The organism is Brenneria roseae subsp. americana, from assembly GCF_003115815.1.
Lineage (GTDB): Bacteria > Pseudomonadota > Gammaproteobacteria > Enterobacterales > Enterobacteriaceae > Brenneria > Brenneria roseae.
This window is the reverse complement of sequence record NZ_QDKJ01000004.1, coordinates 1-57,671: the sequence shown is the minus strand read 5'-3', so window position 1 is coordinate 57,671 and position 57,671 is coordinate 1. Positions and strand designations below refer to the sequence as shown.

52 protein-coding genes (1 of these 52 running past the window's edge) are annotated in these 57,671 nt (G+C 53.9%); 20 read left to right on the top strand and 32 right to left on the bottom strand.

The window, feature by feature from the left end:
- On the top strand, positions 1 to 164 hold the final stretch of the coding sequence (locus B4923_RS06200) for a methyl-accepting chemotaxis protein (RefSeq protein WP_109053495.1). 1,558 nt of this gene lie to the left of the window's left edge; only the last 164 of its 1,722 coding nucleotides appear in the window; its start codon lies beyond the left edge, outside the window; its stop codon occupies positions 162 to 164.
- Between the two features lie 36 nt (positions 165 to 200).
- Here the strand turns inward: B4923_RS06200 and hycI are convergent, their stop codons facing one another.
- From hycI to B4923_RS06145, 11 genes are all read right to left on the bottom strand, one after another.
- On the bottom strand, positions 201 to 677 hold the full coding sequence (hycI, locus tag B4923_RS06195; RefSeq protein WP_109053494.1) for a hydrogenase maturation peptidase HycI: 477 nt from the start codon (positions 675 to 677) through the stop codon (positions 201 to 203).
- Entirely contained in the window at positions 670 to 1,092 is a 423-nt protein-coding gene (locus tag B4923_RS06190) for a formate hydrogenlyase maturation HycH family protein (RefSeq protein WP_109053493.1), read from the bottom strand. Before B4923_RS06190 ends, hycI begins: the two co-directional genes overlap by 8 nt.
- Before the next feature lie 2 nt (positions 1,093 to 1,094).
- Positions 1,095 to 1,880, bottom strand: coding sequence for an NADH-quinone oxidoreductase subunit B family protein (locus B4923_RS06185; protein ID WP_109053492.1), 786 nt, complete (start codon positions 1,878 to 1,880; stop codon positions 1,095 to 1,097).
- The gene (gene hyfH / locus B4923_RS06180) at positions 1,877 to 2,461 is read right to left on the bottom strand and encodes a hydrogenase 4 subunit H (RefSeq protein ID WP_109053491.1); all 585 of its coding nucleotides are present in this window, start codon (positions 2,459 to 2,461) and stop codon (positions 1,877 to 1,879) included. The genes B4923_RS06185 and hyfH overlap by 4 nt, the downstream gene beginning before the upstream one ends.
- Before the next feature lie 11 nt (positions 2,462 to 2,472).
- Positions 2,473 to 4,212 carry a hydrogenase large subunit gene (locus B4923_RS06175; RefSeq protein ID WP_281261831.1) on the bottom strand — a complete coding sequence of 580 codons (1,740 nt, stop codon included), beginning with the start codon at positions 4,210 to 4,212 and terminating at the stop codon, positions 2,473 to 2,475.
- On the bottom strand, positions 4,205 to 5,773 hold the full coding sequence (locus B4923_RS06170) for a hydrogenase 4 subunit F (protein ID WP_109053490.1): 1,569 nt from the start codon (positions 5,771 to 5,773) through the stop codon (positions 4,205 to 4,207). The genes B4923_RS06175 and B4923_RS06170 overlap by 8 nt, the downstream gene beginning before the upstream one ends.
- Positions 5,774 to 5,778: 5 nt before the next feature.
- Entirely contained in the window at positions 5,779 to 6,429 is a 651-nt protein-coding gene (gene hyfE / locus B4923_RS06165) for a hydrogenase 4 membrane subunit (RefSeq protein ID WP_109053489.1), read from the bottom strand.
- Between the two features lie 9 nt (positions 6,430 to 6,438).
- Positions 6,439 to 7,893: a hydrogenase 4 subunit D gene (locus B4923_RS06160; RefSeq protein ID WP_109053488.1), complete on the bottom strand. Its 1,455-nt coding sequence runs from the start codon at positions 7,891 to 7,893 to the stop codon at positions 6,439 to 6,441.
- 16 nt (positions 7,894 to 7,909) lie between these two features.
- Positions 7,910 to 8,851 carry a respiratory chain complex I subunit 1 family protein gene (locus B4923_RS06155; RefSeq protein ID WP_109053710.1) on the bottom strand — a complete coding sequence of 314 codons (942 nt, stop codon included), beginning with the start codon at positions 8,849 to 8,851 and terminating at the stop codon, positions 7,910 to 7,912.
- Between the two features lie 67 nt (positions 8,852 to 8,918).
- A complete protein-coding gene (gene hyfB / locus B4923_RS06150; protein ID WP_109053487.1) occupies positions 8,919 to 10,937 on the bottom strand; it encodes a hydrogenase 4 subunit B in 2,019 nt (672 codons plus the stop codon).
- Positions 10,934 to 11,560: a 4Fe-4S dicluster domain-containing protein gene (locus B4923_RS06145; RefSeq protein WP_109053486.1), complete on the bottom strand. Its 627-nt coding sequence runs from the start codon at positions 11,558 to 11,560 to the stop codon at positions 10,934 to 10,936. The genes hyfB and B4923_RS06145 overlap by 4 nt, the downstream gene beginning before the upstream one ends.
- A gap of 465 nt (positions 11,561 to 12,025) precedes the next feature.
- Here B4923_RS06145 and B4923_RS06140 point away from each other — a divergent pair, with 465 nt between their 5' ends.
- From B4923_RS06140 to B4923_RS06105, 8 genes are all read left to right on the top strand, one after another.
- Complete coding sequence (locus B4923_RS06140) at positions 12,026 to 12,295, top strand: HypC/HybG/HupF family hydrogenase formation chaperone (protein WP_109053485.1); 270 nt, start codon at positions 12,026 to 12,028, stop codon at positions 12,293 to 12,295.
- An 86-nt stretch (positions 12,296 to 12,381) separates the two neighbouring features.
- Entirely contained in the window at positions 12,382 to 14,292 is a 1,911-nt protein-coding gene (locus B4923_RS06135; RefSeq protein ID WP_109053709.1) for an FTR1 family iron permease, read from the top strand.
- 63 nt (positions 14,293 to 14,355) lie between these two features.
- Positions 14,356 to 14,883, top strand: a complete 528-nt coding sequence (locus B4923_RS06130) for an iron transporter (protein WP_109053484.1) — start codon at positions 14,356 to 14,358, stop codon at positions 14,881 to 14,883.
- Between the two features lie 177 nt (positions 14,884 to 15,060).
- Complete coding sequence (locus B4923_RS06125) at positions 15,061 to 16,458, top strand: Fe-S-containing protein (RefSeq protein ID WP_109053483.1); 1,398 nt, start codon at positions 15,061 to 15,063, stop codon at positions 16,456 to 16,458.
- A 2-nt stretch (positions 16,459 to 16,460) separates the two neighbouring features.
- On the top strand, positions 16,461 to 17,750 hold the full coding sequence (locus tag B4923_RS06120; protein WP_109053482.1) for an ABC transporter permease: 1,290 nt from the start codon (positions 16,461 to 16,463) through the stop codon (positions 17,748 to 17,750).
- Between the two features lie 16 nt (positions 17,751 to 17,766).
- Positions 17,767 to 18,879, top strand: coding sequence for an ABC transporter permease (locus tag B4923_RS06115; protein ID WP_210732716.1), 1,113 nt, complete (start codon positions 17,767 to 17,769; stop codon positions 18,877 to 18,879).
- A gap of 4 nt (positions 18,880 to 18,883) precedes the next feature.
- Positions 18,884 to 19,603 (top strand): ABC transporter ATP-binding protein, encoded by a 720-nt coding sequence (locus B4923_RS06110; RefSeq protein WP_109053481.1) that lies wholly within the window; start codon positions 18,884 to 18,886, stop codon positions 19,601 to 19,603.
- On the top strand, positions 19,590 to 20,090 hold the full coding sequence (locus tag B4923_RS06105; protein WP_109053480.1) for a TlpA family protein disulfide reductase: 501 nt from the start codon (positions 19,590 to 19,592) through the stop codon (positions 20,088 to 20,090). Before B4923_RS06110 ends, B4923_RS06105 begins: the two co-directional genes overlap by 14 nt.
- Before the next feature lie 23 nt (positions 20,091 to 20,113).
- On the opposite strand, the gene B4923_RS06100 is transcribed toward B4923_RS06105, so the two are convergent.
- The 3 genes from B4923_RS06100 to B4923_RS06090 all read right to left on the bottom strand — a co-directional run bounded on the left by B4923_RS06100 (position 20,114) and on the right by B4923_RS06090 (position 23,316).
- Positions 20,114 to 21,073, bottom strand: a complete 960-nt coding sequence (locus B4923_RS06100; RefSeq protein ID WP_109053479.1) for a DMT family transporter — start codon at positions 21,071 to 21,073, stop codon at positions 20,114 to 20,116.
- A 172-nt stretch (positions 21,074 to 21,245) separates the two neighbouring features.
- Positions 21,246 to 22,256 carry a type I glyceraldehyde-3-phosphate dehydrogenase gene (gap, locus tag B4923_RS06095; protein WP_109053478.1) on the bottom strand — a complete coding sequence of 337 codons (1,011 nt, stop codon included), beginning with the start codon at positions 22,254 to 22,256 and terminating at the stop codon, positions 21,246 to 21,248.
- A gap of 79 nt (positions 22,257 to 22,335) precedes the next feature.
- Positions 22,336 to 23,316, bottom strand: coding sequence for a GlxA family transcriptional regulator (locus tag B4923_RS06090; RefSeq protein WP_109053477.1), 981 nt, complete (start codon positions 23,314 to 23,316; stop codon positions 22,336 to 22,338).
- A 397-nt stretch (positions 23,317 to 23,713) separates the two neighbouring features.
- On the opposite strand from B4923_RS06090, the gene cbl reads away from it, so the two are divergent.
- Together cbl and gltP are read left to right on the top strand one after the other, a co-directional pair.
- Entirely contained in the window at positions 23,714 to 24,667 is a 954-nt protein-coding gene (cbl, locus tag B4923_RS06080; protein WP_109053475.1) for an HTH-type transcriptional regulator Cbl, read from the top strand.
- Between the two features lie 409 nt (positions 24,668 to 25,076).
- A complete protein-coding gene (gene gltP / locus B4923_RS06075) occupies positions 25,077 to 26,393 on the top strand; it encodes a glutamate/aspartate:proton symporter GltP (protein WP_109053474.1) in 1,317 nt (438 codons plus the stop codon).
- Positions 26,394 to 26,478: 85 nt separating this feature from the next.
- Here gltP and B4923_RS06070 read toward each other — a convergent pair whose 3' ends face one another.
- From B4923_RS06070 to B4923_RS06035, 8 genes are all read right to left on the bottom strand, one after another.
- A complete protein-coding gene (locus tag B4923_RS06070) occupies positions 26,479 to 27,588 on the bottom strand; it encodes an iron-containing alcohol dehydrogenase family protein (RefSeq protein WP_109053473.1) in 1,110 nt (369 codons plus the stop codon).
- 191 nt (positions 27,589 to 27,779) lie between these two features.
- Positions 27,780 to 28,655, bottom strand: coding sequence for an urea carboxylase-associated family protein (locus B4923_RS06065; protein ID WP_109053472.1), 876 nt, complete (start codon positions 28,653 to 28,655; stop codon positions 27,780 to 27,782).
- On the bottom strand, positions 28,652 to 29,329 hold the full coding sequence (locus tag B4923_RS06060; protein WP_109053471.1) for a GntR family transcriptional regulator: 678 nt from the start codon (positions 29,327 to 29,329) through the stop codon (positions 28,652 to 28,654). The genes B4923_RS06065 and B4923_RS06060 overlap by 4 nt, the downstream gene beginning before the upstream one ends.
- The gene (locus tag B4923_RS06055) at positions 29,313 to 30,875 is read right to left on the bottom strand and encodes an amino acid ABC transporter permease/ATP-binding protein (RefSeq protein WP_109053470.1); all 1,563 of its coding nucleotides are present in this window, start codon (positions 30,873 to 30,875) and stop codon (positions 29,313 to 29,315) included. The genes B4923_RS06060 and B4923_RS06055 overlap by 17 nt, the downstream gene beginning before the upstream one ends.
- A 55-nt stretch (positions 30,876 to 30,930) precedes the next feature.
- The gene (locus B4923_RS06050) at positions 30,931 to 31,758 is read right to left on the bottom strand and encodes an ABC transporter substrate-binding protein (protein WP_109053469.1); all 828 of its coding nucleotides are present in this window, start codon (positions 31,756 to 31,758) and stop codon (positions 30,931 to 30,933) included.
- Positions 31,759 to 32,043: 285 nt separating this feature from the next.
- Positions 32,044 to 32,910, bottom strand: coding sequence for an ABC transporter permease (locus B4923_RS06045; RefSeq protein ID WP_109053468.1), 867 nt, complete (start codon positions 32,908 to 32,910; stop codon positions 32,044 to 32,046).
- Positions 32,870 to 33,736: an ABC transporter ATP-binding protein gene (locus B4923_RS06040; RefSeq protein WP_109053467.1), complete on the bottom strand. Its 867-nt coding sequence runs from the start codon at positions 33,734 to 33,736 to the stop codon at positions 32,870 to 32,872. Before B4923_RS06040 ends, B4923_RS06045 begins: the two co-directional genes overlap by 41 nt.
- A gap of 173 nt (positions 33,737 to 33,909) precedes the next feature.
- The gene (locus B4923_RS06035) at positions 33,910 to 34,932 is read right to left on the bottom strand and encodes an ABC transporter substrate-binding protein (RefSeq protein ID WP_109053466.1); all 1,023 of its coding nucleotides are present in this window, start codon (positions 34,930 to 34,932) and stop codon (positions 33,910 to 33,912) included.
- 301 nt (positions 34,933 to 35,233) lie between these two features.
- On the opposite strand from B4923_RS06035, the gene B4923_RS06030 reads away from it, so the two are divergent.
- From B4923_RS06030 to cuyB, 6 genes are all read left to right on the top strand, one after another.
- Complete coding sequence (locus B4923_RS06030) at positions 35,234 to 36,256, top strand: malate/lactate/ureidoglycolate dehydrogenase (RefSeq protein WP_109053465.1); 1,023 nt, start codon at positions 35,234 to 35,236, stop codon at positions 36,254 to 36,256.
- 99 nt (positions 36,257 to 36,355) lie between these two features.
- Positions 36,356 to 37,324 (top strand): taurine ABC transporter substrate-binding protein, encoded by a 969-nt coding sequence (locus B4923_RS06025; RefSeq protein ID WP_425428595.1) that lies wholly within the window; start codon positions 36,356 to 36,358, stop codon positions 37,322 to 37,324.
- A 6-nt stretch (positions 37,325 to 37,330) separates the two neighbouring features.
- Complete coding sequence (locus tag B4923_RS06020; RefSeq protein WP_109053463.1) at positions 37,331 to 38,101, top strand: ABC transporter permease; 771 nt, start codon at positions 37,331 to 37,333, stop codon at positions 38,099 to 38,101.
- On the top strand, positions 38,101 to 38,919 hold the full coding sequence (locus B4923_RS06015; protein ID WP_109053462.1) for an ABC transporter ATP-binding protein: 819 nt from the start codon (positions 38,101 to 38,103) through the stop codon (positions 38,917 to 38,919). Before B4923_RS06020 ends, B4923_RS06015 begins: the two co-directional genes overlap by 1 nt.
- 22 nt (positions 38,920 to 38,941) lie before the next feature.
- Positions 38,942 to 39,952 carry a D-cysteate sulfo-lyase gene (gene cuyA, locus B4923_RS06010; RefSeq protein WP_109053461.1) on the top strand — a complete coding sequence of 337 codons (1,011 nt, stop codon included), beginning with the start codon at positions 38,942 to 38,944 and terminating at the stop codon, positions 39,950 to 39,952.
- Positions 39,952 to 40,740, top strand: coding sequence for a cysteate racemase (gene cuyB / locus B4923_RS06005; RefSeq protein WP_109053460.1), 789 nt, complete (start codon positions 39,952 to 39,954; stop codon positions 40,738 to 40,740). Before cuyA ends, cuyB begins: the two co-directional genes overlap by 1 nt.
- A 123-nt stretch (positions 40,741 to 40,863) precedes the next feature.
- Here cuyB and B4923_RS06000 read toward each other — a convergent pair whose 3' ends face one another.
- From B4923_RS06000 to B4923_RS05965, 8 genes are all read right to left on the bottom strand, one after another.
- Positions 40,864 to 42,204 carry an anaerobic C4-dicarboxylate transporter gene (locus B4923_RS06000; protein WP_109053459.1) on the bottom strand — a complete coding sequence of 447 codons (1,341 nt, stop codon included), beginning with the start codon at positions 42,202 to 42,204 and terminating at the stop codon, positions 40,864 to 40,866.
- Positions 42,205 to 42,943: 739 nt separating this feature from the next.
- Positions 42,944 to 44,296 carry a TolC family outer membrane protein gene (locus B4923_RS05995; RefSeq protein ID WP_109053458.1) on the bottom strand — a complete coding sequence of 451 codons (1,353 nt, stop codon included), beginning with the start codon at positions 44,294 to 44,296 and terminating at the stop codon, positions 42,944 to 42,946.
- A gap of 2 nt (positions 44,297 to 44,298) precedes the next feature.
- Positions 44,299 to 45,657 (bottom strand): HlyD family type I secretion periplasmic adaptor subunit, encoded by a 1,359-nt coding sequence (locus B4923_RS05990; RefSeq protein WP_109053457.1) that lies wholly within the window; start codon positions 45,655 to 45,657, stop codon positions 44,299 to 44,301.
- A 107-nt stretch (positions 45,658 to 45,764) separates the two neighbouring features.
- Positions 45,765 to 47,606, bottom strand: coding sequence for a type I secretion system permease/ATPase (locus B4923_RS05985; protein ID WP_109053456.1), 1,842 nt, complete (start codon positions 47,604 to 47,606; stop codon positions 45,765 to 45,767).
- A gap of 168 nt (positions 47,607 to 47,774) precedes the next feature.
- Entirely contained in the window at positions 47,775 to 48,395 is a 621-nt protein-coding gene (locus B4923_RS05980) for a heme acquisition protein HasA (RefSeq protein ID WP_109053455.1), read from the bottom strand.
- A 118-nt stretch (positions 48,396 to 48,513) separates the two neighbouring features.
- Entirely contained in the window at positions 48,514 to 51,198 is a 2,685-nt protein-coding gene (locus tag B4923_RS05975; protein ID WP_109053454.1) for a TonB-dependent receptor, read from the bottom strand.
- A gap of 296 nt (positions 51,199 to 51,494) precedes the next feature.
- On the bottom strand, positions 51,495 to 52,430 hold the full coding sequence (locus B4923_RS05970; protein WP_109053453.1) for a FecR family protein: 936 nt from the start codon (positions 52,428 to 52,430) through the stop codon (positions 51,495 to 51,497).
- 81 nt (positions 52,431 to 52,511) lie between these two features.
- Positions 52,512 to 53,021 carry an RNA polymerase sigma factor gene (locus B4923_RS05965; protein ID WP_109053452.1) on the bottom strand — a complete coding sequence of 170 codons (510 nt, stop codon included), beginning with the start codon at positions 53,019 to 53,021 and terminating at the stop codon, positions 52,512 to 52,514.
- 287 nt (positions 53,022 to 53,308) lie between these two features.
- Here B4923_RS05965 and B4923_RS20850 point away from each other — a divergent pair, with 287 nt between their 5' ends.
- The 3 genes from B4923_RS20850 (at position 53,309) to ygjG (ending at position 56,787) form a co-directional block, all read left to right on the top strand.
- Positions 53,309 to 53,467: a hypothetical protein gene (locus B4923_RS20850; protein ID WP_170116019.1), complete on the top strand. Its 159-nt coding sequence runs from the start codon at positions 53,309 to 53,311 to the stop codon at positions 53,465 to 53,467.
- A 117-nt stretch (positions 53,468 to 53,584) separates the two neighbouring features.
- Positions 53,585 to 55,009 (top strand): aminobutyraldehyde dehydrogenase, encoded by a 1,425-nt coding sequence (patD, locus tag B4923_RS05960; RefSeq protein ID WP_109053451.1) that lies wholly within the window; start codon positions 53,585 to 53,587, stop codon positions 55,007 to 55,009.
- Between the two features lie 371 nt (positions 55,010 to 55,380).
- Positions 55,381 to 56,787, top strand: coding sequence for a putrescine aminotransferase (gene ygjG / locus B4923_RS05955; RefSeq protein WP_211313929.1), 1,407 nt, complete (start codon positions 55,381 to 55,383; stop codon positions 56,785 to 56,787).
- Positions 56,788 to 56,944: 157 nt separating this feature from the next.
- On the opposite strand, the gene B4923_RS05950 is transcribed toward ygjG, so the two are convergent.
- The gene (locus B4923_RS05950; RefSeq protein WP_109053449.1) at positions 56,945 to 57,277 is read right to left on the bottom strand and encodes a type II toxin-antitoxin system RelE/ParE family toxin; all 333 of its coding nucleotides are present in this window, start codon (positions 57,275 to 57,277) and stop codon (positions 56,945 to 56,947) included.
- A 28-nt stretch (positions 57,278 to 57,305) separates the two neighbouring features.
- Positions 57,306 to 57,539 (bottom strand): type II toxin-antitoxin system Phd/YefM family antitoxin, encoded by a 234-nt coding sequence (locus tag B4923_RS05945; RefSeq protein WP_109053448.1) that lies wholly within the window; start codon positions 57,537 to 57,539, stop codon positions 57,306 to 57,308.
- Positions 57,540 to 57,671 lie beyond the last annotated feature (132 nt).

Sequence of the window (57,671 nt, the reverse complement as noted above, 5' to 3'; positions counted from 1 at the left end):
CGACCCCGCCATTACGTTCTTCGCTCGCCGCGACGCTGACGCAGCCCGCGATAGTGAGTAACCATGTCGTGAATAACCATGTCGTGAGTAATAATGCCGTAAGTAACCATGCCCCCTTGCTATCTGCCGGTGGCCGGCATCACGATAATTGGGAGAAGTTCTGACCGCGCAGCGGCCCCGATTGAGCACCGTCTGGGCCGCTACAACACCTGCAAGCCGCCGTTTCCCTGCCAGTCTCCCAAACGGTGATAAAGCCGCTCCACCGCCTGTTCGACTTCTGCGCTAAGCGGAAAATAGAACGCCACCAGCGCAGGCTGGATACCAATAAAAATCACCTCGGGAATGTCTTCCTTTAGCTGATCGATCAGGAAATTCAGCGGCAGATTGTGAGTGTTCATCAGCATATCTTCCGCAATACGCTGTGGATCGACGATGCGGATTTCACCGGGGGCCAGCCCCATGTCAGTGGCATCGACGACCAATAGCCGTTTGGGGCACCGCGCGCGCAGCGTATGTACTGCATTTTCGGGAATGGCGCCACCGTCAATGACCGACCATCCCGCCACCGGTTGTTGTGTCATTCGTTCGGCTAATAATGGCCCGGCACCGTCGTCGCCCATCATGCTGTTTCCGACGGTCAACACGATATTTTCACTACGGCATTCAATTTCAGTCATCAATACGTTTCACCATGACATAGAGTGCGGTTTCCCGCTCAATGGCGCTCAGATACTCCAGCAGCGTTTGCGTCCATGCCACATAGCGATCCTGTTCAACGGAGAGGGAGCCGAACGCGTGGCCCAGCAGTTTGGTATGGCTGTTATCGATGGTGATTTCACCGAATTTCATCAGGCCCGCCATTTTTCGCTGCGCCTCTCCTTCAGGAAGTTGCGCTATCCAGCGCTGATAGTCGGCCTGCGGACAGATGAGTATCTTTTTCAGACAATCGATAACGCCAACGTGATGGCCGATAGCCAGTGAGTAATACATCACCTGCTGGGCCTGTTCCGGCATACTATTTTGGGCGTCAGACGTATCTTTGGTGTCGAGAAACTTCTGGCTCAGTGCATAAAAAATAACCTGTGCGCTCATTGTTACCGTTCTCCCCGCACTAACGATAGATAGATTTGCTGTAACTGCCCGACAATCTCATTCAGACGTGGATCGTTATGCTCTTGCAGCCAACTGGCGATGCGCCGATCCAACCCGTCCAGCGGCTGATTTTCCAACCGGGCCAGAAACGCATCGCTGATTTCCCGACCCTGACGATATCCCGCCATGCGCCGGGCCTCCCGCTCCAGCAGGATACGCAGATCCAACGGTACGTCAGGATGAATTAAAGCGGCTTGTTCGTTCCCGCTCTGATGATGGTCGCTGCCGTGCAGTTTCTGCTCCAGCAACCCGAGTGCGACGGCAAAACCGTAAATGGTGGCGCCCGGCGTCGGCGGGCAGCCGGGAATGTAGACATCAATCGGCACGATGGTGTCGCTGCCGCCCCAGACGCAATACAGGTCATGGAAGATCCCGCCGCCGCAGCCACAGGCGCCATAGGAGATACAAATTTTCGGATCGGGTGCTGATTCGTAAGCTCGCAGCGCGGGCGTACGCATCGCGCGGGTGACGGCGCCGGTAAACAGCAGAATATCGGCGTGACGTGGCGATGCGACGACTTTGATGCCAAAACGTTCTGCATCAAACAGCGGCGTAATGGCGGCGAAGATTTCGATTTCGCAACCGTTGCAACCACCGCAGTCGACGCGGTAAACGTAAGCGGAACGCTGAATGTCCTTCAGCAGCGTTTTCTTGAGTTTTTGCGTCTGTTCATCCAGCGCAATAGGGGTGGTGCGGTAGTGATCGACGCCGGTAGGCAGGGTGCTCATGATTTGCTCCCTTTCAACGAGATGGGGGATCGGCTGGCCGCCGGAGAAAGATGCTGGCTCAGCATGACATTGCCCCGGTGGTTCATATTCTGTTTACGTTTGCATTCCGGGCAGGTTTCAAAGTGGGAACGTTGTGATTCCATTTCCTCCGCGGACAGACCCGACTGCATCAGCAGCGCCATGGCGTATTCCACCTCTTTTTTCGGCGCGAACGGGCGGTGGCAGACGCGGCAGTCCAGCAGGGTAAAGGTGGCTCGCTGGTAGAGATCGGCCTTGCTGCTGACGGCCATCTCGAACTCCGACGACAGCACGATGGCGCGCGTCGGGCAGACTTCCTCGCAGCGCCCGCAGAAAATGCAGCGCCCCAGAAACAGCTGCCAGGTTCGGGTGCCGCTGACGATGTCGGTTTCCATGGTCAACGCATTGGCCGGGCAGGCCATGGTGCAGGCGGCGCACGCGATACACTGTTTGGCGTCGTACTGTGGCTTGCCGCGAAACCCCGCTGAGACCTCCAGCGGTTTGAACGGGTATTTCACCGTACTGTTGCCCGCCTGGAGGATGGTTTTAAACAGTTTCAGCATGATTCATCCCTCTACTTAAGCGGCGAGTGGGTACGTTCCAGACCGTAACGTTCCATTTCTTTATAGGGCACCGTGGTGACTTTCTGTTTGCGTATGTCGATCAGCGTGACCCGATCGGTACAGGAGTAACAGGGGTCAAGACTGCCGATGATCAGCGGCGCGTCGGAAACGGTGTTGCCGCGCAGCATATAGCGCAGCACCGGCCAGTTGGCGTAGGTAGCGGCACGACAGCGCCAGCGGAACAGCTTTTGATTATCGCCGGTCATACTCCAGTGCACGTCTTCGCCGCGCGGCGCTTCGCAAAAGCCCAGCGCGAACTTGTGTGGCTGGTAGGTGAAATGTTCGTTAAGCAGCGGCCCTTCCGGTAGGTTGTCCAGACCGTATTCAATCATCGCCAGTGAGGTGAATACTTCCCGCACCCGCACCAGCACCCGCGAGTACACGTCGCCCGCATCCAGATGATGCAGTTCCATCGGCAGATCCAGATAACCGGCATACGGATGATCGATGCGCATATCCCGTTTGAAGCCGCTGGCGCGGATCATCGGGCCGACCGGGCTGTAATCGCGGGCGACTTTCTTATCAAGAATGCCGATGCCCTGCGTGCGTTGCAGCATATTCGGGGTGCTGAGCAGCATGTCGGAAAGCTGGGTGATATCGGCGCGCATCTCCTTAATCAGCTTGATGGTTTTCAACCGGTCGTCTTTCAGGATATCGCGGCGGATACCGCCAATCAGGTTGAGTCCGTAGGTTTTACGCGCGCCGGTCAGCATCTCGGCGATGGTCATCGATTTCTCGCGAATGCGGAAGAATTGCATGAAGCCGGTATCGAAGCCCACAAAGTGGCTGGAGAGCCCGATATTCAGCAGATGGCTGTGCAGGCGTTCCACTTCCAGCAACACGCTGCGGATACTGTGCGCCCGCGCAGGCACCACGATCCCCAGCGAATTTTCAATCGAAGAGGTGTAAGCCACGCTGTGGGTAAAACCGCAGATGCCGCACACCCGGTCTGACAGGAACGTGACTTCGTTGTAGCCCATGCGCGTTTCCGCCAGCTTTTCCATACCGCGATGGACGTAGAACAGCCGATAGTCCGCATCGATAATCTGTTCTCCATCGACAAACAGACGAAAATGGCCGGGTTCGTCAGACGTAATATGCAAGGGGCCGATTGGCACCACGCGGGCTTCACCGCTGCCTTCGTTAATGAACGAGTAGGACTCTTCTTCGCGGGTTGGCGCGGGGCGCTGGCGGTAGTCCATGGCGTCTTTACGCAGCGGATAGAGATCGTCCGGCCAGTCGTCCGGCAGCACCAGACGACGCTCGTCGGGCAGGCCAACCGGGATCAAACCATACATATCGCGGACTTCGCGCTCTCCCCAAACGGCGGCCGGTACGCGAGGCGTCACTGACGGGAATTCCGGGTTATCCGCATTAACCAACGCTTTGACAATGACCCAGCACTTTTCTCCCGCCTCCATCGACAGAACGTAATAGATGGCGAAACAGCCGTTCAGTGAGCGTTCATCGTTGCCAAACAGTACGGATAACCAGCCGCCTTGCTGGTAGTAAAGGAATTCGACGACTTCCGGCAGCGTATTCAGTTTCACCGTCAGAGTAAGCTGATTATGCGTTTGCCATGCTTCTTCCAGTATGGCAGCCGGAAATTTCTGCCTGACCTGCGCGGCATAGCCTGCGCCAAGTTTATCAGCAGGAGAAATCTGGCTGGAAACAGCGGGTTCATTAATCACGGTACATCTCCTGACGGGAAGGGGTTAACGACAAATGCTCTGCCAATGGCGTAAGGCGGTTATCCGGGGGGACGTTCTGTACCACGGTGGTGGCGTTTTCCAGCAGTTGGATCACCGGCTGCGGAATATGCGTTCCCATCACCAACATGAGCACTAACAGCAGCACCATCGGCGCGGTGGTCAGTATGCCCAGTTCCCCCTTGCTGACCGCTTCCGGGCTGCTGCCCAGCACCGTACCGGCAACCATGCGCACCAATCCGGCCAGCACGATGGTCAGCAGGATCAGCAGTGTGATGACCAGCCAGACGTATCCGGCGCTAATGCCGGCGCTGACCGTCATAAACTCACTGAGGAAAATGTTGAAAGGCGGCATCCCGCCAAGCGCCAACGCGCCACCGGCCAGCAGGGCGCCGGTGAGCGGCGTAACGCGCATGATGCCCTTCACTGCGTCCATGTCGCGCGTACCGTATTTCAGCAGTACGTTGCCGGAGCCGCAGAACAACAGCGTTTTTGCCAGACTGTGATTCAGGGTATGCAGCAGAGCAGCGAGGATCCCCAGCGGTCCGCCGATCCCCAGCGCGACGGCGATCAGGCCCATATTTTCCACGCTTGAATAGGCCAGCAGGCGTTTCATATCGCGCTGCACCAGGATCAGGAACGCGGCGACCGCTACCGACAACATGCCGAATACCAGCAGCAGATGGCGCGGAAATTCGGAACCGATGGCGGCGCTGACGATGATGTAGTACCGCACAATCACCAATAGCGCGCAGTTGAGCAGTACGGCGGAGAGCAATGCACTCGTCGGGCTGGGGGCTTCGCTGTGGGCATCCGGCAGCCAGGCGTGCATCGGGAATAATCCGGTTTTGGTGCCAAAGCCGATCAGGATGAAGATAAACGCCAGATGCATCAGGGTGCCGTCCAGCTCACCCGCGTGTTTCAACACCTCCGTCCAGAAAATAGCGTTGCCCGGCTCCGCCATGACGCTGGCCGCATTGGCGTACACCAGCACCGTGCCGTATAGCCCGAATGCCACGCCGACGGTACAGATAATGATGTATTTCCAGGCCGCTTCCAGTGAAGAACGCTGTCCGTACAGCCCGACCAGAAAAGCGGAACTCAACGTGGTGGCTTCGATAGCGGCCCACATCAGAATCAGGTTATTGCTGGTAATCACCAACAGCATGGTGAAGAGAAAGAGATGGAAAAAACCGTAGTAATAACACAGCGTCGTGAGCGTGATTTCACCGCCGTTCACTTCGTGGCGCATATAACCGATCGAGTAAATACCGGTGATGAAGCCAATCACGCCGAGGATCGCCAGAAACAGGGCGCTCAGGCTGTCGAGATGCAGCCAGTCGTGCATCGCCAGCATTTCGCCATCCTGATACACCTGCCATACCAGCGACAGGGACGCGACCAGCAGGGCGGTAATGCCGAGCAGGTGGATCGCGCTTACCAGTGTGTAGGAGCGATCGCCCGCCAATCGGCAGAGAAAGGCCAGCAGCGAGGTAATGAACGGCGTTGCAAGCAGGATGAGAAACAAATCGGTATTGGTCATGTCATTCACCCTTTCAGCGCCGTCAGTTGCCGTACGTCCAGCGTGTGGAGCGTCCGGTAGATTTTACGGGCCATCAGCGCCATCACGATCACCGCGAAAATCGCATCGGTCGCAATGCCGATTTCCACCAGTTCCGGCGCGCGGTTCGCCAGCAGGGCCAGCGTCAGGTGCGCGCCGTTTTCCATCAGGCAATAGCCGAAAACCTGTTTGAGGATGTTGCGTTGCGTCACGATGCACAGCAGGCCGATCATGAAGTGACCGAGCGATACGGCCAGCGCGGGTTTCAGCGCGCTGACCATCGGCAGTGTTACCGGTTCAACCACGAAGTAGCACAGCACCACAATCAACGTCGCCAGTAGCAGGATGACCACCGGGCTGACCACGCCGCCATCTGCCAGCGGATCATCCAGTTTGCGGAATGCCCGGTACATAATGACCGGGACCAGCACCACTTTGGTGATGAACGCACTCACCGACCACAGATACAGCTCATGTGCTTGTAACAGATCGGCCAGCGAGACGAAAATCAGCACCAGAACCAGCGACTGCGCGGCGTATAACCAGGCGGAGAGCGTGGGGCGACGGGCGGCGATCACCAACAGAGAGGTAATGATCAGCAGCCCGGCCAGATTATTAACTACCAAAGATCCCGTCATCATTCATCCTTAGCTCAGCCAGACGGCGGCAATAACGCTTGAACAGACTGACATGACAATCAGCACGATGAGTACACTCTGCATAGCCCAGGGCACGGGCGTGGCGGCGGCGATTTCTTCGGACGGCTCTCCCGGCACGGTGCGACCGAACCAGTAGAGGAACCAGGCAAAACTGGCGACCGATTCAATCAGCGTGATAATGAGCAGAGGCAACAGCCAGACGTATTCCCGTGACAGCGAGAAACCGGCGGCAAACAGAGGGAACTTGCTGAAGAAACCGTTAAACGGCGGTACGCCGGTAATCGCCAGGGCGGCGACGCAAAAGCCGACCCCCAGCAGCGGTAGTTTCCGTATCATGCCTTTCAGCTTCGGCAGCATACGGGTTCCGCAACTGTAGCTGAGCGCGCCCGCCACCAGGAAAAACAGGCTCTTGGCGAAAGCATGGTTGAAGATGTAAGCCACGCCGGCATCAAATGCCATACGCGAGCCGAATATCGCCAGCGACAGGGCAAAGAAAATGTAGGAAAGCTGGGTAATGGTGGAGTAGGCCAGCAACCGCTTCATGTCTTTTTGCGGCAGATACATGATAAAGCCATAAATCAGCGTGATGGTCGCCATCACGATGCCGACATAACCAATGATGTGCGGCACCTGTTCTGCCGATAAAATCGCGCGGGCAAAAATATAGACCCCGACTTTCACCATTGACGCCGCGTGCAGATAAGCACTGACGGGGGTTGGCGCTTCCATCGCATCCGGCAACCACATGTGTAGTGGCAGCTGGGCGGATTTCCCCCATGCGGCGAACAGGATGCCGCCGAATACGATGATCTTGCCATCGGTATCCAGCTGCGACAGGGCGCTCAGCGCGAAAGTGCCGGTATTCACAAACAGCCAGGCTGCCGCCAGATACAGCCCAATGGAGGCAACGTGGGTGATCAGTAAGGCTTTCAGCGCCGAACGCAGGGATTTCGGTGTCTGATAATAGCCGATTAACGCCCAGGAACAGCCGCCGGTAATTTCGAAGAACAGCAGTTGCCCGAGCAGGGTGGATGACAGCGTTAACCCGGCCATCGCGCCGATAAACACCAGCAGAAACGCGTAATAACGGTTAGTGCCTTCATGCGGATGTTCACGGTTGCCCAACGTCAGATAGCCGGTTGAATAAATGCTGACCAACAAACCGAGAAAGACAACGGCAAAGCCAATCAGCAGGCTGAGTCTGTCGAACTGAAACCCGAACAGATCGGCCTGACCATAGCGGTACAAGGTGTAGACCACATCGATTTTGCCGCTGGCGAAATAATCACCGGCCAGCCACCCCATGCCAAGCGTCGCCAGCAGGGAAAACAGGCAGCACAACCACTTGGCCTGCCGTTGCGGCAGGGCGGCGATCAACAATGCGCCAATGAATGGCAGCAGGATGGTCGCAAGGGCAACATTCTTTATGATAAACGTCTCCATGATGAATGCTTACTCCTTATAGACCGGTGAGATAAAAAACGAACGCCAGCGCCGCCACGCCAAAGCCCAGCCATGTCACATGCCCCGTCAGCAGGAAACGCCCGCGGGCCAGACTGTTCTCGATTAAGGCCGCGACGAAAAACACGACGGTCAGCTTGATGACAAACGCGATCGTTCCAACGATCAGTGCGGCCAGCGTAAAGGTTTCTGCCTTGCCAAAGGGTATGAAGATCGACAGAAACAACGCCGCCACCACGACCTGTTTCAGGCTGATGCCCCATTTCACCAGCGCCAGTCCGGCTCCGGAATATTCCGTTAACGGGCCTTCCTGCAACTCCTGTTCGGCCTCCGCCACATCGAACGGAATTTTTCCCATTTCGATAAAGGTGGCGAACGCGCAGGCCAGTAAAGCCATCAGCGTGGCGGTAGGGGATAGCCAGGGGCGGCTTGCCAGTATGCTGCTGATGTTGCCGATGTTGGTGGAGCCGGCAATCAGCGCGACAACCAGCAGCGCCAGAATCAGGATGGGTTCAACCAGAATACCGAGCGTCAGTTCGCGGCTGGCGCCGATACCGGCAAAGGAACTGCCGGAGTCCAGCCCGGCCAGGGCAAAGAAGAAGCGGAACAGCGCGAACAGATACAGCAGGGTAATGACATCGCCCCCTGCACCAAACGGGGAGATCCACGTCACGATGGGTAACGTCATGGCGACCAGCAGCATCGTGCCGATCAGGATGTAGGGCATCAGCCGAAATACGCCGCCCGCATGCTGAGGGGAGACATTCTGCCGCTTCAGTAATTTGAAAATGTCGCGGTAATCCTGCAACACGCCCGGCCCCTGGCGTGAGTGCATTTTAGCGCGGATAACCCTTGCCATACCGGACATCAGCGGCGCGATAGCCAACAGGCATAATGCCTGAATAGCGGCGCAGAGTATCAGGGTGGAGAGCGGCGCCATCAGCACGGGAGCGCCTTCGGCGGCGAGCGTTCCGGTGATTGAGCTTTCAGCGATCATCATGTTCTCCTTAGGCCATTGTCACCAACAGCAAGATCACCAGTGCGGCGACGACATACAGGCAGTAGAGTCGGAAATCGCCATGCTGAATCCATTGAATTGCCCGGCTGGCTTTCTGCACCCCATTCACCAACGGCAGCACGAGTCGGGTATCCCATAACGGTTCCGTCCGTTCGGCGGCCAGCGTGGTTTGCTCCAGCGCGTTTTGCATCATCGGCGCGGGGTCCAGCGTTTTCCGCATCCGGTAGAGCGGCGCGAACATCACGCGCAGCGGCTGGGTAAAGCTGGCGGCAGAGGCGGCCATGGCGGGTTCATAAGCATAGCCACAGGCCCAGGGTGTTCCACGCTGACGGAAATTCAGCCGCGTGCCTTTGCAGCCGACATACAGCAGCAACGGCAGCAGCGGCAAAGCCAGCAGCAGAATGAAAATAAGCGGTGTCGATAGCGTGGTCTGGCCGGGATTGCCGGGGAAGACCAGTGAACCTTGCGCGACCGTGGGCACGGCGCTTTTGGTCAGGCTGGCGGCAACCTGCGCGATCGCTGGCGCAATTTCGCTGGCGCCGACGCCGAGTAATATGCACAGCAGCGCCAGCAGCAGCATGGCGGCGGTCATCGGCCAGGGCACTTCTTTGGCCTGCGCCGCTTTCTCACTGCGGGGAGCGCCAGAAAAACTGATGCCGTACACTTTGACAAAACACATGGCGGCCAGCGCGCCGGTAATCGCCAGCATGACGATGGCGATCGGTGCGACAAGACGCAGAGCGAAGCTGCCTTCGTGGCTGAGGGTAAACAAGGACTGATAGGTAAACCATTCACTGACAAATCCGTTCAGTGGGGGCAATGCCGAAATGGCCATGCAGCCGACGAGGAAAGCCATCGCGGTATAAGGCATCAAACGCGCCAGCCCGCCCATTTTCTCCATATCTTTGGTGTGCAGCCGGTAAATGACGGCGCCGGCGCCGAGAAACAGTAATCCTTTAAAGACGGCATGGTTGAGCAGATGGTACAGCCCGCCGAGCAGGCCAAGAACGGCGAGCAGAGGATGGTGGGTCGCGATGCCGATCATGCCAACGCCGACCCCCATCAGAATGATGCCGATATTTTCAACGGTGTGATAGGCCAGTAAACGTTTGATGTCGTGTTCAGCCAGCGCGTACAGCACACCCAGAACGGAGGAGACGGCGCCAAACGCCAGCACCACGACGCCCCACCAGATTTCCGTCGCCCCCAGCAGGTCGATGCCTACTTTGATGATGCCGAAAATGCCGATTTTCACCATCACGCCCGACATTAACGCCGACGCATGAGACGGCGCCGCCGGGTGCGCGCGCGGCAGCCAGCCGTGTAACGGCAGCATCCCGGCTTTGGCCCCGAAACCAAAAAAAGCCAGCAGGAAGACGATGGAAGCCTGAGGGGCGGAGAGCGATGCCTGCCGGAAGTCGGCGAAATCAAGGCTGTTGCTGTGCCGGTAGAGCAGGAAGAAGGCGATCATGATCAATACGGAACCAGCATGGGCGATCAGAAAGTACAGTAGCCCGGCATTAATGGCTTCGTCATCCTGATCGGAAATCACCAGAAAGTAAGAGCTGAGCGACATCACTTCAAACAGGATAATGAAGTAGAAGGCATTGTCGGTAACCACCAACGCCACCATCGAGGCAATAAACAGGTTCATGAAGAAACCCATCGCCCATGCTCGTCCGCGATACTCCTGTAAATAGGCCAGCGAGTAGAGCGAGGTGACGATCACCAGCAGGGAAATCACCAGCACCATGAACGCGGACAGCGCGTCCAGCCGCAGGGTTAAATGCGCAATGTCGGCAAACGGTCCGGCGAAGGCGGCCGTCAACACTTGCCCATCAAGCAGTACGGGCAGCACGGCGGCAAGGCCGCACAGTCCGCCGAGCGCGGCACTGACGCCGCTGCACAGAATTGCCAGTGATTCATGGCGGGACAGACAAAGCGACGCTACCGCGCCGGCGCAATACAGCACCAGAGATAGGGCCAACCATTCCAGAGAAGTCATCATAATTTGTTCCCCCGCAAAGGTTCGGCCGGTGGGAAAGGTACGTTGCCGGCAGGCCACTCCATGGCTTGCCGACGTTTCGCCGCGATGGACTGTTCAATTTGCTGATCGTCGATGATGAACAGCGCGTTGGTGGGACACACGCGAACACATTCCGGCCCCTGGGCCTGAAAAGCACATAAGTCGCATTTCACCGCGACGCTGCGTACGCCCGCGTTCCAGGCCAGAAGGGGATTGATGGAGGCGACGCTGACCGGAACATCGGAGAGCTCGGCGCGCGGGATGTGCTGGCGGAAGGTTTCCGGGATGGCCAACGGCTTACTGCCTGATGGGGTGATCGCCCCAAAGGGGCAGGCAATGGCGCAAAGTTTGCAACCGATACAGGTATTTTCGTCCAACACCACCGCCTGATCCTGATGCGTAATGGCGTTAACCGGGCATACCTTGGCACAAGGCGCTTCTTCGCAATGTCGGCATAATACCGGCGTGGTGCCGGCAAGGTCGCGTTCTACCGTCAGGCGCGGATGCGTTTGTAATCCCTGGCGGCGATGTACCTGAGTGCAGGCGGCCATGCAGGTATTGCATCCGATACAGCGTTTAGGATCCGCAATGACGAAGCGGTTCATAGCCATATTCTCCGGGGGGGAATCGATTAAGGTTAGCTGCGTCAAAGCATATTCTGTGCCACGTCACGGAAGCCGTGCGGCGGGCCGCATGACATAAGGGATTGAGTGAGAAGGCGTTATTAAAAACGGGAGGATGCTGAGCGCTTCGACAGTCGTGTCGACACTTTTGACGAGGGCAGCGCGGAGCGGCCCCGTTCCGCCAAAAGCCAAAGCGCGGTGACAGGGCGCGTGCGGGGCGTGGCATGAAAATCCCTTGCTTCCCGCGCACGAAATACGCGCTGAACCCGCATAAATCGTTGGGTTCCCGGCAAAATAAAAACTGGATTTTTATGTAAATTAACTAAGGTTGAATGTAAAGAAATCCATAAGCCATGCGGCGTTGGCGATGGTTTTATTACGATAAAATTCAGTCATGGCATAAATATTGCAAGAGATGATTTACTTTCTTGCGACTGGAAAATCATCATGTGCTTAGGCATTCCCGGAAAAGTGGTAGCGATAGCCAACGCGGAACAACCGTCGGCGTGGGTTGATGTATGCGGCGTCCGGCGTGAGGTGAACATTGCTTTGGTGGCGGATGGCATCGGCAGTGAACCACTGATTGGGCAATGGGTTCTGGTTCACGTCGGGTTTGCCATGAGTCGTCTGGATGAGAAAGAAGCGCATGCGACATTGGACGCTTTACGGCAAATGGAGGAGCTGGAACAAGATGTTACAATTTTTTTGCGTCAATAATATGCTGTTAGTGATGTAAATCAAGACTTCTTCGATTAGCAAAGTGATAATAAGAATAACTATCATTAACGCTCCATCCAATGCATATGTCCAACTGGCAAAAGATTTTTCTCCTGTTGTGCTGGCTGTTTACCAGTTCCATGGCTGCCGCTGCGGCGGATTACGCCACCTTTATTCAAGATATCCAGTCCAGACTGGATAAAACGGCGCAATTGTACGAGCAGCAAAAGCCGGACGACGCCCGTGTCGAAGTGCAGATGGCCTATTTCGAGGTGTTTGAAAACCTTGAAGGACCAATCCGCATCAATATCTCCGCGCAAAAAAGCTATCAACTGGAATCAACCTTCGGTGAAATTCGCCGCATGATTGGCGAGGGCAAGCCGCAGGACGAGGTTCAGGCAAAGATTACCTGGCTGAAAGACGAACTGACCGCCGTGCTCCCCGTTCTGTCGGACGGGCACCGGCTGGTGGCGCAGGAGCAGCACGGCGCCTATGACAACGCCGATATTGCGCTGTACTGGCAACAAAGCTTCAAGATTATCGACGATCAACTGGCTCAGGCGGTCAGTGAATATCAGGCCGGAGATTACAAAAAGGCCAGTCAGAGCGTGCAGCAAGCGCACTATGACGGATTTAAAAACTCTGAAATGGAAATGTCGGTACGGCAGAATCGCTCTGCTCAGCAGGCCGCGTCCATCAATCAGCAATTTACTGCGCTGATCGCGCTGACAAGCCAGCCTGATCAACTGACCGATGTGGCTTATCGCGTCACGACGTTAATACAGGATATCGAAGATGTGCTGCCGGGGTTGCCGACCACCCGCGATTCCCAGCCTGTCACTGCGGCGCCTGCGGGCGATAGCGTATCGGGCGATGATGGGATCCCTGACGCGAACTGGGAGAAAGTCACAAACGATATCAATCAGGCCATTGCCGCCGCACTGGAAAAATACCGTCAGGGTCAGGTTAAACCGGCCATCATGGCCGTGCAGGATACTTATTTTGACCTGTTTGAAGCCACCGGCATGGAGAACAAAATTGGTTCCCGCGACGCGGCATTCAAATCCACGTTGGAAGGATATTTTACCCGTTTGGTCAGCCTGATGAGCGCCGGGCAGCCGATTGAGCAACTCCAGGCGCAGGCGGATGCGTTGCAACAGGATCTGGCGAATGCGGTCACCATGCTGGGCGACGGCGACGAGACGCACTGGAGCCTGTTGATATACAGCCTGCTGATCATTGTGCGTGAAGGGATGGAAGCGCTGCTGATCGTGGCGGCCATCGTTGCTTATCTGGTGAAAAACAACCACCACGACAAGCTGCCGCTGATTCGTCAGTCCGTCTATGTTGCGCTGCTGTGCAGCGTTATCACGGCCGTCATTTTCCAACTGCTGTTTACTAATTCAGGCGCCAGCCGTGAACTGCTGGAGGGCGTCACCATGCTGATCGCCGTCGTGATGCTGTTCTTCATGAGCTATTGGCTGCTTTCAAAAGTGGAAGCCCGGCACTGGAAAGCCTATCTGGAAGGCAAACTGTCGCATTCGTTGAGCAGCGGTTCGATGGTGGGGTTGTGGCTGACCAGCTTCCTGGCGGTCTATCGTGAAGGTGCGGAAACCGTACTGTTCTATTATGCGCTGGTAGGCGATGCCAGCAACATGGCGGGGCACCTTTCCATTCTGGCCGGGTTTGTCATCGGGTGTGTGATTCTGGTCATCGCTTATCTGATCATGCGTTTTACCGTGGTCAAACTGCCACTGAAACCTTTCTTTATGTTCACCGGCTGTTTCATGTACCTGATGGCATTTGTCTTCGCAGGTAAAGGCGTATTGGAGTTGATTGAAGGGAAACTGTTTGAACCGACGCTGCTGATTGGCGTTCCGGAAATCAGCTGGCTGGGTATTTATCCCTATGTAGAAACGCTGATACCGCAAGGGTTGTTATTGGTTGCCGCGTTAGTCGCGCTTTGGGTTATGCGGCGGCGAGTCTCGGCGATTTGATTCTGGAAGTGATGAAAAGCACTAAAACGAGAGATGATCTCTACATTTACGAGGATGAGGTTAATGAACATGCGAAAAAGTCTGATTGCTGGCGCGATAATCGCCGGTCTTTTCACCGCACCAGCAGCGTTGGCGTTTGAAGAATATCCGGCTGGAGAGGCGGTCACCATCAATGAAATGGAGATCGCGGCGGTTTATCTGCAACCGATCGACATGGAACCTCGCGGTATGGGCCTGCCGGCGGCAAAATCGGATATCCATCTGGAAGCGGATATCCATGCGGTGGAAGGCAACAAGAATGGGTTCGGCGCGGGTGAATGGATGCCCTTCCTGACCATCGCTTATACCCTGACCAACATCGACACCGGCGCCAAGCAGGAAGGGACCTTCATGCCGATGGTCGCCAGCGATGGTCCGCACTACGGCGCGAATATCAAAATGATGGGCGTGGGCAACTACAAAGTGGTTTACCACATTGAGCCGCCTTCCAAAGCCGGGATGCATCGTCATACTGACAGTGAAACCGGTGTCGGCCGCTGGTGGAAACCGTTTGATGTCAGTTTTGATTTCAAATACGTCGGCATCAAGTGATTACCTTGTCCTCTATGCTCACTGCGTAATCGCGGTAATGTTCACGCCTCTGTTGGCAATGTTGTCAGTATCTCCATCAGGGGCGTGCGCTTTTTCGCTTGAATGTGCGTCGTTATACCTAATAGATTTCAAGGGGAAGGAAGCCAACACGCCAGCAACTTGAAAGATGAAGGGAATATGAGTTATTTCTTTGTTACCACACTACAGGCCTTTTTGCCGATAGCACTGCTGTTAGGGTTGAACTGGAGCCATCGCGTCACGCCTGAAATCAGACCGTTAGGCTGGATAACGTTACTGGCATTGATTGCCGGATTGATGGTGGGGGCGAGATTACCCAACGGGCCGCAGATTCAACTGTGGATAACGGTCGTTCAGGCTATTGGCCTGATACTGTTCCTCGTCAGTCAGTTCTTTTCCCACCCTCGACTCGGTTACCTGTGGCAGGCCATTCTGGTCGCCGGTGCGGCCGTTCACTGGGGCAGCGATCCCAACCTGAGCGCATTGACCACCACGCACGTTGTTAACACCGATTTGCTACTGAATTTCAGCGCGATCATTGTGGCGCTGGCGTGGCTGGTTTTCAGTGCGGCCCTCTGCGGCCTGATTGTGCGGCGCGTTAAACTATTGCGCTGGCCGCTGCTGATGCTATTGATTGTTATGCTGATGTTGCCGACCAGCGGCACATTGTTACTGTTGTTGATGAAATTGCAGGTGCTGGGGTTGACCAAACCGCGCCTAAGCTATGTGGCGCATGTCACCAATAACGCCCCCTTGTTGAATTATCTCAGCGCGCTGCTGATGTCGGCGCTGGCTGGCGCGTATTTGATACCTTTACGGGAAGCCGATCGTCGGATGGATGAACTCCGCGATCCCATTGAAAAGCGTAAGGCAACGGCAGATTACCGTAATGCGCTGCGTACCGTGCTGGCAACGCTGGCTGCATTGTTGGTGGTACTGCTGAGTCAGCTTTACTGGGACAAGGTGGCGTCACAGCCTCCCCGGTTATCTGAAGCGCTGCCGGTGACGCTGGCGGCAGATAGCCAGGTACACATTCCGATTGAACAGGTCCGTGACGGCAAACTGCATCGATTTGTCTGGATTGCGGACGATGGCAAGGCGGTGCGTTTTTTTGTCATCAATCGCTATCCGGATCGTCTGCGGCTGGGCGTGGTCTTCGATGCCTGCCTGTTGTGCGGCGATCAGGGCTACGTAATGGAAGGGAATCAGGTTATTTGCGTGGCCTGTGACGTGCGCATTTTCATTCCTTCCATTGGTAAAGCCGGGGGATGCAACCCGGTGCCAATCGAAGGCTGGAGCAATGACGAAAAAGAACTGGTGATCGGTCAGGCGTCGCTGGCGGCGGGAACCAACTATTTCAGCACGATAGTTTCTCTGGATGTTATTGATCCGGTGGATGGATCAAAACTCACCAACGTGAAAGCGGAACATAAGTATCGCTACGGCGGTAAAACCTATTTCTTCTCGACGGAAGCGAACTACAACCGTTTTCGTGAAAGCCCCGGGAAATTTGTTACCTCAAACGCGGCGGCTGACGATCACGAGGAAGGGGAATAACAATGTTATGGCGCATGTTACGTCAATCCTGGCGCAGAAACGTTCGGCGTAAATCGCTGGCGGTGCTGACGGTCTTTCTGGCTGCCGGGTTGATTTCAGCTCTGCTGGCGGTATCGATCGATATCGGCGACAAAATGGCGCGTGAGTTAAAGTCGTACGGCGCCAATATCCTGATCGAACCGGCAGGACAGGCGGCGTTGCCCGCCCTGTTTGGCGAACGCAGCAATCCGCTGGACGGTCAGGATTTTCTGGATGAATCAGAACTGCCCAACATCAAGGATATTTTCTGGCGTAACAATATTGTCGGGTTTGCGCCTCTGCTGAGCGGCGACGTGGAGATTAACGGTCAGCCGATCGCGGTTTTGGGAACCTTTTTCTCTCAGCCCGTGGCGGTGCCGGATGAAGAAGACTATCGCACCGGACAAATAGCGGTCAGCCCTTACTGGCAGGTCGCCGGCGTTTGGCCGCAGGAGCCCATTGCGCAAGGCAAGCCGGTGGATGCGCTGGCTGGTAAGCAGCTGGCGCAGCAAAATGGCTGGCAGACTGGCGATACGCTGCGGTTACGTGGACCGAAGGGCGAAATGACGGTGCGTATCAGCGGTATTCTCAGCAGCGGCGGCGATGAAGAAAGCCGTCTGGTGATGCCGTTGGCGGCGGTTCAATCCTTATTGGGGCTGGAAGGAAAGGTGCAGGCGATCCGCGTTTCGGCGCTGACCGTTCCGGAGAATGAGCTTTCCCGCCGGGCGCGTGAAAATCTGGAGGCGCTGAACGCCGAGGAATATGACCTCTGGTATTGCACCGCCTACGTGTCCTCAATTGCTCATCAGTTGGAAGAAGCGATTTCCGGTTCGGTGGTGCGGCCTATCTGGCAGGTGGCGGCATCGGAAGGGGTGGTGATCGACAAAATCCAACTGTTGCTGGCGGTCGTGACCTTCGCTGCGCTGGTTGCCGCGGCAATGGGAATTGCCTCGCTGATGACCAGTACCATTATGGAGCGGGCCAGAGAAATTGGCCTGATGAAAGCATTAGGCGCGCGGCAATGGCAGATTATGCTGCTGTTCTATCTGGAGGCGGCGTTAAGTGGCCTGATTGGCGGAATGGCGGGCTGCGTAGCAGGGTGGGGGTTGGCGAAAGCCATTGGCTTGATGCTGTTCGGCGTGCCGCTCAGTTTTGCCTGGATCGTTATTCCTTGCGTGCTGGTGATTTCCATGTTGATTGCGGTGATCGGCACCTGGTTCCCGGCGCGCCGTATCGCCAAACTCTATCCGGTGGAGGTGCTGTATGGCCGCTAATGTCTGGATGAACGGGATGTTCTGGCGGCTGGTGCTTCGCGCGCTGAGATTGCGTATGCAGCGGGTTAGCGTCGTGTTTGCCGCCCTTACTGTCGGTGCGGCAATCGTGACTGCCATGTCTGCCGTCTATTTCGATATCAATGCCAAAATGAGTCAGGAATTGCGCACCTTCGGGGCCAACTTCTATATCGGCCCCGCACGGGGGAATTCGTTGCCGCAAAGTACCTTTCAGCCGATTGTGGAAAACGCGCCGGCCGGATTGATCAATGCCGCCAGCCCTTATCTGTACGGGATGGCACGCACGGAGCTGGAGAAAGTCGTCCTGATGGGGGTGTGGTTTGAGTCGCTACGACCGCTGGTTCCTTACTGGCAGGTTACCGGCAACTGGATTGGCGTCAGTTTTGACGATCGCAATGCGATGATTGGGGTCAAGCTGGCGGAACGGTTGAACGTAAAAGTGGGCGACAGTATCACGCTGGTGGGCGACGGCGGCAGGCAGCGATTGCAGATTAAAGGGATCGTGGAATCCGGCGATGCCACCGACAATATGCTGATCGTCAATCTGGCGTTGGCGCAGAAGTGGCTGGATAGAGAAGGGACGATCAGTAACGCGTTGCTCAGCGTCAGCAACGATCTGGGGCAGGTGGATCAATTCGCCGCCAGCTTGCAGCAACAATATCCGCAGCTGGAAATTCGCCCCATTCTCAAAGTCTCGGCCTCGGAAGGTCAGGTGCTGACCAAGATCAAAGGGCTGATGGGGCTGGTTTCCGTGGTCATTCTGGTGCTGTCGTCCCTGTGCGTGAACACGACGCTGATGGCGATTGTTGGCGAACGCGCGCGTGAGTTTGCCTTACAGAAGGCGCTGGGCGCCAGCGGGCGGGATATCATCCGTCAGATGCTGGCGGAAACCGGCATTATTGCGCTGGCCGCGGTGATTTGCGGTTCATTGATCGGGTATTTGTTGGCGCAGGTGTTAGGCATGGCGGTGTTCAACGCCTCAATCTCGCTGCGGGCGCCGGTATTTCCGTTAACGCTGGTGCTCTCTCTGCTGGTCGCGGCGGTTGCGGCCATTGTTCCTACCCGACGGGCGATTTATATCGAACCAGCCAAAGTTTTAAAAGGAGAGTAGTGCGATGTCCTTAGCAATACAGGTTCAAGCGGCGGAGCAGGCCCCGGAAGAGGCGGTGATTGAAACTCGCCAGCTTTATAAACGCTTTGGTCAGGTTACCGCGCTGGAGAATATCAATATTCGCATCGCCCGCGGCGAGTTCGTGGCCATTATGGGCGCGTCCGGTTCGGGCAAGACGACGCTGATGAACATTCTTACCTGTCTGGATACGGTAAGTGACGGGCAGGTGCTGCTGGACGGCATTGATGCCGCGGCGCTGGATGAAGAAGGGCGGCGCAAATTCCGGGCGGATAAAATTGGTCTGGTCTTTCAGCAGTTCCATTTGATTCCTTTTTTGACCGCGCTGGAAAATATCATGCTGGCCCAGCATTACCACAGCGTCGTAGATGAAGCCGCGGCGCGTCGGGTGCTGGAGCAGGTCGGGCTGGCGCACCGTGTAGACCATCTGCCCAGCCAGCTGTCCGGCGGCGAGCAGCAGCGGGTGTGTATTGCCCGTGCGCTGGTGAATGAACCGCCAGTTATTTTCGCCGATGAACCGACAGGGAATCTGGACGAAGAGAACGAACAGCGAGTATTGGATCTGTTGAAGGATTTGCACCGTCAGGGGCGTACTATCGTGATGGTGACGCATAACCCTGAACTCGGCAGGTTTGCCGACCGCATTATCCGTTTACAACACGGTAAGTATCTAAGTGAGGAGATTAACCATCATGCTATGGCGTAATACTCTCAACGCCGTTTTCCTGTTGGGAATGCTGGTGTTGCTTGGCGGCTGTAAAGAAGAACAGGTGAGCATCGGCGCTAAAGCGCCTGCGCTTGCGGCTTATGATTTGGCCGGACAGCAGGTGGATTTATCCCGCTGGCAGGGGAAAAGCGTGTATCTGAATTTCTGGTCTTCGGGCTGTGGTGGGTGCCTGGCTGAGATGAGTACGCTGGAAAAGCTCAGCAAAGACTATGGCGATAAAGTGGTAGTGGTGGCAGTGAATACCGATCCTGATGCTGTGGATATTTCCTCTTTGCTGGCTCACCACAAGATCACCTATCCGGTTGTTCGCGATCAACTGGGTATTACCAGGGAGCGTTATCAGGTCATGGGCACACCGACCTCGTTCGCCATTGACCGCCACGGCAAGGTGCTGGAGCTGCATCAGGGCGCAAGAAATGAGGAACAGCTGGTCGCGCTGTTCCGACAATTAGCGAGTGGCGCTTGATTGGTTTCCCCTGAAACCGCCATCTATACCGGCACCGGCACAATTATCGGCCGTGGCTTAACCCGCATGGCATAAATCACGCCGACCACCAGGCAGCCCACGCCACACAGCGTGAGCAGCGGAGGCCAGGACTGGCGAATCATAAATGAATACGTCAGACCGGACAGCGTCTCGAAAACAATCAACGGACCAACCAGTACCGTAGGCAACCGCTGGCTGGCTTCGTTCCAGCAGAGCGTTCCCAGCCACGAGCAAAATAGGCCAATGGCGATCATCAGCGGGATAAACACGGCCGGACGCGGGCCGAAGGGTAATGCGAACCCTTCACTGGTCAGGGCAAGATGGGTACAGACCAGCAGATAGCCCAGTATCGCCAGGGGCAGCGTAACCAGACCCTGCGCTGTGGCCCAGGTGGTAGGCGTCTTGTCCACATGCTCACGCAACCAGCGGGCGTTACGCAGCGGATACCAGGTCCAGCAGGCAACGGAAATGAAGGCCAGCACGATGCCACTTAAATAACGCCAAAGATCCAATGGCGCTGCCGATCCTTTCAATTCCGCAATATTGACGCAAATCAGCCCGGCGACAATCAGTATCAACCCCGGCGCAAGCCGCCGCCAGGCGATTCGGCCATCGCGTTTGCTGTACAGCAGATTGGCGGTGACCGAAATAACCACCGGCAACGTACCAATAATCATGGTTGAAACGGGCGCGCCGGTACGCTGGATTGCGCTGGCCAGGCAGAAGTAATACAGCACATTGCCGATCGCGGTGAGTTTCAGCGCTTCAAACCAGTCCTGGCGGCTTAATTGACGCAGTCTGTGGCGATCCAGCCAGGCCAGGGGGATGGCGATCAGCCCGAAAGCGAGGTAACGTCCGGTTGACTGTAAGGCTGCCGGGTATTCCGGCACAATGACTGGACCAACGAAAATCAACCCCCACATTAACCCTGCCGAGAGGGCGAAAAGAACGCCAGTGAGCATCGTAAACCCGTTATTCATTAAATATGGATAGAGGACGCCTAGTCTAGAGGCTGAGACGGTGGGGTTCAAAGGAATAACGAAAAACAGCGCATGATAACGTTCAATACCGGGAAGCGTGGGAAATTGATCGTCCGTGTCGCCCCTCGACCACAGGCCGAGGGGCGATGGGTTGTCACAATCCCCGTTTTTCCATCAGCAATGCCAGGTCAATGAGGCGATTAGAAAAGCCCCATTCGTTGTCGTACCATGCCAGGATCTTGACCAGCCTGCCGCCGATGACCAGCGTTGAAAGCCCATCAATAATGGATGACCGCGGGTCTCCCTGATAATCGCTTGATACCAGCGGTTCGTCGCTGTAACCGAGAATGCCCTGAAGAGGGCCAGACTCCGCCGCCTTGCGAAAAGCGGTATTGATCTCATCTACCGTGACGTCGCGTTTCAGGGTAACCGACAGGTCGACGATAGAAACCACCGGAACCGGAACCCGCAGGGAGTAGCCGGTCAGGCGACCATCCAATTCAGGAATCACTTTGCCGATCGCTTTGGCGGCCCCGCTGGAGTAAGGCACGATCGAGAGGGCCGCGGCCCGGGCGCCGCGCAAATCCTTTTCCGGTTGGTCGTGCAGAGCCTGACTGTTGGTATAGGCATGAGTGGTGTTCATCAGGCCATACTCAATGCCGAAGGTTTGATGGAGCACCTGAACCGCGGGGGCAAGGCCGTTGGTGGTACAACTTCCGTTGCTGACAACCTGATGGCGGGCTGGATCGTACTGCTCATGGTTGACGCCCATGACTATCGTGATGTCGTCACCTTTTCCGGGCGCGGAGATAATGACTCGCTTGGCTCCCCCCTTCGTAATATGCACCTCGGCCCTGGATTTTTCGGTGAAAAACCCGGTGGCTTCGATCACGATATCGACGCCAACGCTCCCCCATGGGATCGAACCGGGATCTCTTTCTGAGAAAACACGGATGGGCCTGCCATCAAGCACCAACCGATCATCAACCGCTTCGACGCTGGCCGGCAAGGTGCCAGAGAGTGAATCGTATTTCAGGAGATGAGCCAGAGTCTTGCTGTCCGTCAGGTCGTTGATCGCCACAATCTGGAAATCGCTGCGACCCAATGCCGCGCGTAAGACATTACGACCGATTCTTCCGAACCCATTGATACCTACGTTGACCATGATGAATGCCCTTTGTTAATTGTCCTCCTGCTACTCTAGATAGGAAGAAGAATGGCGTAAATGACGTTTATAGATCAATTTACGCCAACATGCGGGAGCAAAAGCGTTCGCGGTATTCCGTCGGCGTGAGTTGCAGGTTTCTTTCAAAAACACGGCGCAGATTGAGACTATTGCCGAATCCGGTCGCTTCCGCGACCTGTTCAAGTTTTTCCGCGCCTTGTTCCAGACGTTGTCTGGCTGCATCCAGGCGCACTTCTTCTACATATTTGGCCGGCGTCGTACCGGTCTCACGGGTAAACACGCGCGTGAAGTTACGCGGGCTCATGGCGACGCGGTCCGCCAGCTTTTCGACTGACAGGTCGTGGGCGAGGTTCTCAAGGATCCAGGACTGGAGATCGCGAATCGGGCCGGGTTTTTTGGCCTGATTCAGGATATAGCGGCTGAATTGCGATTGGCCGCCAGGTCTGCGCAGGAACATGACGAGGTCTTGTGCGACGTCGCGAGCCAGAGTGAAGCCGTGATCGTCTTCGACGAGCGCCAGCGTGAGATCGAACCCCGAACTGACGCCGGCCGAAGTCCATATTGCGCCGTCCTGAATATAGATCGGCCCTCTTTCGACTTTCACTTTGGGAAAACGGGATTGCAACGTATCCAGCAATCGCCAGTGCGTAGTGGCCCGGCGCCCATCAAGCAGGCCGGTCTGGGCAAGGATCAATGCGCCCCCGCAGACAGAAACGACGCGCCGCGCTTTGGGTGCGGCGCGGCGAACCCAATCCGCGACGACGGCGCCTTCTTCCTCGCTCAATCCTCTTCCCGTGATCATGATGGTATCGCGTTCCAGCGCGGGATCGAGATCCGAGAGACGGTGATCCGCCAGAAGGTTCAGCCCTGACTGCCCGTGTACAACGTGATGAGGCTGGGTGGTGGCAATTGTCACCTGGTAGCGCGGATTGGGCGAATCCTCCGGCCTCAGGCGATTAGCCTGCGTCAGGATGTCGGCAATCCCCGCCGCTTCGAATAGCATTCCCCCTTCGGGGACAATGATCAGGAATGTGTGCATGTCCTTAAAAATACAAATGAGGCAAAATAAGTCAAGCCCAACCTGAGTTATCCAAAAAGAGGGTACAGATGATTCTTCAGCAGAGGATACAGATTGCTCAATTTTAATATCATTAATATCAGTATGTTATTTTCTATAGTACAAAATAGCATAATAAAAACCATTTCCGTATTTGTCCTGAGCCCCATTCCTTCGTATCAATATACCTATTGTCAGACATAGCCATTGGATATACCCGTCATACTTCAAGTTGCATGTGCGTTGGCCGCGCTCGTTATCCGGTCCTTTCATGGGCCTCGCCCCGGCGGATTTGTCTCCCGAATCGCTGACCGCCTTCATGCAACCCGAATTATTCAGGGTATAAGGCTGGAACGTAATACTAACGACGGGGTGAAAAGTGAATTTTCAGCAACTGAAAATTATTCGTGAATCTGCGCGCTGCAATTACAACCTGACCGAGGTAGCGAATACGCTGTTTACCTCTCAATCTGGTGTGAGCCGGCATATTCGTGAGCTGGAAGAAGAGTTGGGGATTGAAATATTTATCCGTCGCGGGAAACGGTTGCTGGGAATGACGGAACCAGGTAAAGAGCTGTTGATTGTCGCAGAAAGGATTCTGAACGACGCCAGCAATATCCGTCGTCTGGCCAACGTCTTTACCAATAACGACACCGGGCAACTGGTGATAGCGACCACGCACACCCAGGCCCGCTATAGCCTGCCACAGGTGATCAAAGAGTTTCGGGCGCTGTATCCGCAGGTGCGTCTGGTGTTAAATCAGGGAACGCCGGATGAAATTGTGGCGATGCTGCATACGGGAGATGCCGATATCGGCATTGCCAGCGAGCAACTGATTAATGAAACTGCGCTGGCTGCTTTTCCCTATTACCGCTGGCATCATTCGGTCATTGTGCCGGAAAACCATCCGTTGGCGAGGGAACCGATATTAACGCTGGAGAAACTCAATACCGTGCCGCTGATTACCTATCGTCAGGGGATTACCGGACGTTCCCGTTTGGATCGGGCATTTCAGGCCGCCGGAATGTCCCCGGATATTACCCTGAGCGCACAGGACTCGGATGTGATTAAAACCTATGTCGAGTTGGGGCTTGGCGTCGGGATCGTCGCCGACCATTCTTACGATCCCGATCGGGATAAAGGATTAGTCAAATTGAACGCGGAACATTTATTTGAAGCGAATACGGTGTGGCTGGGGTTGAAAAAACATCAACTACAGCGTAACTACGCCTGGAAGTTCATTCAACTTTGTAACACGGAACTCTCTTTGACTGAAATTAAAGATCGGGTTTTCAGCGATCATGACGATACGGTTATTGATTACCAGATCTAAGCAGGATGCTTGCCTGACGTTGTTTCCAGCCAGCGATTTTCTTGTCGCTGGCTGACGTTATTCCCCGCAATAATTTTCGTCACGCCGCTGTGATTCGGCCCGTCTCGCTGTCATTGATTAAGCATAATTATGATTTGCTGCTCCCATAATCCACTTGATCTCACCGTAGGGGGATAGTAGCATTCCACGCCATAACAATAACTTATGCTTGATGTTTTATTTTTAGATACAAATACTTGTGCGCTTTTATTGAATAACTATGTGATTCATTTTTCACGCAGGTATGGGAAAACATCGATAGCGGTTCATCAAATATGCTGTCTCCACGCTTATTTTACGGCTTACCTTGAGCCGAAATTTGCGATATCGCCATGCGTTCATGGCGAGGAGTTTTAAAACGGAAAATCACATGAAAACGCAGAAAATCAGCCTTGCCTGGCAAATCCTCATTGCATTGGTTCTTGGTATCGCACTCGGCGCGGTGTTGCATGAACAGGCCGAGAGTCGCCAGTGGCTCATCAGTAATATTCTCAGTCCCGCGGGCGATATCTTTATCCGCCTGATTAAAATGATTGTCGTGCCCATTGTTATCGCTACGCTGATTGTCGGCATTGCCGGCGTTGGGGATGCGAAAAAGCTGGGCCGAATTGGTCTGAAGACCATCATTTATTTTGAAGTCATCACCACGATAGCCATCGTTCTGGGCATCACGCTGGCGAACGTGTTCCAGCCGGGACAGGGCATCGATATGTCGATGCTGACCTCTGTCGATATCTCACAATATGAAAAAACCACCGAGCAGGTTCAAAGCGGCTCACATAGTTTGGTCGCTACCATCCTGTCGTTGATTCCGCCCAATATCTTTGCGGCCCTCGCCAGAGGGGATATGCTGCCGATTATTTTCTTTTCGGTACTGTTCGGTCTGGGCTTGTCTTCTTTACCCAGAGAGCACCGCGATCCGCTGTTGAACGTGTTCCGCGGCGTATCCGAAACCATGTTTAAAGTGACGCATATGATCATGCGTTATGCTCCGGTAGGGGTATTTGCCCTGATTTCGGTGACGGTGGCCAACTTTGGTTTTGCCTCACTGTGGCCGTTAGCGAAACTGGTGATTCTGGTTTATGCCTCGATTCTGTTTTTCGCTCTGGTGGTACTGGGCAGCGTGGCCCGTTTATGTAAATTACGCATCACCATGCTGATTCGAATCCTGAAAGATGAATTGATTCTCTCTTACTCTACGGCCAGTTCTGAGACGGTATTGCCGCGTATTATTGAAAAAATGGAAGCGTATGGCGCGCCGAAATCGATTACCAGTTTTGTCGTGCCAACCGGTTATTCCTTTAACCTTGATGGTTCTACGCTGTACCAAAGTATTGCCGCCATCTTTATCGCGCAGTTGTACGGCATTGAACTGTCAATTGGGCAGGAAATTGTGCTGGTATTGACCTTGATGCTGACGTCAAAAGGGATTGCCGGCGTGCCGGGCGTTTCTTTTGTTGTGCTGCTGGCGACGCTCGGCAGTGTGGGCATCCCTCTGGAAGGTCTGGCGTTTATTGCCGGGGTCGATCGTATTTTGGATATGGCGCGGACTGCGCTGAATGTTGTCGGCAACGCGCTGGCGGTGCTGGTTGTCGCCAAATGGGAACATCAGTTTGATGAGAAAAAAGCGCAGGCTTATGAACGCGAACTGAAAGGTATTGACATAGCAACGGCGCCGCAAGGGTGAGCGGATAGCGGTTTTCATCGGGCCGCTGCGGTAGCGCTGAACGGACATGAATGACGGCCCCGGTACCTTTCCGGGGCGTTGTCATTCAGGCGGCCCGGCTGTCTTCACGCAGGGGGGATTGAACCAACTGTTGGGTACTCCATAGCGCATTTTTGATGTTTTCCGGCGCGACGGAGAAGGGCAGTCTCGCCGCTATTTTGGCGGAGATTTTCACCTCTTGCGCAATTTCCTCAACCAGCTGCGGGCGATCGCCCAGACCGAGTAATGTGAGCGTCAGTGGGCTGCCATAGCGATGAAGCTGTGACAATAGCTCTGCTCTGTCGCTGGCATGCTCATGTTCAAGAAATGCCTGTGCCGCTAAGCCAAATCCTACTTTTTCGCCGTGCAGCCAATGATGAAGCGCCGGCAAACGCGTCATGCTGTTATGAATGGCATGCGCGACGCCAATCCGCGGAACATTGTCTTTCATGCTGTTCGCCACACCGGCCAGTGCGATAACGGCATCAATCACTTTGCGTAATGCCGGCGTTACCTGCCGTTGCTCATTGTCATTAATGGCCTGTTCACCGTAAGTATTGAAGGTATCCACGGCCAGTCTTGCCGCCTGCGCTTTCAATGCCAGAGCTAGTCCGTCATCGCCATTGCGCAAATAAGGCTGGAATTCATACCATTTCGCCAACGCATCCACGATGCCTGCTTTGAGGTAACGCGACGAGCTTTGCGCAATCACTTCACTGTCAACCAGAACCCATACCGGCAGTCGCTTCAATGCGATTGGACCATTGTGCGCGCCGGTTTCGCTGTAAATGACGCTGATGGGAGACCAGGCCGCGCAGGTAGCGGCGATCGTGGGAACGGTGATCACCGGAATCTGTCCCAATACCTCGCCGACGGCTTTCGCCGAATCCAGGACGCGTCCCCCGCCAATGCCCAGAATCAATTCAGCCTTGAACTTGCGTGCCTGAGCGGTCAGTGCTTCGATTACGAGCTTGGTGCAATCACCCGGCAGAAATTCAACCTGATAAATCAGACCGTGCTGATTCAGACTGCGCTCAACGTGTTCTGCCGTTGCCTGCCAGGCCTGCGGGCTGGTAACGATCAGAACCGTTTTGGCAAAAGGCGTAATGAATTCACCAACAGAACGGATGACGCCATCACGATTCAGATAGGTTTCTGGTGCTTGTATTGCAATCATGGATGCGATCTCTTCTATGTCGGAGGACAGAGGATATCCAGTTGTAGCAGCGATGCAGAAAACGGCAAAAGAACAATTCTGGTTATGCATACGCGCATTTTGCATAACCAGCAGGCGGTGAGGAGACGCATCAAGCGATCCGGTTAACTATGAAGCGAAGTGAGGAGGTAGCGCGCCTGTCCGATGGCATTTCAGCAACATTTTTTGTTTTCCGCGCCGGGCTGATCTTCCCATTTAGGCAAGGGCATACCGTGGTTGCCTTTATAGGCCGGTGACACCGGCTGTGACCAACCTTGCAGCAGCGAGTCATCCAACTGGTAGATTTCAATTCCCAGCGGACGACAGACTGACAAGGGATCTTCCGCGTCCGGTCCCCACATCGGCAACGAGAGATCGCCTCCCGGGCAGGTTGAAATCGCGCACAGCACATCAATTTCGGCAAAGAACTCCAGATAATCCCCTTTTTTCGCCGGACAGGCTTTCATGAAATACATATCGTCCGCGTTTAGCCCGGTACACTGGAAAACGTTGAGGACATCGTGCACGTCAAACTCGGTCAAACCATAGGGCATCACGGCGCGGGTGAGATTGGAATGGCAGTGAAAATCGAAGTCTTCACCGGTCAACAGATGGTTGACGTAGGGATCGCAACGCGTTCCCAGCAGATCGTGTACGCGGCCGCCATGTTCGTCGATGCCGTAATCGGCCAGACTATCGGCGGTAATGGTCACCATGGGGCGCAGAAATGGCAGGTTAGACCACAGACGGTCGAAGGTTGAGACATGTGCGCCTTGTAATTGCCGGGTACGCGCCGCCCACATCCGTTCCCGCGGATTATGTTGATTCCATATATTCAGGTCGCCAACCTGGGCGCCCTCTGCGGCAACAATGCGAAAGACGTGACCGGCCGGCACGGTCCAGGCCTGACCGGTGCGAATAGGAACATGGATCTGTTCAATCAGCGTCCGTTTGTGTTGTGCGGTGGCAATGTGCTGATAGAAATCGCGATCGACGTCCAGCGCCGATCCTTTGGATACCTGATAAGCCGCAGGATAAAATGTGGTCATAGTGATTCCTTGGTCACAAATAATGTGAGTAATGATTGTTCTGAATCCTGTAAATACTGAGTCAGAAGTTGGCAGGCAGCCTGGCGATCGCCGGACCGCAGCAGTTGATAGATCTGATGGTCACGCTCAACCCAGGGATATTGGAAGAATTTTTCGTCGGGGGCCGAGGCAAACAGCAAGCGTAGCTGGGCGACGATGCTGGCAAAAAAACTATTGAAGCGCGCACTACCCAGAATGCTGACAATGACCTGGTGAAAACGCAGGCTGTAAGTTGCCACGGTAGGCCAGTCGTCGTCGCGGGCGGCGCTTTCCACGATTTCAATGGTATCCCATAGCCGCTTCAGGGTTTCCTGTTTGATATATCTGTCGCCGCCGACCGCCTGTAGCTCAAGCGTGCGGCGGATAATATAAATATCCTTGATATCCGCACGTGTCATCGTACGTACCGTGACACCTTTATTACGTTGGTAAACAACCAACCCTTCACACAGCAACTGGCGCAGTGCTTCGCGTACGGTATTCCGGGAAATTTGATGGCGTTCAGCCAGTTCACTTTCGATCAGGGTTTGTCCACCCAACAGTTTTCCGGCGATCATTTCATCGCGCAGCAGATTTGCCACGCGTTCAAAGGCCGGCAGCTCCTGATACGTTGTCTCTTCAGTCTGTGGTCGCATGCGATGAGAACTCCAGTTGATTCAATACATGTCGTTGACTTGTCAGAAAGCGCGATAGGCGGGGATTTTCTGACACGCTTAGCTCGCCGGGTGTGCCTTGAGCAACCATTTCACCCTGTTCCATAAAAATAATGCGATCGGAAATTTTAAAGGCGAATGACATTTCGTGGGTGACGATGGCCATGGTCATGCCTTCATTAGCCAGGTCTTCGATCACCTTCAGCACTTCGCCGACCAGTTCCGGATCGAGTGCGGAGGTCGGTTCATCAAATAACATAATTGACGGTTTCATCGCCAGCGCACGAGCTATCGCCACCCGCTGCTGTTGCCCACCGGATAGTTGATGTGGGTATTGATGCGCCTGTGCCAGCAATCCCACTTTATCCAGTAAGGCCAGACTGAGCTGGCGAATATCATCCTGCGCGCCCTGGCGGTGGTAGTGGGGGGCTAACATAATGTTTTCCAACGCGGTTTTGTGCGGGAACAGATTAAACCCCTGAAATACCATGCCGATACGGTCAGCCTGATCGTAGTAAAATTTATCGGGACGGCCGTGAGGTGTTACGTGCAAAAAACGTTTGCCATTCAGCGTGATTTCACCGCTGCTCAGTGATTCCAGACCATTCATGGTGCGGATTAGCGTGGTTTTCCCTGAGCCAGACGGCCCAATGATGGAGACGACCTCGCCTTTTCCTAACTGAAGGGTAATGCCTTGCAGCACCACTTTGTCGCCATAGCGCTTGCTGACCTCAGTCAACGTCATGATCGGTGGATGAAGTCTGGAAAAACGGGCGTGCCCGGGCGGCGAAGGCGGTGTCAGCGAAGTTTGCCGCGCCAGCTGTTGTTCCTGATTGCTGGTGGGCCGTGCCAACCGGTGATTAACGTCAAGCTGGCGCTCCAGCCAGGTAATTAATCGGTCGAATACCGTAACAATAAAGACGTAATAGCAGGCGACCGCCAGCAAGGTCTCCATCACCTTGAAATTCTGAGTATAGAGTCGTTGCCCGACCATTAGGATCTCAGCCAGTGAAATCACTGAAACCAGCGACGTCAGCTTTACAATGGTGACGAACTCGTTAGCCAACGTAGGCAGGGCGATACGTAACGCCTGCGGAATGACGATCAGACGCTGGATACCTAAATATCTCATGCCCAGCGCGCGTCCTGCTTCGACCTGTCCCTTGTGAACCGACATCAGCCCGCCGCGATGAATTTCGGCGATGTAGGCTGACTCGCTAAGGATCATCGCGATAAGCCCGGCAAGGAACGGGGAAGAGAGTAGCGTGGCACTGGCAGGGAAAAACTGCGGCAGGTTGTAAATAAAAATGATGAGAACCAATAACGGCAGACTGCGAAATAGCCAGATATAGGTCCCGGCGAGCCAGCGCAATGGCAAGATGTGCGACTGTTTCGCCAACGCCAGGACTAATCCGAGCAGGATACCGCCCAGCCAGGTGGCGATACTGAGTTCAACGACCAGCAAGGTGGCGCCCCAAAACTCCTGGTAGCTAAATAGGCCGAGGAGATAGTGCCAGTCAATATTCATAAAGCGGTATCCTTGTGTCGCCCCGTAATGAAGAAGGGAGATGGCAAGTCAGCAGTTACAGCGTACCGGCCAGTGCAGACGTAATATCCTCTGCCGTCGGCGCGGTCAGGTTATATTGCTTCAGCAGCGACTGGTAGTCGGACGACGCCAGAACTTTCGCTACCGCGTCGTTAAGTTGCTGTAACTGTTCTGCATTACCTTTTTTAACGCCCAGTCCGACGACGACGGGATAAAGAATATCGCTGGTGACCGCTAACTTGCCTGATTTGTCAGCGGCGGCGCGGGCGACGGCGGCATCTTCAAATTGCGCGTCCACGGCATGAGATAATACCGCCTGACTGGCTTCTGGCGATGTCGGGAACTCGCGTACATCAATGGGTCCAATCCCCTGTTTTGCACAGACGGTTTTCGACACTTCGGCCAGTTTTCCGATCCAGGCGGCGCCCTGAATGGAACTGACTTTTTTACCGCACAGCATCTCTGGTTGGGTGGGGGTGAAGTTGCCTGCTTTCAGCGTTAGCAACACGCCGCCGGTTTTCATATAAGGGATATAGTCGATTTGTTTGGCACGTTCTGGCGTGACATAAAGGGTTGACGCGATGACATCGAATTTGCTGGTGTTGACTCCCATGATCAGATTGGCAAAACGCGTGTCCATAAATTGCGGCGTGGTGTTGAGCGTTTTGGCTACCAGCGCCATGAACTCGGTATCGAATCCTGCGGGTTTCCCATTATCCATATAGTTATAAGGCGGATAGGTAAGGTCGGTACCTATTTTCAATGCGGCGTCTGCCTGAACTGATGTGATGCCAAACAGACAGCTACACAAAGCCAGTGCGGTACGGTGGAGCGAACGTTTTTTATTGTGTGTTGTGTTTTTCATGGTTTTTTTCTCTGGTGGTGGCGTCAAGAATAATTCACATTGTTGAACAATATGATATCAATAAGTATGCCAATAATTATTTTTTTAAAAAAAAGGACACGCCGGTGCGTCGAGGCGGTCAATAAGGCGTGTAAATTCATAGTGGAAAAGGGGGCGAGGGATACCTGGGCGGGCGATGCCGGTGGGCTGGGAATTTCAGCCAGGATAAAACGAAAAAGCATAGTAAAGGTGCAACAGCACCATTATTGCGCAGCAAAATGGTGCATTACACCTTGAGTGAGGTAGTTAGCGTTGCATTCCCCAACGTTTTACCGTGAGTTTTTCTATGCTGGCAAAGATCAGCCCCTCGACCAGCAAGCCAATAATGATGACGGAAGCCAGACCGGCGAAAACACGGTCGGTATACAGCTCATTACGGTTCTGGAAGATATACCAACCCAGCCCTCCGTTGCCGCTGGATGCGCCGAAAACCAGTTCGGCGGCAATTAATGTACGCCACGCGAATGCCCAGCCGATTTTCAGACCGGACAAAATGGAAGGTAGTGCGGCGGGCACCAGGATGTAGGCAACATAGCGCCGACCTTTCAAACCATAATTTCGTCCGGTCATACGCAGCGTTTCAGAAACGCTGAGGAAACCTGAATAGGTGTTGAGCGCCATCGGCCACATTACGGAATGAATGAGTACAAAAACCAGACTCTTCTCGCCCAGCCCGAACCACAACAGCGCCAGCGGCAGCAACGCAATGGCGGGCAGGGGATTAAACATGGACGTTAGCGTTGCCAGCAAATCACGTCCAATGCGGGTTGATACGGCCAGCGCGCTTAATCCCAACGCCAGCAGGCTACCCACCACATAGCCTTTCAGCAATGTGCTGAGTGAAACCATAACCTTATTCGGTAATTCACCATTGGCCAGATCTTCCCGGAAAGCAGCAAAGGTTTGCAGAAAACCAGGGAACATCAATTCGTTGTTTTGCCAGCGGGAGCCTAATTCCCACAAGATAATTAACCCGAACAGAATGACAATCTTACGCAGCCATGCCTGATTCCATAACCGCGTGGTAAGCGGTAGAGGCAAGGCCAGCGCAAAATTTTTGAGCGGAGTAAGTTCACGCTGATACTCGGGTCGGACGGGGGGCTGGATGCTCATAGTGTTTACCTTGATGCGATATGGCAGGAGAAGGCGTCGTACCTTCAGTGGGAAACAGAAGATGGTGAATACGCTGGGCCGCCGCCTGAAAAGCTTCGCCGCCCTGATCGTCCATCGCAAACTGATGACAGTTGATTTCTGCCCGTACCCGCCCCGGATGAGGAGAGAGCAGCAGCACGCGGCTACCGACAATCAAGGCCTCTTCAATGGAGTGCGTCACAAATAGCAGGGTGAAGCGCACCTCTTCCCATAAGGCGAGTAATTCTTCCTGCATTTTGCGGCGAGTCAGCGCATCCAGCGCGGCGAACGGTTCATCCATTAATAACACTTTTGGCTGCATCGCCAGCGCTCTGGCGATGGCGACACGCTGCTTCATTCCGCCGGATAGCGTATGAGGATAGGCATCGGCAAATTTGGTTAATCCGACTTTATCCAGAAAATACAGTGCTCTTTCACGGGCTTCGGCCCGAGTCGCCTTTCGGCTGGCGACCAGCGGAAACAGCGTATTTTCCAGCACGGTTTTCCACGGCGGAAGCTGGTCAAACTCCTGAAAAACCATAATTCGGTCCGGCCCCGGTTGTGTGACGCGTTCGCCATCAAGTCGGATTTCACCTTCCACCGCAGGTAAAAATCCGCCGATGGATTTTAACAGGCTGGATTTGCCGCACCCGGATGGCCCGAGCAGCACAAAGCGGTCAGCGGGAAATACGTCAAAACTGACATCGTGTGTGGCGCGAACCTGGCTGCGACGAGTTCGGTATTCCAGGCCGACGCCGTCGATTTGTAACAGGGGCTTTGGCAGCTCACCGTTGTGGTCGTGGCTCATAAATCCTCCAGTGCGTGATTGACGGTGCCGGCCAACTGCGCATGTTAACGATGGCAAGCCTCTACCCGTCAGCTTTCAGGTTGCCGGTGCGTTGGCTCTGCTACTCGGTTCATCCATGAGCCTCACTCGCTTGCCGCCGTCCCGGCCTCCCGAAATTTATCCGGTCGTCGTGATTAGCTACCTGGCTGCTCGTGGATCTCGCTAAAGAAGTAGTCTTTCCAGGAGTCAGCCTTATTTTTCAACACGCCAAGTTGGTGTAATTTCTCGGCATAGACATAGGTACGCTGTGGCGTAATGGTGAAATCGATTTCTGGATCTTCAACGATTTTTTTCACCAGCGCCGGGTCGAGTCGTGATTTTTCCACCCGGATATACGTTTCGGCGGCGGCAGGTTTATCAGCTTTGATAATCTGGGCGGCTTCGGCGAGCGCATCGTAGAATGCGCGATAGGTTTTCGGATTCTCATCATGAAATTTTTGAGTGGTGTAAAGCACATTGAATGTGGCCTGGCCTCCCAGCACATCATAAGAGCTGAGGATCTTGTGGACGTTGGCATGTTCCAGCGCCTGATACTGGAATGGCGGGCTGGAAAAATGCGTGTTGATCTCTGAGCCGCCGGCGATCAATGCCGCGCTGGCATCGGGATGAGGCAGGCTGACCGTGATTTTGTCAAAGCGCTTGAAGTCGTCAACGCCGTACTGTTTAGCGGTTTCAATCTGTAGCGTGCGAGACTGGAAGCCCACGCCGGCGGCGGGAACGGCAATGCGGTCTTTGTCGCTCAAATCACCAATGGTTTTGACCGCAGGATTATTACTGAGCAGATAGTTCGGCATCGATCCCAGAGAGGCAATGGCTTTGACGTTCTGCTTACCGCGGGTGCGGTCCCATACGGTTAACATCGGCGGTACGCCAGCAGAGGCGACATCCAGCGCGCCTGACAGCAGTGCTTCATTAATGGCGGTTGCGCCGGAGAGTGTGCGCCAGTCTACCTTGATATCGAGCCCTTGCTGTTTGCCGTGTTTTTCGATCAAATTTTGATCGCGCACGACATCCAATATCAGATAACCAATACCGAATTGTTGCGCAATACTGATATTCCCTTCCGCATTAGAGGCAAAAGACGCGAGTGTTAATCCAATTAATGCCGCCGCTCGCGTTAACCGACTGAGTTTTTTATTTTTAACTGTGCTATTCATTTTTTCTCTCTATTAATTATCAAATCATAAGAAAATTTTATGCGAATATACTTTCGATCCTGACGGACTTTTTAAATGGAGAATCTAGGTGAATCCTATTTTTTATGGTTGGTATTAATAAAGTTTTTTTTGGAATAACTTAGAAGAATTGTTCTTTTTATTAGTGAAGTTCGCTTTAACCCCCGGATATCTTTGCCTTAGAAGATTATTTGCTATCGATAGTTGTATTTCTCAGTTATGTATAAAACACCTGGCGTTATAGTGATGCCTATCTTGTTTAGGTCTGTGTTAAGAGGCAATTATGCCCGTATTTAGTCATCATTATTTGCGCGATTATTTACGCGCCAGATTGGTTGATATTGAGGTTGATGCCGTCGTGGCGGGTACCGTGGCGGATAATCTGGTGGAATCGAGTCTGAAAGGCCATGATTCACATGGCGTCAGCATGCTGCCGCGCTATATTGCGGCAATTCAGGAAGGCGGGTTATCGCCTTATGCCAATGCTGAAAAGACGCTGGATTTTGGCCCGCTGATTTCCTTTGACGGTCATCAGGGGTTCGGGCAGGTGGTGGCAAAACAGGCGCTGATACAAGGGATAGAACGTGCGCAGTCACAAGGCGTGGCGGTCATTAGTCTGGCGAATGCCCATCATCTGGGGCGTATTGGCGCCTGGGCGGAACAGGCCGCCGAAGCTGGGCTGGTTTCACTGCATTTTGCCAACGTCTATACCAAGCCTGTTGTATTGCCATGGCAGGGACAGCGCCCGCGTTTTGGCACGAATCCTTTCTGCGCGGGTATCCCTGTTGAAGGCGACGATCCCGTCATTCTGGATTTTGCGACCAGTGTGATTGCCGGTAATAAAGCGCGCATTGCCTGGAATGAAGGGAAGCAGCTGGCCCCGGGTTGTATTGTCGATAATGAAGGGAAACCCGCGATTGATCCACGCTGGTTGATGGAAGAACCGTTGGGGGCGCTGCTGTCTTTCGGACAACATAAAGGGTCAGGTTTATCACTGATTTGTTCTTTGCTGGGCGCCGCATTAACCGGCGGAAAAACAGAACGTACGGCAAAAGGCGAAGGTAAACAGATTATTAACAGCATGCTATCCATTTTAATTGATCCACAACGGTTAGGGGGCGCGGAAACCTATCAACAGGAAATTCCGGATTTATTAGCGTGGGTTCGTCAATCCCGGGATGATGGAGAATTATTACTGCCGGGCGATGCTGAAAAGAACCATTATCGCCAGCGTAGTGAAAATGGAATTTATGTTGATGACACCAGCTGGAAACAACTTTTTGAATTAAATAAGCAGGTCGCTTAATTCTTCTTTTAATTTATTGAATTTGTCAGTTATTTCATTCCATAGGGAAACATAATGAGAAAATTATTTGGTGCGTTAGGTCTTGGCAGCCTGTTTTTAATGACTTTGACTGTATCGGCGGCAGAAAAGATACCTGATGAGGTGCGGGTGGCCTACAGCGGCGGCTCGCAGGTATTGGTATTGTCCAAAGCTGACGGCTCATTGCAAAAAGCGCTGGGCGCACCGGTGAAATGGGTGCAATTCGCTTCTGGCGCCGATGCGCTGAATTATTTTGCCAGTAATGCGATAGATATCGCTAATTTTGGCTCCAGTCCGGCAGCGGCCGGCATTGTACGGAAACTACCGGTGGAGATTGTCGGTGTATCGGGTGTGATTGCGACCTATGAACGCCTGATTGCCAAACCGGGGATCGTCGCGCTTAAGGATATTGAAGGCAAACGGGTGGCTTATCCGCCCAATTCAACGGCACAGTATGCGCTTGAAGCCGCGATAACGGTCAACAAGCTCGATCGCAGCAAAATAAACCTGATCCCCCTGCGTCCTGCGGAAATGGTGGCGGCGTGGAAACGCGGCGATATTGACGCCGGCTATGTATGGGCGCCGTTTGCTCAGGAGCTGGAAGCCTCTGACGGTCATGCAATCTTCGCGACCAAGGATCTGCAAAAAGACGGCTATCTGATTTACAACAACTACGTGGTCAGAAAAGCGTTTGCCCAGCAATATCCGGAAACGGTGGCGCGCTTCCTTCGCGTCCATCAACAGAAGGTGGACGAATTCCGTCAGGATCCGGAGAAAGCGGCGGCCACAGTAGCAAAAGAAGTGGGCGCCCCTGTTACCACGGCAACCAATACGCTGTCGGGTCTGGAGTATCCGACGCTGGAACAGCAGGCTACCGCGGAGTGGCTGGGTGATGGCAGCCACACGGATCAGAGCGGTATCGGGCAGGCGGTCGCCAAAACGGCGCATTTCCTGGAAAGCATCGGCGAGGTTCGCCAGCGCGACATTCCCTCCTCATTTGCCGATTCCATTAATTCGTCCTATTTGAAGCAAGCGGCAAAAGGGAATTAACGGGTCGTGAAAAGAACGTCTTACGTGTTATTGAGCATTTCGTCCGTGGCGTTGGTTCTTGGTATGTGGCAATTAGCCGGGGTGAAGCAGTGGGTTGACCCGCTGCTTCTGCCGCCGCTGTCAGACATTGGGTTAACCGCCAGTGAACTGTTGCAGGATGGTTACCGACAGGTGCCGTTGTGGCAGCATATTGCGGTCAGTGTTGCACGCGCGCTGGGCGCGTTCAGCGTGGCGATCGTTCTCGGCGTACCGCTGGGGTTGCTGATGGGGTTATCCACCCCCGTTGCCGCTATTTTCAACCCTTTTGTCCAGTTTTTGCGTCCGCTGCCGAAAATCGCGCTGATCCCGCTGGCGGTGGTATGGCTGGGGATTGGTGAAGCATCCAAGTTCTTTCTTATCTTTATCGCCACGTTTCTCAGCGTGGTGGTCGGCGCCTGCGCTGCCGTCGAGCGTGTTGGCCGTTCCCGGATGCGGGTCGCGCAAACGCTGGGCGCCAGCCGCAGGCAGATCTTTTTCCATGTGGTGCTGCCCGATACGCTGCCCGAGTTGTTTACCACGGTGAGGCTGGCTATCGGCATCGGCTGGACATCACTGATTGCCGCGGAAATGGTTGCCGCCACCTCAGGTATCGGCTGGATGGTAATGAACGCCAGTTCCTATCTGAGCACTGACATTGTCATGCTGGGTATTTTATTGCTGGGCGGTATCGGTTATGCGCTCGATCTGTTATTGGTCGGCGCGCAGTATGTACTGGTGCCGTGGGCAGGGAAAGAATAATGGCGGATATTCATCAGCCAGACGCGGCGCATATTGTTGTCGAACGCGTGAGTCTCTCTTTCCCTTCACAAGGCCGTTCATCGCCGGGCGGAACGTTAACCGTGCTGGATGATGTGTCACTGCGGATTAGCAAAGGCGAATTTGTGGTGTTGCTTGGCCCCTCCGGCTGCGGCAAATCGACCATTTTAAATTTGATTGCCGGTTTTGAACAACCCAGCCACGGACGCGTGCTCTGTGACGGCGTCCCGGTTCGTGGACCGGGACCGGCGCGCGGGATGGTGTTTCAGCAGGCCAATCTGTTTCCCTGGTTGACCGTAATGGAAAACGTGACGTTTGGTCCCCGGATGCAAGGTGCCGATAAAGCCCGGATTCAGCATGAAGCGGCAGACTACCTCGCTCTGGTGGGGCTGGAAGGATTCCAGCAGCATTATCCATGGCAACTTTCCGGCGGCATGAAACAGCGTGTCGCATTAGCCCGCGCCTGGCTGCCTAACCCGAACGTGCTGTTGATGGATGAACCTTTCGGCGCGCTGGATGCGCAGACGCGTTTGATGATGCAGGAATTGCTGCTCGCCGCATGGCAGAAAACCGGAACAACGCTGCTGTTTGTCACGCATGATGTTGACGAAGCCCTGTTTCTGGCCGATCGGGTTTTGGTGATGTCGGCTCGTCCCGGTCGTATCGCGGACGCTATCGAACTGCCGTTTGGTCGGGAAAGAAATATTGAAACCTTGGCACAGCACCCTGACTACGCCGTGTTGAAGAAACGTATTCTTCATCGCGTACGTGAGGAAGCGCGTCGTCATCTCAATTTGTAAATCAGAATTCAAGGAGAAAGCTATGCATCTTGCCCGTTTCCCCCGTTTGTCTCTGGGACATTTCCCTACGCCGCTGGAGGCATTGCCGAATCTCTCCGCCTATTTAGGCGGACCGACACTTTATATCAAACGTGATGACGCCACCGGACTGGCAACCGGCGGTAATAAAACGCGTAAGCTGGAATTTCTGTTGGCTGACGCGCAACAGCAGGGCGCCGATATCATCATCACTCAAGGCGCGACGCAGTCAAACCATGTGCGACAAACGATTGCCGCGGCGGCAAAGCTGGGCCTTAAAACCAAGGTGTTACTGGAAAAGCGCGTTACCGATTATGGTGATGACTACCAGCGTTCCGGCAATATCTTGCTGGATCATCTGTTGGGCGGCGAGATTGTTGACCACCTGCCGGCCGGCGCCGATATGCAGCAGGCAATGGAAGAACTGGCCGACACTCTGCGTAAAGAGGGGTTTAAACCCTATGTGATCCCCGGCGGAGGCTCCAGCCCCGTTGGCGCTCTGGGCTATGTAGCCTGCGCGGAAGAATTGCTGTTTCAATCCAGCCAGCAGCGTTTGCGGATCGATCACATCGTGCATGCTACGGGCAGCACCGGGACGCAGGCTGGATTAGTCGCCGGGTTGACCGCGACCCACAGCCAGATCCCTTTGTTGGGGATTAGCGTCAGGGCGCCGAAAGAGAAGCAGGAAGAAAATGTGTATGCGCTGGCGCAACGAACCTGGCAACTACTGGGGATACCAGGCGAAATCCCGCGCGATGCCGTAAACGTCAATAGTGACTATGTAGGTAAAGGATATGGGATTCCGACAGAAGGTACGCTGGAAGCGCTGAGGCTGCTGGCGCAGTTGGAAGGCATTCTGCTCGATCCGGTCTATTCCGGCAAAGGTATGGCAGGGCTGATCGATTTGATACGTCAGGGGCATTTTCGTTCGGATGAGAATATTGTCTTTATTCATACCGGTGGTTCTGCTGGGTTATTTGGCTATCGCCAGCTTTTTGAACAGACGCCATCCTGATGAATACTCAGCCAGATAGCGCGCCGCTCATTGGCGTCCTGGGGGGCATGGGGCCGCTGGCGACGGTCGATTTGTTGCAGAAGATTATTACGGAAACGCCCGCCGGCCGCGATCAGGATCATGTCCCGGTGGTGGCCTGGAATGTGCCACAGATCCCGGATCGTCAGCAGGCGCTGGCAGGGACGGGGGAGTCGCCATTACCCGCTTTGTTGGCGGCGATTCGCCAGCTTAACCGGTTATCTGTCAGTCATATTGTGATCCCCTGCAACACCGCCCATCACTGGTTTGATGCGCTGGCCGCGGAAAGCCGCGCGCCGTTGCTTCATATCGCCGATGCCACGCTGGAATTGGTTGCGCATCTGGCAAAAGATCGGGTTCAGGCGCCACAGAAAGTCGGGCTGATTGCGACCGCAGGCACGCTCAGGGCAGGGTGGTATCAGCAGCGCCTGGCCGCGAAAGGGGCGATTACGCTGGAGCCGACTGAACAGGAAATGGCCATGTTTTTCGTACCGGGGTGCTATGCGGTAAAACGCGGCGAGCTACAAGAAGGAGGGGCGTTGCTTGAGCAACTGGCCGGGCGACTTGTCGATCGTGGCGCCGAATGGCTGGTATTGGCGTGTACGGAGGTCCCTCCGGCATTGGCTGCCGTGAAGTCGCGCTGGCTGGACATCAGCATTGATCCGACGCGGGCATTGGCGCAAGCCTGTGTCAACATATGGCTTTCACACCGTGAAGTGAGTGTTTCAACGTCACGTAATAGTGCTGACGAATCCCCGGAAAGGAATTAAGTATTTTTTGATATCGCCATATTCCCGCGAAAAGCCAGGGATCATGAGGAGGGCAGGGATAGCCCACAATAAAAAAAAACCGTTCGGTTTCCCGAACGGTTTTTTTCATACAGGGCGTATTGCTTAGATAAAGCCGTACATAGCAGCAAATACCCAGCCAAAGACACAGGATGTGAACACCCCGATTAAACCCGGCAGGATAAAGCTGTGGTTGATAACAAAACGACCAATCTTGGTGGTACCTGAACGGTCAAACTGGATGGCAGCCAGATCGCTTGGGTAGGTTGGCAGAATGTAATAACCATAACAGGCTGGCGCCGACGCTACGATATAGGCCGGATCGACACCGATGGCCAGTGCAACCGGGACAATCGCCGCCAGTGCCGCTGCCTGCGAGTTAACGAACTTGGATACCAACAGCAGAACAATCGCGTAGGCCCATGGGTACTGTTTAACCAAGGTTCCCAGCGTTGCTTTGATCTCTTCCAGATGCGCACCGAACATGGTTTCTGCCATCCAGGCAATACCATACACGGCCACGATGGCGATCATACCTGACCGGAACACTTCATTCTTGGAGATAGACGCTGGATTGGTTTTGGTTGCAATGATGATGATGGCACCGGCGAGCAGCATGAACATCTGGATGACCAGCACCATAGAGAGCGGTTTACCGTCAAAATGCGGCCGTAAATCTGCATCTGCCCCCAGAATGGCTACCGCGGCGATGGTTGCCAGGAAGATCCACATTGCCACCCAGTTGCTGCGAGGCAGCTTCTTGTCCAGCAGTGTGGCGGTGTCACCATAAACATATTGTTTGTTTTCTGGATCGGAAATGAACTTCTGGAAGTCCTCATCTTTATCCAAATCCTTGCCACGGAACCAGCTGAAAATACCGATTGCCAGAATCCCCAGCAGGGTAGATGGAATGGTGATCGACAGTAAATCAAGGAATCCCAAGTGTTTCCCTTGGAAAGTGAAATTACCCAGCATGGCGACCAGTGATACCACGGCTACCGATACCGGGCTGGCGATGATCCCCATTTGCGCACCGATGGAACTGGCCGCCATGGGTCTTTCTGGACGGATATTATTTTTGATGGCGACATCATAAATAATCGGCAGAATGGTATAAACCACATGGCCGGTACCGCACAGGATGGTCAGCGTACAGGTAACAAACGGTGCGATGATTGATACATACTTCGGATTGCGGCGCAACAGTCGTTCTGCGATCTGCAACATGACATCCAGACCCCCTGAGGCCTGAAGCGTTGCCGACGCGGCTACCACCGCGATGATAACCAGCATGACGTCAACCGGTGGTTTACCGGGTTGAAGTTTAAAGACAAACACCAGAATGACCAGCCCTATACCGCCTAGTAACCCCAGTGCGATCCCGCCTTTTCTAGCACCGTAGAAAAGGCAAATAAGGACGATGACTAATTGAATGATAAAATCCATAGATACCCCATTGCTCTGAATGACGAGTTAATTAATTAAGTTGGCTTACCTTCGTCGCGGGTACTATATGGATTATTTGTTATTAATTTTCTTGATCTAAATCTATTAATTTTTATGTTTCTCTCTTTTACTTTAAATAAATGGCATAGCTCTCAATAATTATTATTTCTTTGCTTTATTTAGTTTTTTAACTGTAAAATTAGTTTTTTAATATAAATTAAGTTTGAGCGGTAATAATCAGGTTAACGGATGTATCATAGATTATTCATTCATTGAATTGTTGTTCTATTTTTGTTGTAAGTTGGTTCTCTGTTTTGGTCTGTTAGGTTGCTTTATGAGTGCATTAACGCATTTTTATGGATGCATTCATTACTCAATAAGGTGTATTATAATTTTATCTTATTGATATTTATGATTTTTTTAAATAATTTAAATCTAAATCCTTTTTGATTATGAATGTCAATAATTGTGATCTCATACAGACCAAGAGTAAGGATAATGATTGATCTTTACTGCGTTTTCTTATCATAAATTGCCATTTTCCGCTGTTTTTTATTTTTGCCATACCGTTTTATTTAGGGGCTTATAGCGTTTAAAGTTATTAAAATAATATTTATATAAAATTTTTTAGAATATATTTTCGCTCATCTCCATTTGAAAATACAAAAAAAACGATATCTCCCCGGCCACAAAGGCAAGTACAGACGCGGGTTTGCCGGTGACCCGGGAGATGAGGCGACTAAGAGGCATGCGTGAAATAGGCGGAGAGCTGATGCAGCGTTTGTTCATCCAGCGTGCCGGCATAATAGCGGAGCTGTAGCCATGCGGTTAACCAGGTATAGCGCGCTTCGGTGAGGTCACGCCGTGCGCCATAAAGCTGTTGCTCGGCGTTGAGCACATCAAGGTTGACCCGTTCTCCGCCCTGAACGCTTTTTCGGGTGGCATTCACCAGCGCCAGCGCTGATTGCTCTGCTAATTCATAAGCCCGCATTTTCGCCTGACTGCTGGTCACCAGATTAAATTGGCGGCGCAGTTCGAGCTGAACGGCGGCGGTCTGCTCGTCTTTTTCCCTTGCTGTCTGCTGATAGCGTTCCTGAGCCTGTCGCGTGGCGGCGGAAACGCCCCCTCCGGCGAAAATCGGCACGCTCACCCGGATGCCGATCGAACGCGTATCGTATTTCTGGTTATAGCTGCTTTCCGTATCTGATTGGGTATTGCGTGTGCTGGCGACTAACGTGACCTGTGGCAGATGACCCGCCCGGTTGCGTTCAATTCCATATTTAGCCACGGCCAGCGACTGAGTGAGCGCCAGCAATTGCGCATTATGACGCAGAGCCAGTGTTTGCCAGTGTTGATAATTGGCTGGCTGGAGCTGGCGTGGTGTGAAACGCGGGGTTAGCGTGGCGAGTTGTTCTGCGGCGATCGGCATGCCCAGTAAGGTTTCCAGTTCGCGCAGGCTGATATCAAGATTATCCTGCGCTTCTATCAGTTGGGCATCGGTCAGGTTCAGTCTGGCCTCGGTTTCCAGAATGTCGGTCCGGGTGCCTTCGCCTTGCTGGTATAACCGCTGATTAAGCTGATATTGTTCCCGGTAAGCGCGCTGCTGAGCCTGCACCTGGGTAATCTGTTCCCGGCTGAACAGCACATTGCTATAGGCCTGAAATAAGCGCACCAGCAGCTGCTGGCTCTGATCCCGCAGTTGTTCATCAGCCAGTACGGCGCTGGCTTCTCCCTGTTGATAACGTGACCAGGCCTCGTAATCCAGCAGGGGTTGCTGCAAGGAAAAGCTGGAAACGTGACTATTATAGTCACGCTCGGACTTTTGGTTATTGCTGGTGACAGTGGAGTCATTACGTGACTGACTGTAGTCGTAATTGACTTTAGGCAACAGTCCGGCACGCCCGATATTCTTTTCTTCTATGCCGGCGTTGCGCGCATGAATGGCGGCCTGAAAGGCGGGATCGTGAATTAAGGCGCGCTGCCAGGCTTCCATTAATCCCAGCGCCTGACCCGGCGCGCTGTAGCTTAGTGTGAACAACCACAACAGCAGACGATAACGGCGGATCACACCGATGCGTGAAAAGCAAAGCATGATTATTCCTCGCTCAGGGCGATATGCAGACGATCGAATAACGGTTTGAACAGGTAGTTGAGCAATGAGCGTTCCCCCGTTCTCACAAATGCCTCAACCGGCATGCCGGGACGAACGTCCAGACCCGCCAACTGCTGTTTTCCTTGCTCATCAACGCGGATACGCAGGGCGTAGTAGGGGGTGCCAGTCTGTTGATCGACCAGTTGATCGGCGCCAATCAGCGTCACCACGCCCGAGATCCGCGGCGTCGTGGACTGATTAAACGCGGAGAAGAGCAACTCTACCGGTAAACCCTCCGCGATTCTGTCTACCAATTCGATAGGCAACTGAGCGTCAATCAGCAGCGGTTGTCCGTCAGGGACGATCTCCATCAGCATTTGCCCGGCGCTGACTACGCCACCTTCGGTATGCAGCGCCAGCCCGACAATCGTGCCGCTGACGGGCGCCCGGATTTGCGTATTTTGCAATTCATATTCGGCGGATTTCAGCCGATGTGTGATGTCCTGAATTGAAAGCTGGATATCAGCAAGCTGGGTGCGTACTTCCTTTTGATACTCGTTCTGTCGCTGGCGTATTTTTTGCTCCAGTTCGATGATCTGCTGCTGAATTTGCACGATGTTATTACGCTCCTGCGCAATGGCGCCAGCCAACTGTGCCGCCTGACGCTCTACGTCAAGCAGACGATTACGGGCGATATAGCCTTCCTGCGCCAGCGGTCGCAATCCCTGTAGCTGTTCGTTGATGATGTGATATTGCGTTTGGTTGCTGTTGAGCAACGCCTGTGCGCCTGTGGATTGCGCTTTTGCGCCCATTATCGCCGCTTGCATCGCCGCAAGCTCCTGTTGCAGCGCGGCCCGGCGACTAATAAACAGTTGCTGCTGCGACGCTCGAATTTGCTGCGAAATGTGTGCGGATGACGAGGGCGTGTCAGGAAAAATAATGGTTTCCTGATTATCGCGTTCTGCTTTTAAACGGGCTTCGCTCGCCTGCGCTTCCAGAAGCTGGGTCGACAGGTTATCGCGCTGGGCCTGTGCCGGGGTTTGATCCAGCGTCGCGAGCGGCTGGCCGGCCTGCACCCGTTCGCCGTCACGCACCGCGAGGGTCGCGATGCGTCCCCCGCTGACGGGTTGTACGGTTTTCCGGTTATCGGCAACGATAACGCGTCCTGATACGGCCACGCCTTTATCCAGCGGAGCTAACCCGGCCCAAAGCAACATGCCGCAAAATCCGAGCAGAACCAGCAGTATTCCGCGTTTTAAATAGCGTCCGGCATCGGTATGCAGGGGCATGACGGTAGGGTTTTCCGCGGCCTCGGTGAATGACGTATTCGGCTGACGTTTCAATTCGGGTAAGGCAGACATATCCATCCTCGTTGACAAGCACGGTCGTTGGACCATCGGATAATAAGCCAATCCCTGGCGTACAAACTCCTGAGTAACCTTTTCTGCATTGGATGAGGCAATTCTCGTTATTTATCCGGCACGGCTTTACGCGGGCCTGACGCGTTGTAAACCATACTTAACCCGGACGAACCGGGTAGGGATGGGCTGAATGCGTTAGCCGCTGCGGCGGTTTTAACCGGGGACGCCGGCCGGGCTGCGGCGGCTGACGGTTTGGTTGTCTGGGCCCGCTGTAGTTCTTTCAATACCTGATGCGTCTCGCCGAAATACTGGATTTGGCCCGCCCGCAGCACTAACAATTTATTGGCGCAGGAAAGCAAACTGGGTTTATGGGTAATCAGGATCTGGGTACTCAGCGCTTGCTGTTGCGCCGCGATAGAGGCCAATAGCGCTTTTTCTCCGTCTTCATCCAGGCTGGCGTTGGGTTCATCGAGCACGATCAGCCTGGGGCGATCGTAAATGGCCCGCGCCAGTGCGACGCGCTGTTTTTGTCCACCGGAAAGGCCGGTGCCGCCTTCACCCAGTTGCGTGTCGTAGCCTTGCGGTAAACGCAAAATCATCTCGTGTACGCCTGCGGTCATGGCGGCCGCCACGATTTTTTCGGCGTCGGGTTGATTGAACCGGGCAATATTCTCGGCGATGGTGCCGCTGAACAACTGGACATCCTGTGGCAGATAGCCGACGAAACGGCCCAGATGTTCTTTATCCCACTGATGAATATCTGCGCCATCCAGCCGGACTTTGCCGCTCAGCGGCGGGAGCGCGGCGACCAATAGCCGCGCCAGGGTGGATTTTCCCGATCCTGAATGGCCCAGAATCCCCAGTACATCGCCTGGAGAGAGTTCAAACGTCAGGTTAGCCAGTATCGGCGTGCGGGAATGCGGCAGGCCGGCGCTCAACTGCTCCACCTGTAACTTCCCCTGGGGCGCCGGTAAAGCCATGCCGGCGATTCGCACCGGGTTTTGATCCAACAGTTCATTCAGACGCTGCCAGGCAAGCCGCGCCTGCATCCACTGCTTCCAGACGGCAATGATCTGATCGATGGGGTTCAATACCCGACCGACCAAAATTGAACCCGCTATCATCATGCCGGGGGTGATCTCGCCGTTAACAGCCAGCAGTGCGCCCAGCCCCAGCATTAGCGATTGAAGCGCCAGACGGGTGCTTTTTGCCAGTGAGGTGATATTGGCGCTTTTTTCGCTGGCCACATTTTGGTAATGCAGAAATTGGCGATGCTGCGTCAGCCAGCGTTGACGCATGGTGCCCAGCATCCCCATGGCTTCGATCGCGTCGGCGTTGCGCAGATTCGCATTGGCCTGCTGCGTGGCCTGAACGGTAATTTTTGCCGCCTGCGCCAGGGGCTCGCGCGTCAGACGCTGGTTCAGCCACGCCAGTAGAATCAGTACGATGGCGCCGCTGAGCGCCATTATCCCCAGCCACGGATGCAACAGGAAAATCACCAGCAGATAAATCGGGAACCACGGGGCATCAAAAAAGGCGAACAGGGCATTGCCGGTAGCGAATTGGCGCAATGTGGTGAGATCGTTCAATGCCTGTCCGGCCCGGGCCGAACCACTTTTCAGATTATTTTCAAACGCGGCATTGTAGATACGCTGATTGAGCTGCATGTCCATTTGCGTACCGAGGCTGATCACGACGGCGCTGCGTATCCATTCCAGTAATCCCATCAATAAGAACAGCCCCAGCGTAATGACCGTGAGCATTGCCAATGTCATCGTATTGCCGGAAGGCAGGACGCGATCGTAAACCTGCAACATATAAATGGCGGGAACCAGCATCAGCAGGTTAATGACGGCGCTGAACAGACCAATCCCCCAGAATCCCTGACGGTACGTTGCCAGCGCGTCGATAATTTCCCTGCCTGATGAGGCCGAACGGGATACGGGCATGGGATAGTCCTTCCTCAATAGAATGGAAGCCTTGCCGTTAGCCGTACCGCTATTGACGAGGCTTCCCGGTAGTCATTACACTCGGATAACCGCTGCGGCGTTCGTTCTCTCTGCACCGCAGCGGTATTCTCTCAAACGGCTAAAAGGTGAGACTCTTAGCCGTTTTTTTTATGCAGCTAACAGGATGTCAGCGGTATCGGCTACGCCGACGACGTCGACGGTGGCATCTGTGGTAATCGCGGAATCAGATGTTGCCGTCGCGAAGCTCAGGCTATCCAGGCTGGCGTTAATATCAATACCGGCGCTGCTCAGCACGTCCAGCAGTGGCTGAACATTGCCGCTCATCAGACCGTAGACCACGTCATGTACAACGCCGCGGTTATCAACCGTCAAATTGGCAACGTCAGTTGAGAGATCCAGTCCACTAAAGGTGACTTCTGGTTCAGCAAGATAATAGGCGGTTCCAGCCGTGGTGCCACCTTGCAAGACATTACCGAATGTCAGGCTATCCAGATCGCCATACAGCGTATGGGCGGGGGCGGAGAAGAGGGTATAGGTCAGATCGCCTTCAGCAATGAGTGCGGAAAACTCATTTTGCGTACTCGTAATGCCATACTGAGTTCCGTCTATAAATGTGTCGCCACCGTAGAAGCCGCCGGTATTGTTTCCTCCGACCTCGGTATTGCCTGCCGTATGATTAACATCGCCGAATGCAGCTGACCATTCAGTCAGGTAATCGGTAATGCTGTAATCGGCATAGTAGCTATCGTAGGTAATTGCAAAACTCATAACAGACTCCTCATTAACTAACGATTGATATACACGGCAATCCGTGTATGCCGCGAAAGACGTCGGTTGATAACCGTCGCCCTTGCTTTCCTGTCATCTTTCTCAGATGACAGTGAAATCAGAATCGATATTCCACCCCGGCCTGCACGGTTCTTCCCCGGCTTGGGGTATACCCCAGTGATTCACCGTAGCTCACGATATAGGCGCGATTGGCAATATTCTCTACTGAACCTCGTAAGGTCAGACTGTCGGTCAGTTGGTAGCTGGCATACAGGTCATATACCCGATATTTAGGCCAGTCAGCTAAATAGGCCGAGTTGCTGGGCGCTGTCGCATCCTGATAGCCGGGAGCGAAACGCATGGTGATCCCCATATCCAGTTTGCGATCGAAAGCGCGGGCGCCCAGCGTCACTGAACCGCGATCCCCCGGCAGGTAAGCCGCGTTGCTGAACAAGAGCGTTTTCTGACAGTAGAAATCGCTGGCGGAGGTATCCACGGGCGTTGAGTAGTAGTTACCTCTGGAGCCGCCGACGGTGGTCACGCCGCCTAACCAGGCGACGGGCGCGCAGAAATCATTGTTACCGATCATGTGAGTGTAGGTGGCATCAACATAGAGGAAGCCAGCATCGTAATTCAGCTGATATTCCAACCCACGGAAGCGGCTTTTTGCCAGATTGTTCTGGAACACGGCGTTGCTGAGGGAATAGCCGTTATAACCCGGTTTATTTCTGGCTCCGTTCAGACTGATGTAGTTGCTGATCTTGGTATCGAAATAGGACATCTTGGCGACGATCCGGTCGCCTTCAAGCAACAGATCCGGATGTTGGATATTGAAACCGACTTCCCACGCGCGGGAACGCTCTGGCTTTAAGTTGGGGTTTGGATAAAGATAATAATTACCCGCGCTGTAGGTGCCGTTAGCAAAGGTTTCACTGACTGAAGGCGGACGCCATGACAGTCCGTAGCTGGTGTACAGTTGCAGCCAGTCAACGCCCGGTTTTACCCCGGCAAACAGCGTGGGCGATATCTTGCCGTGTTCGTCATCGACGTCCCAGTTCTGCGTAACCTCGTTAGTTAGCGGCGAGCAAAGCGCAATTGACCGTCCGGTGCAGGGGGCATCGACGGTGTAGGCAATCTCTCGATAACTGAGACTGGCAGTGCCGCGTAGCCGATAACGATCGTAGCGCATCCCGCCATGCAGGGTAAGCCAGTCGTCATAAGCATAATTCAGATTGGCAAACAGGCTTGCCATGGTGCGATTACCTGCGGGAGTGGCGCTGCTTGCGCTACTGCTATTACTGTCTGTTGTTATCTTGTCGTAATAGAGTTCCAGCCCGTAATCGGCGCTCAGGTCATGTGCGCCGCTAAACCAGAGTTTTGATGTGTTTTGTGCCTGTAAGCCGTAGGTTCGTAGCCGGGTACGTTCGCTATAAGCACTATTGGCGGACGTCGCGTAGTTATAGGTATCGTTGTCGGTATCGGCGTAATAGATCTTGGCTTTAAAATCCAGCCAGTTTTGGTTGTCTGGATTCAGGCTATAGTCCAGCGCCGTATTACGAGCCATGATTTCGCTTTGGCCGCTGGCTTTCCATCCCAGCTCAGAGTCAGAGAGATCGGACAACGTACCGGTATTTTCGGTAGAGGTCTGCGTTTGCATATAACTGAGCTGGATCCTCTGATTTGCCGGCATATTCCAACCAATTTTGGCCAGCCGCGATCGCATGGTATATGCCGCGTTGGTGACTTTCTGGTGTTTCAGATTCTCTGACCATGTGTCGTAATTGTTTGAACTGCCGGGGATCCGAATATTTCCGAGGTTGCCATCGTTACCCGGCCAGTAATCACCCAGATGGCGTTCGCTGGCACCGACCAGAATATCCCCGGTTTCATTGCCCAGCGCGAGAATACCGCTGCCAATAAAGTGGGTGCCGTTATCGCCGGTACTGGCGTGCAGCTTGCCGCCTAACTCCTTACCCGGCGCCAGAAAATCGCTGGCGTTAGCGGTATTGAATGTTGCCACGCCCCCCAGCGTCCCGGCGCTCCCCATGCTGTTCGTTGCGCCTTTTTCAACCGTGACGCCGGAGAGCAGTTCGGAATCGATATACATTTGTCCGTTACGCTGGCCATACCCCGTTTTCTGGAAGTTCTGCCGCATCCCGTCGATATTCATATTCACGCGGCCGAAGTCCTGAATACCGCGAATATTCACCGATAATGCGGGGTCCTGCTGGCTGACGCTGGAGTAGACCCCGGCGGACTGTTCCAGCATGTCGGCGGCGTGGCGGGCTGGGCGGTTATCCATCTGTTCGCGTGAAATCACGCTGATGGCCCGGGGTTGTTCGTAGATCCAGTCTCCGGGGTTGGCGACGCTCAGTGCCCGCACCACCATCGTGTCATCGACTTTTACACGGTCTACATGGGTCGCGCGGGGATGTAACGTAATGACGCCAACTGCGCTGATCTGGAAATCAACGGGATTGTTGCCAATTAACTGGCGTAGTCCTTGTTCTGGCGTAAAACGTCCCTGGAGCGGGTTGCCCTGCATGTTCTCCAGCTTTACATCGGCAAAAAACACCTGTAGGCCTGCCTGTTCAGCAAAACGCAGTAAGGCCGTGTGCAGGGGCTGTGCGCTGATGGAAAACGCCGCGATCCGGCTGGATTGCGCCTGATGCTCCGGTGCGACATGGGTTTCGGTCTGTGCTTTTGGCTGTGGGCTGAGCAACGAAAGCGCGATACCAATGGCAACGGAAAGTTTACTAGCCGGTAATAAACGGAGGGGTTGATATTGTAATATTTTGTCCATTTTGCCTGTTCTGCCGTCAATGAGATTATCAATAAGCGTTAAAAAACAGATGGATATATGTCCATTTGTTTCTTAATGAAAATGATAATAAAAATCATTACCTAAATATGAAGACGGCTGAGATTGCAGAACCCGTAAAAAAATCTTTAAATTTTTTTCCTCGGCGGGGTGTCGCGTGGTGACAGTGAAAATTTCCCAGCGGCTTTTATGGCGGGTTTTCCGTATCTTCTGGCTATTTTTCAGACCTGACCACGCCCGACAAAAACCGCAGGAGTGGCGGGGAGGTTTGGGGAGGATTAGTACAAGATGGTAACGCCGGGAAGCGTGACGGTTTTAGCGCCCAGTTCGGCGGTAATGGTTTTTAGCGCGCTATCCAATTCGTTCAGCGAAAAGATGCCGCTGACCTGGCTTTGACGCAATGCCGTGCCGGAAACGATCACCGTTCCGCTATGATAGCGATTGATGCGATCGACCACATCGGACAGCGGCTGCTGATTGAATACCAGCTGGCCGCGCGTCCAGTCGCTGCTGTCGCGGCTATTCCAGTCGGGGTCACGCGTCACGCCGTGTGGAGTGTAGCGCGCCGCCTGCTGTTCATCAAGGCGCAACGTTTGTCCGTTCGCTGTTACCTGAACGCTGTGTTCAACCACGCCGACGGTGGTCACCTGCGGGGTGTTCTGAATAATGAACTGGGTGCCGAGTGCCTGCGTGGTGCCTGACGCTGCATCGACCAGAAAGGGACGTTGCTCCAAGGTATTAACCGGCGCCGCCGTGAACCAGGCATTGCCTTGCAGCAGTTTTATCCGCCGTTCGTGCTGGTTGTAGGCGATAGCAATAGCGCTGCCCGCGTCCATCTCGACCTGGCTGCCATCAGGCAATGTGACGCTGCGAACCTGATTTTCAGCGCGATAATCTGCCCGCAGCATTAAAAATCCGTCGGAAAACCATGCCGTACCGAAGCTCAGTCCCAACAGCAATAGCGCCGCAATCCGCCAGTGGGCGAAGCGTTTTATCGGCGCCACACGCGGCTCAAACGCCTGTTTTTGCTCTGTACTGAGCGAACCCAACCCTTGCCAAAGCGTCCCGGCTTGTTGCAGGGCCAACGTATGGCGGGGATCCTGCTGTAGCCAGTGCTGAAATGCCTGTTCCTGCTCGTCTTCCAGTGGGGCTTCTGCCAGACGTATGGCCCATAATGCTGCCTGTTGCCTAATTTCAGGGGGATAATCTTTCATCTGGTAGGCCTGATTTTAATATGGTCTCTAAGTATGTAGACGTCTGGTAGTCATAAACCCGTAAATAATTTGTGATTATCTTCAGGTTAAACGGATATTCATCATGGCATTCAAGGCGTTGGCCAGATGTTTTTCGACAGTGCTGAGCGAAATGTTCAACTGTCGGGCAATCTGCACCTGCGTCATCTGTTCCAGCCGATGTAGACGGAATATCTGCTGAGAACGTTCAGGCAACGTAGATAAAACGACAGCCAGCCGTTCCAGTTCCTGCTGAGAGATTACCGCCTGATCGAGATGCGGCGTGATGTCCGGCAGATCGTCCAGCGGCGCATCGGCATCTTCGGCTGATGACGTCATTTGCCAGCGTTGCTGATGGCGAATGTGGTCGAGCAGTAAGTTATTGGCCGTTTTATAGAGGTAGGCTTTCTTATCCCCCACATCATTATGCTGCTCCAGCCGTTGTGCCAGACGCAGAAAACTCTCCTGCACCAAATCCGCCGCAGTCTGGGGGTCGCGCAGTTTATGATTAAGATACCGTTCTAACCGCTGAGCATAATGGTTGAAAAGTATTCTGAGTTCAGACTCTGACATCCCAACGTCCCGTCAGGTGACTTATCCCATCCTCTCAGGTGCAACGGCTCTCCTTTCTCCATCATCACGGCGTTATCTGAACGTATGGGATCGGTTCGCTTGCCGCAGTGCTGCACGTTGAAATCGACCGGATAAGGCCCTGAGTAATAAAAATATGATGTAATTGATAATTATTATCACATATGAACAAGCAGAAAGAAGAGTTAAATCTTCTTCAGATTGGCGGAATTCCCCCTTCGACTACACTTATCTTTGTATGTTTACTATTTTGCTGCTGAGGAAAGGTAATGACCACACAGGATCCGAAAGACGTGACCGTCAGCGAAGGACTTGCCAAAGTGCATGAAGCGTCCGAACAACTGACTGACGAGGAGATTGAGACCCTGGCGGAAGAAGCGCGGGAAGCCGCGACACAAACGCAAAATGAGCCGGGAAAGACGCCATAGGACGAGAGCGGTGCTGGTCAATTCTGCAAAGTGGCAGATATCTTGCAGGCAGAAAGCGTGTGGATAGCGAGGTATACGTGAGAACTCCAGTAATTTTCTGTTCATAAGGAAAGCGTTATGCATGACAAATTGCTTATAGAGGGGAAGCTGGTTGCGGGTCAGGGGGAAGCGCTGGCGATTTTTAATCCGGCCAATGGCGAGGAAATTGCCTCGATTGCTCAGGCAGATTTGCACCAGGTTGATGCAGCGGTAAAAGCGGCAGATACGGCGTTTGTTCAGTGGGGACAGACTACGCCTAAAACGCGCGCTATCTTGTTGCTGCAAATTGCCGATGCCATCGAAGCGCATGCCGAGGAATTTGCCCGTCTTGAATCGCTCAACTGCGGTAAGCCTTATCATGCGGCGCTGAATGATGAGATCCCGGCGGTGGCGGATGTGTTTCGCTTCTTTGCCGGTGCGGCGCGCTGCCTGACGGGATCGGCAGCAGGAGAATATCTGGAAGGACATACGTCAATGATTCGGCGCGATCCGGTTGGCGTGGTGGCCTCTATCGCACCGTGGAACTACCCGCTGATGATGGCGTCATGGAAACTGGCTCCGGCATTGGCGGCGGGGAACTGCGTGGTGCTGAAACCAGCGGAACAAACCCCGCTGACTACTTTTCATTTAGCACACCTGCTGGCGGATATTCTGCCTGCCGGGGTGGTCAATATTCTGTTCGGACGCGGGGCGGATATCGGCGATGCGCTGACCGGTCATGAGCGGGTGCGTATGGTATCGCTGACCGGTTCGATTGCGACGGGGGCACACATTCTTTCCCATACGGCCGCCAGTGTAAAACGCACGCATATGGAATTAGGGGGCAAAGCCCCGGTGATTGTATTTGACGATGCGGATATCGATCAGGTGGTCGAGGGTATCCGGAGTTTTGGTTTCTACAATGCCGGACAGGATTGTACCGCGGCCTGTCGTTTGTATGTGCATCGCGCCATTTATGACGATGTGGTCGATGCCCTGGGTAAAGCGGTTGCCACGTTGAATATGGGCGATCCGCGGGATGAAGCAACCGAGCTGGGCCCGTTGATTACCGCACAACAGTTGGAAAGGGTGGCGGGATTTGTCGAACGAGCCAAGGCATTGCCTCATATTACGGTAGTCACCGGCGGAGAGCGTGTAAAAGGGGCGGGGTATTACTTCCAGCCGACGGTTCTGGCTGGTGCGCGGCAGGAAGATGAGATCGTGCAGAAAGAGGTGTTCGGACCGGTGATTTCCATTACGCCATTTGATGATGAAGCGCAGGTGGTGGGCTGGGCCAATGCTTCGAATTACGGATTGGCGTCATCCGTCTGGACGCGGGATATCGGTCGGGCTCATCGTCTTGCGGCGTGTCTGCAATACGGCTGCACCTGGGTTAACACGCACTTTATGCTGGTCAGCGAAATGCCGCATGGCGGACAGAAACTGTCTGGCTATGGGAAAGATATGTCGATGTATGGACTGGAGGACTACACCATCGTGCGGCATATCATGATTAAGCATTAACCTCGTCTGGTATGACCGGCATTCATGCCGGTCATACTCACCGCCGGGCCATTTCTTACGCCGAAAGAAGCCCATACCGCGTCTGTTCTGACGTTATCGCGTTGTATTTACTCCCGATAATTTGTTTGCACCAAAATGATGCAGTGCGCACGATCAAGGTGCGTCTTTTCCTTATGCCTCTCTTTTCACCCCGATTTAACCATAATCAGTGGATTTTAATTCTAAATGTAAAGATTTATTTTAATTTTTATTTCAGTTTTATTGGTTATGTCAGATTTTAATATTTAATTCGCTTTTTTAGCAGGCGGCTGGCGTGTTATGTGCATTAATTAAGTTGATATCGCGTGATGTCCGTTAGCAAGGAGTCTATTTTGTCCAGATTACACGCACACCTCAACCCGCTAGAGTGTACTCAGCAGGCGCTAGATTGGATTAACAGTGACACATTAACCCACGATGAGATGGCCTCATTGAACCGGGAAGTTTTGAGTTGTTTTCGTGAATACGTCAATCCGGGTTTTCTGGAGTACAGAAAATCTGTCACCACAGGAGGCGATTACGGCGCGGTCGAATGGCGCGCAAGTGGCCCGAATACGTTAGTTGATACCCAGGGAAATGAATATCTCGACTGCCTCGGCGGTTACGGTATTTTCAACGTTGGACATCGCAACCCCAAAGTTATTGCGGCAGTGGAACAGCAGCTCGCCAAGCAGCCCCTGCACAGTCAGGAATTGCTTGACCCGTTACGCGCCCTGCTGGCAAAAACGCTGGCGGCGTTAACGCCGGGGAATCTGAAATACAGCTTCTTTAGCAATAGCGGAACGGAATCGGTTGAGGCGGCGCTGAAGCTGGCCAAGGCTTATCAGTCCCCGCGTGGTAAATACACCTTTATTGCCGCAACGGGCGCGTTTCACGGTAAGTCATTAGGGGCGTTGTCTGCCACGGCCAAGTCCGCGTTTCGCCGTCCTTTCATGCCGTTACTTCCTGGTTTTCACCATGTTCCCTTTGGCGATATCAGCGCCATGCGGAAGCAGGTTCATCAATGCCAGAAGACCGGAGACGATGTGGCCGCCATTATCCTTGAACCTATTCAGGGGGAAGGCGGTGTGATAGTGCCACCGGATAATTACTTGCCTGCGGTCAGAGCGTTATGCGATGAGGTTGGGGCATTGCTGATTCTGGATGAAGTACAAACCGGAATGGGGCGCACGGGTAAAATGTTTGCCTGTGAGCACTACGGGGTTCAGCCTGATATCCTGTGTCTGGCCAAGGCGTTGGGTGGCGGCGTGATGCCGATTGGCGCCACGGTGGCAACGGAAGAGGTCTTTTCCGTGCTGTTTGAAAACCCGTTCCTGCACACCACGACGTTTGGTGGCAACCCGTTGGCTTGCGCCGCTGGACTGGCGACTATCAACGTTTTGCTGACCGAAAAACTGCCGGATCAGGCTGCGTCACAAGGCGCGTTTTTATTAAAAGGGTTAAGGCAACTTGCGGCTGACTATCCCGAGTTGATTGTCGAGACTCGCGGCATGGGCTTATTGCAGGCTATCGAGTTCAGTAAAAACGAGATCGGTTATGCGTTTGCGAAAGAACTTTTCCAACGTAACGTACTGGTCGCGGGAACGCTGAATAATGCGAAATCAGTCAGGATTGAGCCACCGCTAACCATCACCCGGGCTCAGTGCGCTCGCGTGCTGAAGGAAGCCGGTGAGGTACTAAAAAAGCTCAGAGGCATGATGCCTGACGAAAGTAAAATGAAGGAATATGCGGTAGAGTGAAAAGCACGCGACAGACATGCAGCATAAAATTGCTGTCACACCGAAAGCCAGTCAGATAAAACTGACTGGTTTTTTTACGGCGAGTGATCCCTGTCTGCCACCCTTCGGGTCGTCGCCGGCGATGTTACAAGGTTCCGGTGTTTTCTACGGGTAACCGCTAGATTTCGATCAGACGCTTAAACAGGGTCTGCTGGATATCCTGTTTTTGAGACAGAATTACATGAGTGGTTATCAAGGATTGTTCGGTTGAATAAATGACGCGATAGCCGTTGCTGGTATTGCATTCACGGTATTTATCGCAGCCAATTTTCAAGAGCTCAGGAACAATCTGACACCCGTTCGGGAAAGTGGACACTTTTGCTTCGAATTCGTTGATAATTTTCTCAATGACAGGCAGTGGCTTGACATCAACTTTCTGAAGGTAATAAGCGATGTCGCTCAGGGTACTTTTCGCTGTTTCCGTGTACTCAATGTTAACGTCCCTGGTCATTATTTGAATCTCTCCAATTTCCGTCGTGTTATTTATCTATATCTGCGAGTAATTGGTCACGAGAGTAAACCTTCCCCTGTTTTTTATCCCTTTCAGAAAGGGTGAGAAGTTTGAGTAACGCAATGGCATCATCCCGCTGTTTCCGCGCTTCGTATGATTCAATCACATAAGCAGGAACACCATTCTGCGTAACCATGATCGGTTCAGACAGATCAAGTGCAGCGGCATGTTTTTTGACAAAACTAATGGTTTCTACCTTCATGCTTCCTGTCCCCGTATTAGTGCATTTGGTCCGAAATAGATATTGTATGGTCTGAATTTAGTCTCTATTTAATCTGTTTTCAAGATGCTATCTGCTGGTAATAGCGAAAGCCAGTCAGATAAAACTGACTGG

Excerpts from the sequence above, each read along its gene's own strand:
- gap (WP_109053478.1), bottom strand. The coding sequence starts at position 22,256 with ATGGTCAACGTAGGTATCAATGGGTTCGGAAGAATCGGTCGTAATGTC.
- hyfE (WP_109053489.1), bottom strand. The coding sequence starts at position 6,429 with ATGACGGGATCTTTGGTAGTTAATAATCTGGCCGGGCTGCTGATCATT.
- B4923_RS06035 (WP_109053466.1), bottom strand. The coding sequence starts at position 34,932 with ATGAATAGCACAGTTAAAAATAAAAAACTCAGTCGGTTAACGCGAGCG.
- B4923_RS05970 (WP_109053453.1), bottom strand. The coding sequence starts at position 52,430 with ATGAAAGATTATCCCCCTGAAATTAGGCAACAGGCAGCATTATGGGCC.
- B4923_RS06160 (WP_109053488.1), bottom strand. The coding sequence starts at position 7,893 with ATGGAGACGTTTATCATAAAGAATGTTGCCCTTGCGACCATCCTGCTG.
- B4923_RS06015 (WP_109053462.1), top strand. The coding sequence starts at position 38,101 with ATGGCGGATATTCATCAGCCAGACGCGGCGCATATTGTTGTCGAACGC.
- B4923_RS06145 (WP_109053486.1), bottom strand. The coding sequence starts at position 11,560 with ATGAACCGCTTCGTCATTGCGGATCCTAAACGCTGTATCGGATGCAAT.
- hyfH (WP_109053491.1), bottom strand. The coding sequence starts at position 2,461 with ATGCTGAAACTGTTTAAAACCATCCTCCAGGCGGGCAACAGTACGGTG.
- B4923_RS05945 (WP_109053448.1), bottom strand. The coding sequence starts at position 57,539 with ATGAAGGTAGAAACCATTAGTTTTGTCAAAAAACATGCCGCTGCACTT.
- B4923_RS05990 (WP_109053457.1), bottom strand. The coding sequence starts at position 45,657 with ATGTCTGCCTTACCCGAATTGAAACGTCAGCCGAATACGTCATTCACC.
- B4923_RS05985 (WP_109053456.1), bottom strand. The coding sequence starts at position 47,606 with ATGCCCGTATCCCGTTCGGCCTCATCAGGCAGGGAAATTATCGACGCG.
- B4923_RS06030 (WP_109053465.1), top strand. The coding sequence starts at position 35,234 with ATGCCCGTATTTAGTCATCATTATTTGCGCGATTATTTACGCGCCAGA.
- B4923_RS06105 (WP_109053480.1), top strand. The coding sequence starts at position 19,590 with ATGCTATGGCGTAATACTCTCAACGCCGTTTTCCTGTTGGGAATGCTG.
- B4923_RS06140 (WP_109053485.1), top strand. The coding sequence starts at position 12,026 with ATGTGCTTAGGCATTCCCGGAAAAGTGGTAGCGATAGCCAACGCGGAA.
- hyfB (WP_109053487.1), bottom strand. The coding sequence starts at position 10,937 with ATGATGACTTCTCTGGAATGGTTGGCCCTATCTCTGGTGCTGTATTGC.
- patD (WP_109053451.1), top strand. The coding sequence starts at position 53,585 with ATGCATGACAAATTGCTTATAGAGGGGAAGCTGGTTGCGGGTCAGGGG.
- B4923_RS06185 (WP_109053492.1), bottom strand. The coding sequence starts at position 1,880 with ATGAGCACCCTGCCTACCGGCGTCGATCACTACCGCACCACCCCTATT.
- B4923_RS06155 (WP_109053710.1), bottom strand. The coding sequence starts at position 8,851 with ATGGCGCCGCTCTCCACCCTGATACTCTGCGCCGCTATTCAGGCATTA.
- B4923_RS06070 (WP_109053473.1), bottom strand. The coding sequence starts at position 27,588 with ATGATTGCAATACAAGCACCAGAAACCTATCTGAATCGTGATGGCGTC.
- B4923_RS05975 (WP_109053454.1), bottom strand. The coding sequence starts at position 51,198 with ATGGACAAAATATTACAATATCAACCCCTCCGTTTATTACCGGCTAGT.
- B4923_RS06120 (WP_109053482.1), top strand. The coding sequence starts at position 16,461 with ATGTTATGGCGCATGTTACGTCAATCCTGGCGCAGAAACGTTCGGCGT.
- B4923_RS05980 (WP_109053455.1), bottom strand. The coding sequence starts at position 48,395 with ATGAGTTTTGCAATTACCTACGATAGCTACTATGCCGATTACAGCATT.
- B4923_RS06045 (WP_109053468.1), bottom strand. The coding sequence starts at position 32,910 with ATGAGCATCCAGCCCCCCGTCCGACCCGAGTATCAGCGTGAACTTACT.
- cuyA (WP_109053461.1), top strand. The coding sequence starts at position 38,942 with ATGCATCTTGCCCGTTTCCCCCGTTTGTCTCTGGGACATTTCCCTACG.
- B4923_RS05995 (WP_109053458.1), bottom strand. The coding sequence starts at position 44,296 with ATGCTTTGCTTTTCACGCATCGGTGTGATCCGCCGTTATCGTCTGCTG.
- B4923_RS06135 (WP_109053709.1), top strand. The coding sequence starts at position 12,382 with ATGTCCAACTGGCAAAAGATTTTTCTCCTGTTGTGCTGGCTGTTTACC.
- B4923_RS06100 (WP_109053479.1), bottom strand. The coding sequence starts at position 21,073 with ATGCTCACTGGCGTTCTTTTCGCCCTCTCGGCAGGGTTAATGTGGGGG.
- B4923_RS06130 (WP_109053484.1), top strand. The coding sequence starts at position 14,356 with ATGAACATGCGAAAAAGTCTGATTGCTGGCGCGATAATCGCCGGTCTT.
- hycI (WP_109053494.1), bottom strand. The coding sequence starts at position 677 with ATGACTGAAATTGAATGCCGTAGTGAAAATATCGTGTTGACCGTCGGA.
- B4923_RS06115 (WP_210732716.1), top strand. The coding sequence starts at position 17,767 with ATGTTCTGGCGGCTGGTGCTTCGCGCGCTGAGATTGCGTATGCAGCGG.
- B4923_RS06065 (WP_109053472.1), bottom strand. The coding sequence starts at position 28,655 with ATGACCACATTTTATCCTGCGGCTTATCAGGTATCCAAAGGATCGGCG.
- B4923_RS06110 (WP_109053481.1), top strand. The coding sequence starts at position 18,884 with ATGTCCTTAGCAATACAGGTTCAAGCGGCGGAGCAGGCCCCGGAAGAG.
- B4923_RS20850 (WP_170116019.1), top strand. The coding sequence starts at position 53,309 with ATGACCACACAGGATCCGAAAGACGTGACCGTCAGCGAAGGACTTGCC.
- B4923_RS06040 (WP_109053467.1), bottom strand. The coding sequence starts at position 33,736 with ATGAGCCACGACCACAACGGTGAGCTGCCAAAGCCCCTGTTACAAATC.
- B4923_RS06125 (WP_109053483.1), top strand. The coding sequence starts at position 15,061 with ATGAGTTATTTCTTTGTTACCACACTACAGGCCTTTTTGCCGATAGCA.
- gltP (WP_109053474.1), top strand. The coding sequence starts at position 25,077 with ATGAAAACGCAGAAAATCAGCCTTGCCTGGCAAATCCTCATTGCATTG.
- cuyB (WP_109053460.1), top strand. The coding sequence starts at position 39,952 with ATGAATACTCAGCCAGATAGCGCGCCGCTCATTGGCGTCCTGGGGGGC.
- B4923_RS06090 (WP_109053477.1), bottom strand. The coding sequence starts at position 23,316 with ATGCACACATTCCTGATCATTGTCCCCGAAGGGGGAATGCTATTCGAA.
- B4923_RS06000 (WP_109053459.1), bottom strand. The coding sequence starts at position 42,204 with ATGGATTTTATCATTCAATTAGTCATCGTCCTTATTTGCCTTTTCTAC.
- B4923_RS06190 (WP_109053493.1), bottom strand. The coding sequence starts at position 1,092 with ATGAGCGCACAGGTTATTTTTTATGCACTGAGCCAGAAGTTTCTCGAC.
- B4923_RS05965 (WP_109053452.1), bottom strand. The coding sequence starts at position 53,021 with ATGTCAGAGTCTGAACTCAGAATACTTTTCAACCATTATGCTCAGCGG.
- B4923_RS06025 (WP_425428595.1), top strand. The coding sequence starts at position 36,356 with ATGACTTTGACTGTATCGGCGGCAGAAAAGATACCTGATGAGGTGCGG.
- B4923_RS06060 (WP_109053471.1), bottom strand. The coding sequence starts at position 29,329 with ATGCGACCACAGACTGAAGAGACAACGTATCAGGAGCTGCCGGCCTTT.
- B4923_RS05950 (WP_109053449.1), bottom strand. The coding sequence starts at position 57,277 with ATGACCAGGGACGTTAACATTGAGTACACGGAAACAGCGAAAAGTACC.
- B4923_RS06170 (WP_109053490.1), bottom strand. The coding sequence starts at position 5,773 with ATGACCAATACCGATTTGTTTCTCATCCTGCTTGCAACGCCGTTCATT.
- B4923_RS06055 (WP_109053470.1), bottom strand. The coding sequence starts at position 30,875 with ATGAATATTGACTGGCACTATCTCCTCGGCCTATTTAGCTACCAGGAG.
- B4923_RS06050 (WP_109053469.1), bottom strand. The coding sequence starts at position 31,758 with ATGAAAAACACAACACACAATAAAAAACGTTCGCTCCACCGTACCGCA.